This is a genomic window from Candidatus Pantoea gossypiicola (assembly GCF_008632075.1).
Classification (GTDB): Bacteria; Pseudomonadota; Gammaproteobacteria; order Enterobacterales; family Enterobacteriaceae; genus Pantoea; species Pantoea gossypiicola.
Genome location: NZ_VWVM01000007.1, coordinates 171731 through 229162, shown reverse-complemented (window position 1 = coordinate 229162; position 57432 = coordinate 171731). Strand labels below are relative to the sequence as shown.

Below are 57432 nucleotides of genomic sequence, written 5' to 3'. Positions count from 1 at the left end.
ACCTTTCCCAACCGCCGGTGGGCTTAACACCGGCTGATGACGCCTGACACTCAATCCTTTCGCGGGAGCTAAGGTGTCAGGCGCAGTTTATCTCTGCCCTCCCCCCAGCCCCGCATTACTCTGTAATCAGGAGCAAGACATGTTTAAACCGTTACTGGCTGTGATGATCGGCGGCTCTGCCGGCTGCGTACTGCGCTGGCTGTTCGCGATGCGTTTTAATGCACTCTTTCCCAACCTGCCACCCGGCACGCTGCTGGTGAATCTGATCGGCGGTCTGGTCATCGGCGGGGCGATGGCCTGGTTTGTCCGCCATCCCGACATCGACCCGATCTGGAAACTGTTAATCGTCACCGGACTCTGCGGCGGGCTGACGACGTTCTCCTCTTTCACTGCGGAATTAATGGGGTTGCTACAATCAGGGAAGTATTTCTGGGCGATGGCCAGCGCGCTGGTGCATGTGATTGGCTCGCTGCTGATGGCGTTTGCCGGTTTCGCACTGGTCACGCTGCTGGGTTGACCCGGTGCGCGTCATACCGCTTACGAGATGCTGATTTCGGGCATCAGCGCCGTGCATCGGATAATGCGCGGCGCTGACGCTGAACCTCACCGATTATTCCGGACGATTAAGGAGCCGAGCAATGCGAACCAATCCCACCTTCCTTAACCTGGTGTTGTTAAACGGTGAACCCGGCCAGAAGCTCCAGGCGGCGCGTGACGCCGGTTTTGATCAGGTCGAGATCTGGCGCGAGGATGTCGACGCGTATGAAGGCGGTGCAGCGGCACTGGCTGAGATCAGCGCACGACAGGGACCCGGCTTTACCAATCTGCAGGTGCTGCGTGATTTCACCGGCGCACCCAGCGCGCTGCGATCTCAGAAGCGCGAAGAGCTGCGCCAGTTTATACAGATTGCCCAGGCGCTGGGCTGTGACACCATTCAGGCACCGGCCAGCACCCGTGAAGATTGCTGTGCCGATCAGATTGACGATGACCTGCGCTGGATGGCCTCTGAAGCTGCGCGATACAACATGCGCATTATGTATGAGCCGATGGCCTGGTGCAGCGTAGATAACACGCTGCCGCTGGCGTGGCAGCGATTGCAGCGGCTCGATCAGCCCAATATCGGGCTGGTGGTCGATCTGTTCCATATCTGTGCGCTGGGCGGTGATGCCTCCCATCTGGATAACATTCCCGCCGATCGCATCTATGAAGTGCAGCTGTGTGACATGGCCGCCGTTCCCGCGCAGGATAAGCAGAGCCTGATGGCGATGGCGAAGCACCAGCGTCTGCTGCCCGGCGATGGGATTATCGACGTTGAGCGCTTTGTCGATAAGCTCAAAAGCGCGGGCTATCAGGGACCGGTGGGGATTGAAGTCTTTAACGATGCGCTGAAACGCCTGCCGCCCGACGTGGCTGCCCGCCATGCCTGGCAGGCGTTAACGCGCTACTGGGGTTAATCCTGTAAGCACTGCCCGATAAACGCGGCGGCGTGCATGGCACCCTGAACAGAAATGGTGTGGCCGGTGGCGGGTTCAAAGCGCGCGTCGACCGGCACCGCTGCGGCTCGCAGCCGGGCCGCCGCAGATTCGCTCTCCTGCCACGGGATGACTTCATCGGCCTGACCGTGGATCAGCAGCGCGGGCACATGAGCCTGCGGGGTTAATTCGCCGTCAACCGCCAGGCGACCGGAAAAGGCGACCACGCCCGCCAGCGGATAACGGCCAGACGCCAGCGCATCCAGCGCCATGATCGACCCCTGAGAGAAGCCCACCAGCACCACATCCTGCCAGCGGTCGGCAAAGCCGTGCTGCGCGACGATTTCGCTGAGGGTCGCATCAAACGCGGCCCGTGCCGCCCGAACCCGACCAGGCCGGTTCTCTGGCGTCACGTCTGCCAGGCTGAACCACTGCCAGCCAAAACCGGCGGGGAAACGTTCAGGTGCATTAGGAGAGGCAAAAACCACATCCGGCAACAGCGTCGCCCAGTGACGGCCAATCGGTGCCAGATCGTCGCCGTTACTGCCCACGCCATGCAGAAAAATCACCAGTGCTTTTGCCATCATTGCTCCATTTATAAACCGTATTCACTCAGATCAGGACCCGCCGGAACGATGCCGTTCGGGTTCAGCGCCTTGATCGAGTAGTAACCCTGTTTGATATGGTCAATGTTGACCGTTTCACGTACGCCAGAGACCGACAACATGCTCTTAAGATAGCGGTTCAGCAGCGTATAGTCGCGGATCCGGCGCAGGTTGCATTTGAACAGGCCATGATAGGCGACGTCAAAGCGAATCAGGGTCACAAACAGCCGGATGTCGGTTTCCGTCAGCCGTTCACCCAGCAGGAAAGTACGACCATCGCTGAGCAGCGCCTCCAGTTCATCGAGCTGGCTGAAAACGTCATTAAACGCCTGCTGATAGCTGACTGAGGTGGTGGCGAAGCCCGCGCGATAAACACCGTTATTCAGACGCGGATAGAGGCTCTCATTCAGCGCATCAATCTCCGCACGCAGCGCGGCGGGATAAAGGTCGATGCGGTTATCGGCCAGATCGCCAAAGCCGCTGTTAAACATGCGCACAATGTCCGCAGACTCGTTGCTGACGATGGTGGCGGTTTTTTTGTCCCATAGCACCGGCACAGTGGCCCGTCCGGTATAGTCGGGCGCGACGCGGGTATAAATTTCATGCAGGTATTGCGCGTTATTCAGCGGGTCCGCCTGCGCGCCGGGAAAGTTGCCGAAGCGCCAGCCCTGAGCGCCAAGCTGCGGCTCGACCACCGTCACGCCGATCAGCGATTCCAGCCCCTTGAGCTTACGGGCGATCAGCGCACGCGACGCCCATGGACAGATCAGCGCTACATAGAGGTGGTAGCGATCGGGTTCGGCGGCGAATGCCGTGGAGCCATCGCTGCTGATAAAATGCCGGAAACCGGACGTCTGACGGACGAAGCCGCCCTGTTTATCGGTAGCCTGCACCGGATGCCAGTCACTACTCCATTTGCCTTCTACTAACATCGCGCGACTCCTCTCTGTTTTGAGAAGCAGCTTAACTGATGACTAAACGGCTGATAATCCGGTTATAAAGACAATCATTTCTTCCATTATGGAAGAAATCCCACGGGCGGGAAGTGGGTAAAGTGGCTCACCAGAAAGTCGATGAGCAGGCGCGCCCGGTGCGCCAGATGACGGGCGGGTGGATAGACCACAAACAGGCCCAGCGGCGGCGTGTCGAAGTTATCCAGCAGCCGGACAATATCACCCTGTTGCAGCGCAGGAGTGGCGATGAAACCGGGCAGACGCGCAATACCTAATCCGGCCATCACTGCCTGCAGACAGGCTTCGGTGTTGGCAAAGCGCAGACGGCCCCGAACCGGCATGGTGACAATCTCGTTGCTGCCGTCACCGCTGACAAACGGCCAGTGCCAGGGATCGCGGAAATTGGTGTCGATAATGCACTGGTGCTGCGCCATGTCCCGCCAGTGCTGTGGCGTACCGAACTGCTCAAGATAGATCGGTGAGGCCGCTATGCGGACATGCACGTCGCCCAGCTTGCGCGCGACCAGACTGCTGTCGCTGAGGTTGCCGATGCGGATCGCCATATCAAATCCCTCATCGACGATGTTCACGGCCCGGTCGGAAAAGCTGACATCCAGTTCAATCAGCGGATAGCGCCGGGCAAACGCCACCAGTACCTGAGAGAGCACCGCCGTGCCAAAGGAGCCAGGCGCGCTGATTTTCAGCCGGCCGGTAGGTGTGGTGGCGCTTTCACGCACGCTGGCATCCAGCGTCTCAAACGCATCGAGCAGGTTTTTAACCCGCTCATAATAGCTGCGGCCAACGTCGGTGGGCGAGAGGGCGCGCGTGCTACGCTTAAACAGCTGGACGCCGAGCTGCTGCTCCAGCTTTGAAACCAGTTTAGAAGCCTGACTGCTGCTGGTACCGAGACGCAACGCTGCCGCTGAAAAGCTGCCGGTTTCCAGCACCGTGACAAACATCCGGTCACAATCGAGTCGATCCATGGCGAAGTCCTGTGGAAGTAAAGTCGCAGTATAGAAGCTGCAGTCAGGCGATGCAGCCTTCACTTTGCGTGCCTTAACCCTTTCGCTGGCGCGGAGAGACAGCCCTGGCATTGAGCGCCATCCTCGGGGCTGGTCTCGACGATCCATAGAGCAGATCGTTGCAGTATTTCTCAGGTGATTATCTCTCGCTAGTCGTGCATATAATGTGTGTCGCCTAAGGTTTTAATGGTAAAAATTCCATCATGGTAATGCAAAATTGTCAGACTGACATTGCCGATACTTTCGCCATGATATTGCTCAGGTGTAAAGAGAGAAAGCAGGGTAGGTATGGCGCTTCCATGAGATATGACCAGACTATTTCCGCCCCCTTTTTCTGCTGTTTCTTTTACAATTTTCTCGATCCCTTCCCTTAGTCTGGCGGTGATTTGCGCATAATTTTCTGCCATTCCAGTCTTGTCGTTATGAGCAATCGCATCGGCGATTTCTTTGTCACTCATTCTGGCGGTAAAGTTTTCCCATGTTGACCAGTCTTTTTTGAACTCCACATGCTTTGCAGCAAAAAGAGGCTGCCACAATTCCGCATCATCACGTCCTTCGAATCCCCCATATCCCCACTCTCTGAGCTCTGTTAACTCAGTAACATCAGGCTTGCTGGGGCTTTTGTTTTCAGCAAGGATTATCCGGGCCGTTGCTCGCGCTCTGCCAGCATCACTGCTAAAAGCCGTTTTAAAATCGACATTTGATAATCCTTTTCCTGCACGTGTTGCCTGAGAAATCCCTTTTTCAGTGAGCGGCGAATCACTCCATCCCTGCACCTGACCTGTAAGATTGAAAAGCGTTTGCCCGTGACGAACCAGATAAATGTAAACATCAGTGGCATTGGCCAGAGGAGAAAATAAAAAAATTAAACAAATCAATAAGAAATTAGCCTTTTTCATAAGTCTTGCCTTAAATATTTCTTTTATTAATTGTGTGCCAGTAAAAAGATGCTTTACTTGTGGTCGCCAGAAAGCATGCAGAAGACAGAGCATGCTTCTGATGTTATTGATAGGGATGCGGTCGTATCATATTAACTCTTATCGTGTAACAACTGATATAACAAGAGAAACTCTTCACTCAGAATTTTGAAATTTTCTGCACTCATCATTTGATCTTCGGCATGAACCAGGATTAAAGAGAGGTGATTCACATTTTCTTCCATCTCTTTCTGAACGAGCCGGGCATGGACCGCATGACCGAGATTATAATTTAACTTACCCTTTTCAATTAAATCGCGAGCCTGGTTGAATTTTTTCTGTCTGGCATGCTGAATGGCTTCGACGAAACATGAGCGTGCATCACCAACATGGCATATCATTTCAAAACAGATTTGTTCTGTGTCCATCAATTTTCTCCAAGAATTTTCAATGTCTGAAGTAATATCTTTTCACCATCCATCATTCCGTAATCCATCGTATCTATCACTCTGACTGGAATGTCTTTTGCAGCCGCCTTTACTTTATCCTGTAAAAAGCGCACCTGTGGACCCAGTAATATAATATCGGTATTGGCGAGATGGTCGCTAAGAGCCTGCTCAGGAATTGCTTTAATTGAGACGTCAGCATTAATCTTTGCCGCAGCCTCTGTCATTTTTTTAACCATAATACTGGTCGACATGCCTGCTGAACACATTAGTAGAATATTTTTCATTTTGAATAACCTTGTTTATTGTTGAGATTACGACCATTACTGGAAATAACATTTTGATACCAATGAAAGCTATCTTTTTTATAACGATTCAGTGTTTTAACAGCATTATCATCCCGATCAACGTAGACGAATCCATAACGTTTCTTATAACCGTTGCTGGTGCTCATCAGGTCGATAAAAGACCAGGGGTAATATCCCAGAACGGGTACGCCATCGGTGATGGCTAACTGCATTTGATAAATATGTTTTTGAAGGTAGTCGATACGGTAAATGTCATTGACCTGCCCATCGATCAACGTATCGCACGCGCCAAGGCCGTTTTCAGTGATTATGAGTGGAAGCTGGTAACGGTCAAACAACCTACGGCAGGCGATTCTTAACCCAACCGGATCAATCTCCCAGTCCCAGTCATTACGCTCCAGATAAGGGTTGCTGTCACCGGCGTAAAGACCTGGAAAACGAGGGTAGGTAAAACCTCCTTTTTTTCCATCACGATTAAAGCCAGGCTGAATCCCCTTATCATTTAACGGACAGGCTTTGGCAACATCACTCTGGTAATAATTAAATGCAATAAAATCAGGCTTCACAGACGTCAGTTCGTCAAGTTCTGACTGTCGTAAACGAATATCTAAACCGCGTTGCGCGAAAAAAGTGACGACAGCAGTGTTTTGTCGGCCCAGGCAAAGTAAATCAAGAGGATAAAACGTTCGGAATTCATCTTCATTCAGTGCTGCCATAATATCAAGTGGCGCACAGGTTGCCGGATAAGCAACCGCATAGCCAATGCAGGGGCCGATTTTCGCATTGGGTAATAGTTCACGACCTAAGCGGATAACTCTGGCATTTGCGAGTGCCATAACCCGGCTGACCTGAAAACGCCAGGCTTCCACCTCTACACCGGCTGGCACTCCACCAATTAAATCGGGATAGAGCACGACATTATTTGATTCACACAGGGTCATAAACCAGTTAACCCGATCACCAAACGCCTTGAAGCAGGTGGCTGCAAAACGTAAAAAATGTTCTATCATCTCATCGCCATACCAGCCGCCGAAACATTCCTGCAGGGCCTGAGGATGATCAAAATGATAGAGCGTAATCAGAGGTTCAATACCATTCCTAATCAGTTCGTCGATAAGCCGGTTATAAAAAGCTATACCAGGTGGGTTAATGTTAACGCCATCCGGATAAATACGCGTCCATGCCACAGAAAAACGATAGGACTTCAGCCCCAGTTCCTTCATTAATCCCACATCCTCATGGAAGCGATGAAAATGGTCTGATGTGACGGTGGTATCATGGAACGCATTGGAAAAATTCCTGCTGTCCTGCACTGAAACTCCTTTTCCTTCCTCATGAATTGCACCTTCAACCTGATACGCGGCTGTGGCCGCTCCCCATAAAAAATTAGTGGGGAAATTATTTAATTTGATATGTTCCATTAATTGCTTTCCTCATCCTGTAACAGAGTGTCCTGCTGTTCCTTTAAATAGAGTTGCTTGTCCGCCAGACGAAAAAACGGAAAGTAGATCAACATGGAGATAACAACGATCATGAATGACCAGAGCGTTGTATTCATGCTGCCACCCGTCATTAAGAAACCGACAATAAAAGTAGGCGTAGTCCAGGGCAGGTTTGCGACATGAGGCATGTCTATAATGCCATGCTGCATTAACAGGAAAGTGCTGCCAGCAATCAGCCCTGGTGTCAGAATAAAAGGAAGCATAAATAATGGGTTGAAGCATAAGGGGGTGCCAAAAATGATGGGCTCATTGATATTAAACAGTCCCGGGCCCAATGACATTCTGCCCAGTTTCTTGAAGTACTGGCTTTTAGCCAGAAACGACATCAGCACCACCAGGCCCAGCGTTGCCCCTGTACCGCCCGCCCATACCATTGCATCCGTTGCATTTGTTGCAGCAAACATCAGTTGCTCACCGGTCTGAAAAGCCTTTTCATTCAACGCACCATTCTGCATCAGAAAAGGCATAGCAATGCCAATAACAACCTGAGAATTAATACCGCAGAAAAAGACCAGCGCGCACAGCATGTGGTAAAGAGCATAGCCTGGTGCGGAATTCAGCACATAAGTGACAGGTGACAGTAAGTACGCTACAGCTACGTTGATATTAAAGTGAAAAAGAACAACCAGCAGGCTTAAAATCGCCAGCAAAAAGAGTGCGGGCAGTAACGAGGTGAACGACTCGCTTACTGCGTCAGGAACTCCTTTTGGCATGCGTATTGTGATATTTTTCTGTTTAAAGAGTGAGAGTGCCTTTATTGTGACAAAGGCGATAAGAATCGCACTGATCAGGCCTGACGTTCCCAACCCGTCAATATTGAGCTGATACTCATTACCGTTAACTAATTGATACTGGCTGAGAACAAAAAGACTAACGGACGTTGCAATAGTAACAAATATATCCTGTTTATATTCAAGGGCACCGTAGTAAGCCACGCTGGCGGCTGTCAGCAACCCCATGATTCCGGTAGTAGAATTAAATATGGTATCAAAAATAGGTGCGGCTGGTGCCATAAAGTGTGCCAACGGCTCCCATGGAATATTTGACAATAAAATAGATGTGCTGCCGATAATCAATAACGCCATACAGGCGCACATAGCATTACGAATGACAATCAGCGCCCGATTACTTCCAATCCTTGTCACGATCGGCATCAGGTGATTTTCCAAAAAAGCCGTAGAACTGCGCATGTTACTCTCCAGTTTTTTGCATATTTGAATAGGCTTTACAGTCTTGAACGCAAAATTTAAGGTGAAAAATACGCACCCTGGTGACCAAAGATTGTATTCGAACGGCAGTTGCGCAGGCTTACACACTTTTGCCACAATAGTGGCGGCATTTTTTAAAAAGGATCAATCTTCAGACTGGAATGTCTCACGAGTAAGCAATTTTATCAGCGTGTTGTAGGTAGGGTTCTTATCCAGTGCGGCTAACTTCTTACTATTATCCATAAGTGAAATAAGCCCCTCATGCAGGCACTGTAATGGTTCTTTTTCTCCTTTTCGTATATTAAGCATGAAAATATAGCGAACTTCGTGTCTGTCCCAGCTAATAGATTTTTTAAGGAGTGCGACAGCGACAAATGTTGTGTTACCACAGGGATGTAAAGGGTGTGGAAAGGCAATAGCATTTCCGAATGCTGTGGCAGACAATTTTTCGCGCTCGATAATTTTTTCAAGAAAATCGGAGCCGACTGCGACATACTCAGTTACTCGCTGACAAAGTTCCTCCAGTAGTTGATAGCGCTCAGTACTTTTCAGATCGGTAAAAAAAAGTTTTGGACTAAAAAATCGGCTAATTGACGGGTGGGCGGGCGCTTGTCTACTCATCCATTGCGCTAATAGATTTAGATCTCCTTCTCCAAGAAAACAGGTGGTGCGTATTAAAGGCAGCCCGATTTTAAAAGGTATATCAACAGTTGAGATGACAACGTCATAATCTTTTAAATCTGCATCTAACAATTCATAGAGCTGTACAACGTTAATCTTGCCAATCGAATGCGTGAAGCGCCTTTTTATTTTGTTGAGTAACAGCTGTGAACTTCCCATTCCGCTGGCGCAGACAAGCATAAGATTATAAGGATGTGGCTGAAAACCTTTGCGTTCAAAAGCTAAAGTAAAATGAATGGCAAGATACCCTATTTCTGCCTCATTTAGTTGCAACATCGTTTCCTGCTGGATAATACTTCCAGCCAGGATTGCCATCTCAAATGCTTTGACACACTCGCTTTTGATTTCCTCCAAAAGTGGGTTATTGATTTTTAGCCCCAGGTTTAAGCGGTCCATCATAGGTATAATATGAAGCGTCAGTAATTGAAAAAGCTCAAAATCTTCTGAGAAATCAATTGAAAATTCCTTGTTAATATTGTAGGTGATTTTTTCGAATAAATGGATAATGTCAGAGGATAATGTAACATCATAGTTATCGATCTTCCGCTTTCCGGCCAGGTGAATGGCAATGAAATATTGCTCACTCTCAGGAAACTTGATCGCAAAAGAGCGCTCACAGTTATCGATAATTTGCCTGGCTATTCGGTATTCATCACGCATTTTAAGTGCCGGTGCATTTACAGGATGATCATTATAATCAACACCTTGATCAATACGCATTAGTGCTATTTCAATATGTATAATAAGATTGTGGAATCCGGTATCTGTCAGCTGGAAATTATTATCCTGTAAGCAATCTCTGAGGATTTTAGCAATTTTCTGTCGTGATGTTTTAGTACTTGTGCTGGAAGGGAGATGTGCATTGTTATAGATGAAATATTTGGCTATGGCATGACGGATATTCAGCTCGCTTCCGATCAATTTTACCCCATATGCTGTTTTCATGTGCAGGCAGAGATTAAAGGTTTTTATTTCTTTGCGAACCTCTTTTATACAGTTGTTTAATGTTGATCGACTTATATACATTTCATCTGCCAGATCATTTAACTTAATGTATTCTTTTCGTGAAAGTAACTGGCGAATGATATAATCTACGCGACGCTGAAAAAAGATGGGTGAAACAAATTGATGGCGATGGTCATCCTTTTTCAATTTATTAAGTAGGCTGCTATATTTTTCCTTGTTCAGTATCACCAGTTGATAACCTTTTCCCGGATGCGATTTAATTTCTACACCATTGTCGTACAGCATGCTTTTGTAGGCTGATAAATCATTGCGTAATGTGCGAGGTTTTATCTGCAGGCTCTCACAAATTCTGACACTGGATAACGGGGTTTTAGCCTCGGATAGCAATCTGAGTAAAAAGCTTATACGATCATAATAGTGATGAGCCATTCTTGAACTTTCCAGTTATTTTTAAAGCTTAGTCATGACCGGAGCCATCCTGGTGATTTACTTAATCTAAGTCGAGAGTGCCATAACTGCCTGTATTGATACTACCTTTAACTGTTACCATGAATTTTTAGTGGCAATATCTGTACGTGGACTCCTAAATTAGTAGTATGTTATTAATGAAAATAGTGAATGTTGATAAAGTTAATCAGTTCGATTTCGACGGTCAGACATAAATGCCATACTGATCACAGTGTATTAATGGTGGTTCAGTAGATTATGATCTGCTGCAATGATAAATTGTGAGCCAGCGCGCAATAATAAAATCTTTTTATACGTTTATTCTTTTCATCTTGATGGTAATCAAGAAAAGGTACATTGCCTGGTCAGTATGCTTATTCTTATGAAAGCGAAATTTGTCAGAAACATACATAGATTTAAGCTCATGTGCAGGAATATTAATGTTTAACAAAGATTGTGAATTTTTAACATAATGATGCGCCATGAATGTGTTAATACGCTACTTTAGCGGGCCAGTCATAAAAAGTTTTCAGATTGAAGAAATGTAGGTGAAGGTCATGCTGATCGGAAGAAAGTGATAAATCAGAAGAATGTTATTCAGAGTGAATCAGCTATGCGCTACAAAATCGGTGGCCGAGTGATTTATGATGCCACAGACAACACACTCACGCTTCCGGATTGTAATGAGCCGGACAGCCAGCTCTCAATCACTGCTGGCGCGCTGCTTTATTATTTCCTGCACCACACTGAACTTGTAAGCCGCAATCAGGTCCTTAAAAAAGTCTGGGACGACAATGGATTAACGTCATCGAATAGTAATCTGAATCAGTATCTGAGTATGTTGCGTAAAACTTTGCGCCATTATGACGTGGATAATATCATCGTCAGTGTTTCGCGGGGTTTTCTGCAACTTAACCCTGATATTGTTATCGAGCCACTTACGATTGAGTCTGTTCCCTTGACAGAAACACCACCCGAGCCAATTTCAACGCCTCTGCCTTCGATTTCATCTAAGGTAAAGGTCGTTATCCCACCTTCTGGTGAGACACAGGCCAGATACTGGTATCTGGCAGGTAGCATCTTGCTAAGTATTGCAATGTTGTTAGTTATTTTTACGCTAATGAACAGGAATACGTTACGCGTGATGAATTTTACCCGGATCAGCGCGCAGCCATGCGAGCTGCTGGCCAGTGACGAAATGCTGCATTCAGTCGCCACCGCTATTTATAGGAAAAACTTTGAAGTCGTTCGTCAGCGTTTAAACCTGGCGTGCCATAAGGGGGAACATTTTGTTTTTTTCTACAGCGACAGGCTTGAAACTAATGGCCTTGGTCGACTTTTTCTTGCCCGTTGCGCCATCCATGAAGCTCAGCCATTCAGCTACTGCGATAACTATTTTTACTATGCATGGAAATCGCAATGAAAGTCACTCCGCGTGCTTTTTTTATGTTTTCTGCTTTAGCGTTTGTAGCTGCAACTGGATTCAGTATCGGGAAGTTATTTATCGCATCACGCGTCGGGATGATGAGTTGCTCTTCCAAAACTATTATGCGGTTTGAAAACATGGAAGATGAAAATGTTAATGGTAACGTTTACTTCAACTTTGGGCCTGAGGGAAAAGGTTCAATGGTCGTTGAGGGCTATACGGACTCCGCGACTGGTTCGCATTATTTACAGCGTTACGTGACATTCAGTTATTCCAGCAGGCGTGTTTCAGCAACAGATCGCCAGTATCGTATTAGCCAGTGGAAATCCAGCGCGTCGCCTATCGATGAATCTCCAGATGTTATCTTCGATTACTTTATGCTGGAGATGTCAGATAGCCAGGATGGACTGTTTCTGAATGCTCAGAAACTCAATGATAAGACGATTTTACTTAGCTCTATTAACTCCCCGCTTTTTATTTGCGCCCTGAGATCGGGCAGCAAAATCGATTAATCTCTCCATCTTTTATTGCCATGCAGACTGGCTAACATAAACCGCACTTTTTGCATTTACCCTTCTGATTAAAGTATGACTTTCACCACAGTTCCCGGATATCCAGATAACACTGAGCGCACACAAATTGATCAGAATTTTTACATCAAAATTGCTTTCTCATACTTATCAAAAGAACGCGCTATTTGTGTTGATGTCCTGAAACTCTGGCAGGACAAAAGCATGAAAAAGCGGCCTTAAAAGGCTAATTTGCAGAGTTAAATTCTGAAAATAACCAGCCATCAAACTTAAATTTCACTTTACCCCTTGCTGCCTATAGTGGGTCCGAGCGCCGCTTCAATCGGTATATGTCGATTAGCAGCGGTTTCCCGACTTACAAATTTGCTCCGGAGGAGAAAAGCATGGGTGATGCATTAGGGCTAATTGAAACCAAAGGTCTGGTGGCTTGTATTGCAGCAGCGGATGCCATGTGCAAGTCCGCCAATGTTGAGCTGATTAGCTATGAAAATATTGGTTCAGGCATGGTCACTGTCATGGTGAAGGGAGATGTCGGTGCGGTGAAAGCAGCGGTTGATTCCGGCGTTGAATCCGCTCAGCGCACCGGAGAAGTGATGACGTCGCTGGTTATTGCGCGACCGCATAACGACATCAATAAAATCGTCATTAAACACAAGGCTTGAGGACAGGAGAACGCACATGGGTGATGCATTAGGGTTAATTGAAACTAAAGGTTTGGTGGCCTGCATTGAAGCAGCAGATGCAATGTGTAAAGCAGCCAATGTCGAGCTGATTGGTTATGAAAATGTTGGCTCTGGCCTGGTCACCGCGATGGTGAAAGGTGATGTTGGTGCCGTAAAGGCGGCGGTGGATTCCGGTATGGAGTCGGCGCAACGCATCGGAGAAGTGGTGACATCGCTGGTTATCGCTCGCCCGCATAACGATATCAACAAAATTATCGCGCAATATCAAATGGCGGAATTACCGGAGCAAATCAGATGAAAGAAGCACTTGGATTGATTGAAACCAAAGGTCTGGCGGCCTGTATTGAAGCGGCAGATGCCATGTGCAAGGCCGCCAACGTCGAGTTGATTGGCTATGAAAATGTTGGATCCGGATTGGTTACAGCCATGGTGAAAGGTGATGTCGGTGCGGTGAATGCCGCCGTGGACTCTGGCATTACGGCAGCAAGGCGCGTTGGGGTAGTGGTTGCCTCTCGCGTCATTGCCCGGCCGCATCACGATATCGAAAAGATTGCGTCTCAGCACAAAGCCTGATCTGACAGTTGGCCGCGCCATCTCAAGACTTTTAAAGGATAGAATCATGAGTGAACTGGATAACGATTTGCAATCCCGACAGCATGCCCGGCATCTGGTGCGTAATGCTAAAAAGGCACAGGCTATTCTGGCTACTTTCTCGCAGCAGCAAATAGACGCCATTGTAAAAAACGTGGCTCAGGAGGCGGCGAATCAGGCCGAGATGCTGGCGAAAATAGCCGCAGAAGAAACCGGTTTTGGCAACTGGCAGGATAAGGTGCTGAAAAACCGTTTCGCCTCGCTACGTGTTTATGACGCCATCAGGGATATGAAGACCGTCGGCATCATTCATGACGACCCTGTACAAAAAGTGATGGATGTGGGCGTGCCACTCGGGGTGATCTGTGCGCTGGTGCCCTCGACTAATCCAACCTCTACAGTCATCTACAAAACGCTGATTGCGCTGAAATCAGGCAACGCGATTATCTTTTCTCCTCATCCCGGCGCACGTCAGTGCAGCTGGAAAGCCATTGAAATTGTTAAACGCGCTGCAGAGGCGGCAGGAGCACCGGCCGGTAGCGTTGACGGCATAAGTCAGTTAACGCTTGAAGCCACCTCAGAACTGATGCACAGCAAGGACGTCTCGCTGATTCTGGCGACCGGTGGTGAGGGGATGGTGCGCGCAGCTTATGCTTCCGGCACCCCAACCATCAGCGGAGGGCCAGGGAATGGTCCGGCATTTATCGAACGCAGCGCTGATATTCATCAGGCAGTGAAAGACATCATCACCAGCAAAACCTTTGATAATGGCGTAATCTGCGCCTCTGAGCAGTCAGTCATCGTCGAACGCTGTATTTACGACGATGTTTATCGCGAGCTGGAAGCTCAGGGCGCGTATTTTATGAACGAAAATGAGGCGCAGCAACTGGCGGCCCTGCTACTGCGTCCGAACGGCGCTATCAACCCCAAAATGGTAGGTAAAACAGCTGTCTGTCTCAGCCAGATGGCCGGATTCTCTGTCCCGACGACGACCCGCGTGTTGATTGCCGTGCAGACCCTCGTTTCACATAGCAATCCATACTCGCGTGAAAAATTGTGCCCGGTGCTCGGTTTTTACATTGAAGAGGATTGGAAGGCTGCCTGCCATCGCGTAGTGGAACTGCTTACCAACGAAGGGCTTGGCCATACGCTGGTGATCCACACGCGTAACCGGGATGTGATTCGTCAGTTCTGCCTCGAAAAACCCGTTAATCGCATTCTGATCAATACTCCGGCGGCGCTGGGAGGCATCGGCGCGACCACCAATATCACGCCAGCCCTGACCCTCGGCTGCGGCGCGGCAGGCGGAGGGTCCAGCTCTGACAACGTCGGGCCAATGAACCTGCTCAACATCCGCAAAGTGGGCTATGGCGTGCGCTCCATTGATGAACTCCACGCGCCAGTCAACGGCACGCAATCGCATCCGACTCCTGTCAGCGCAGCCGATAACCCGAATCACAGCATCTTAAACGATGAGCGCTTTCATTCCTCAACATCGGTGATAACCAGCCCAGCATCTGATACTGGCCGGGCAGATGACCGTTTTGCCACCACTAACGTTGGTATAGCAGACGAAATCAGTGAGCAAAATGTGGAACGCGTTATTCGTCAGGTGCTTGAACGCCTTGTTAAATAAACTACTGATATAAGGCGATAAAATGATGCTTGCAAAGGTAGTCGGTCATGTCGTCGCCACGCAAAAGTGCGATGAGCTACGTGGAAGCAACCTGTTACTGATCAGCAAACTAGATGATGACCTTCAGCCGATAAAAGACCACACCTGGGCTGCCATTGATAACGTTGGTGCGGGTATGCACGACATTGTGCTGGTTGAAGAGTACCTGGCGCTCAATAAAGATCGTTACAAGGCGATGTCTGTCATTGCGATTGTTGAGCAGGTGTTTCGGGACCGCTAAGGAGAGAACAGTCCAATGAGTGAATTTTCGCTGAAACCTCGCATTCGTTTTGGTCAGGATGCGCTTTCCATCCTCGATGAGCTGCCAGCCCATAGGGTCTTGTTAGTCACCGATCAGTCGATGGTCAGATTTGGCCTGGCCGAGCGTATCACGCATAGGCTGCGCCAGCGCAATCTTGCGTTTCAGGTCTGGGACGACGTGATGGCCGACCCGGATATCGCCACCGTGGTGCGTGGTATGAAGCTGATGGATAACCCATATCCGGATCTTGTTATCGCGCTGGGCGGCGGCTCAGTGATCGATGCAGCCAAAGCGGTCATTTTCGCCCTGGCGCAAACGCGTCCGGACGCTTATCGAGAGCCGCCTTGTTTTGTGGCGATCCCCACCACCAGCGGTACTGGTTCAGAAGTCACCGCCTTTTCTGTCGTAAAGGCGCATAACGAAAAGCTGGTGTTAGTCGATTCGTCACTGCTACCAGATATTGCCATTCTCGATCCAGCGCTGGTGGCTTCGGTTCCACCCGCGATTACCGCAGATACTGGCATGGACGTTCTGTGCCATGCGCTGGAAGCCTATGTCTCTTTGGCTGCCAGCGACTTTTCCGATGCGCTGGCAGAGAAGGTGGTGCAACAGGTTTTCCGCTATCTGCCGGGCTGCTGGCGCAACGGGCATGATCTGCTGGCAAGGGAAAAAATGCATAACGCCTCCTGTATGGCGGGAATGGCCTTCACCAATGCTTCGCTCGGTATTACCCACAGCCTGGCCCACGCGCTTGGCGCTATTTTCCGCATACCGCATGGCCGAGCCAACGCGCTGCTGATGGCGGAAGTGGTCGCGTGGAATGCGGATTTCCAGGGTGCGTGCGATACCGATGCCGCCTGCAAATATGCCCGATTAGCACATCTGCTGGATTTGCCGGCAGCCACTACCCGTCAGGGCGTCGCCAGCCTGCTGATCGCCATTCAGGCATTGAAGGACGAAATGATGATGCCTGCTGGCATACGAGATACCGGCGTTGATGCTGAGGATTTTGAACGACGACTTGAAGAGATGGCCGGTCAGGCCTTGCGTGATAGCTGTACTCCGACAAATCCAGGCACGGCAGACGCACAGGCATTAACCGAAATCTATCGCCGGGCATGGACCGGTAACGCCACTCAGGGCCGCTTATAACAAGATCTGGAGAACATTACCTATGGCACACTACACTTTAACACCGCGCGTCAAAGTATTGGCAGAACGGCTACTGGCAAACAAAAGCATCCTTTGCACTGAACATGTTACCACGCTGAGCGAACTGGATAGTGAGATCGGAGGCGTTCCTGCCGCGGTTAAACCGGCTCGTCGCTTCTATGAGCTGATGCGCCGGCTTCCGGTCAGCATCAATCCTGACGAACTCATCGTCGGCAATCAGAGCCGGAAACCGCATGGAGCCATTTTCCATGAAGAGATCGCCACACATCGTCCTTCCGTATTCCGGTTCCTGAATCTGAATTGTGAGATTGATTCCCCGGACTACATGCTGGTTATCGGGAAAGGTGTGCTGGCGATCAAACATCAACTGGAAGAGAAAGTCCGCGTTTTGGGTAATACCGTCAGCCGCAGTGGTATGGACGAGGTTAATGGCTGCCGTGCAGCGATTTATGCCTGCGATGCTTTGATGACTCTGGCGAAGAAACTGGCAGAGAGCGCTGAGAATTTAGCGGCAGAAGAGAGCAACCCCTACAGGCAAGCCGAGCTGCGGGAAAGCGCCGCTATGCTGCACCATATTCCGGCTCATCCGGCACGAAACTTTAAGGAAGCTTGCCAGACCTTCTATTTGTTCCAGCTTGCACTGCAGCTGGATAATGGTAGCTACGCGGTCAATCCGGAAGGTGCCGACAAAGCATTATTATCATGGTATCAAAACGATATCACCCGCGGCGCGCTCTCTGCGCAACAGGCGTATGAAATTGTCGAGAGCCTGTGGTTTAAGCTGGCTACACTTTGCGAAGTACGTGCTGCCAGTGCCATTGAGGGCTACCCGATGTTCGATGCCATGCTGCATGGCGCGGACCTTGAAAATGCACGTATTAACGAACTCTCCGATATGTTCCTCAGCGCTCAGCAGAACCTCAGCGCCCTGCATCTGCCGGTGCGTTTGTACAGCGGTGTACAACAGGTATCCACCACACCGTTTGCGGCCTGTCGCGAAGTGGCAACATCAGAAGGTCTTACCCCGCGCATGCAACGCCTGCGTAGCCACTACCTGACCGTTCGCCCCAGTGTTTCAATCTATCGCGCCCTTGCCTTTACCGAAGTGGTAAAAGCTAATCCGGGAATGCCGACCATTCTGTTGCGCGCCAAAGCCTTTCGACACGCCTGCGAAACCGCACCAATCCTGATCCAGGATGATGAGCTGATCGTCGGTCATCCGTGCGGCAAGCCACGAGCAGGCGCATTCTCGCCGGATATCGCCTGGCGCTGGGTACGCGATGAGCTCGACACTATGAGCACCCGGCCGCAGGACCCCTTTGAGATCAGCGAGGAAGATAAAAAAACCATCCGTGAAGAGATTGTGCCGTTCTGGAAGGGCCGTTCACTGGATGAGATCTGCGAGGCACAGTATCGCGAAGCCGGGGTGTGGGCATTCAGCGGCGAGACTTTTGTCAGCGATCTCTCCTACCACCAGATTAATGGCGGCGGCGATACCTGCCCGGGCTACGACGTGCTGCTATTCACCAAAGGAATGAACGGTATTAAAGCCGATGCGGAAGCGCATCTCGCGCAGCTTAGCATGGAAAATCCGGGTGATATTGACCGCATATACTACTACAAAGCCGCGATTGAAACTTGCGAAGGCGTGGTCAATTACGCGCATCGTATCGCCGCCCATGCCCGGGAACTGGCAGCGAAAGAACAGAACATTCAGCGTCGTACGGAGCTACTGTTGATTGCTGATGTCAACCAGAATGTACCGGCAAATCCACCGAAAACCTTTCAGGAAGCGTTGCAAAGCATCTGGACGGTGGAGTCACTGTTCGAAATTGAAGAGAACCAGACGGGTCTGTCGCTGGGGCGCGTCGATCAGTACTGCTATCCGATGTTTGAAGCTGATATCCGCGAAGGCCGCCTGACTCACGATAGTGCGCTGGAAATGATGCAGGCGTTTATCATCAAGTGTGCCGAGCTGATGTGGATGTCCAGCGAACTAGGGGCGAAATACTTTGCGGGTTATCAGCCGTTTATCAATCTGACCGTCGGCGGCCAGAAGCGCTCAGGCGGCGATGCCTGTAACGACCTGACCTGGATAATTATGGACGCCGTACGCTTTGTCAAAGTTTACCAGCCCTCGCTGGCCTGTCGCATTCACAATCAGTCGCCGCAGAAGTATATGGAAAAAATCGTCGACGTGGTGAAAGCGGGGATGGGCTTCCCGGCCTGTCACTTTGATGACTCGCATATCAAAATGATGCTGCGTAAAGGTTTTGATTTTGAAGACGCCCGCGATTACTGCCTGATGGGCTGCGTTGAGCCACAGAAATCCGGACGTATCTATCAGTGGACCTCAACCGGCTACACCCAGTGGCCTATTGCTATTGAGTTTGTGCTGAACCGTGGCCGGATGGTGCTGTTCGACAGCTATCAAGGGTTGGATACCGGTGACCTGCGTGATCTGCGCACTTTTGAACAGTTTGACGCGGCAGTGAAAAAGCAGATTGCCCATATTATTCGTTTGTCAGCGATAGGCACTGTCATCAGTCAGCGTGTTCACCGAGACGTGGCACCAAAGCCTTTAATGTCACTGCTGGTTGAAGGTTGCATGGAGCAAGGTAGAGATGTATCTGCAGGTGGTGCGATGATCAATCACGGGCCGGGTCTGATCTTCTCGGGACTTGCGACCTACGTCGACTCTCTCGCCGCTATCCGCAAACTGGTCTACGAGGATAAGAAATATTCCCTTGAGCAAATCCGTGACGCATTGCTGGCGAACTTTGAAGGTTATGAAGCGTTGCGCCGCGACTGCCTGAATGCGCCGAAATATGGCAATGATGATAACTCTGTTGACCAGTACGCGCTGGATATCACCGAGTGGACCGAGCGTGAGTGCCGTAAATACAAGATGCTTTACTCGACGCTTAGCCACGGCACCCTGTCGATATCAAATAATACACCAATCGGTGAGCTGACTAACGCCACCCCAAATGGCCGTCTGGCATGGATGCCGCTTTCCGACGGGATCAGTCCGACCCAGGGAGCTGATAAGCATGGTCCCACAGCAATTATCAAGTCGGTAAGCAAGATGAATGTGGAAACCATGAATATCGGCATGGTGCATAACTTCAAATTTCTTAAAGGGCTGCTTGATACGCCGGAAGGGCGTAACGGATTGATCACACTGTTGCGCACCGCGTCGATTCTGGGTAATGGCCAGATGCAGTTCAGCTATGTCGATAACGATGTACTGAAAAAAGCGCAACAGGAACCTGAAAAATACCGCGATCTGATTGTCCGTGTAGCGGGCTATAGCGCCTACTTCGTTGAATTATGTAAAGAAGTCCAGGACGAGATTATTAGCCGTACGGTAATTGAAAAATTCTGATAGCAGACGGCTTACTGGACAAGGATGTCCTCAGGATTATTCAGGAGGCAGGTGTGGATAAAGAACTAACCGGGCGTATTTTCAATATTCAAAAATATTCCATCTATGATGGCGAAGGTATTCGCACACTGGTTTTTTTTAAGGGTTGCAATATATGCTGCCCATGGTGTGCGAATCCGGAAGGATTATCAAGCCAGTTTCAGGTGATGTTTTCTCAGGATAAATGTATCAACTGTGGCAACTGCGTCAGCGTATGCCCGGCAGGCATTCATTTCCAGAAAGATGAGCAAGGTAAATTGAAACACTTTGTTAATCGAAATAAAGAATGTATAGGATGCCGTAAATGCCAGGACGTTTGTACCCGGAATGCACTGGATATTATGGGAAGAGACGTGACTGTCAGTGAATTAATGGCGGTCATTATGCAGGATTATGATTTCTATATTTCTTCTGGCGGTGGGGTAACCATTGGTGGTGGTGAAATGAGTCTGCAGACTGATTTTGCTGTCGCGTTATTTCGTGAGTGCAAAAATATGATGATCAATACCGCAGTCGAAACTCAGGGCACCACGTCGCTGACGAATTATCAAAAACTAGCACCTGTAACCGACACTTTCTTATTCGATATTAAGCAAATTAATAGCAACCGGCATAAAGCATTATTTGGCATCGGTAATGAAGGTATTCGCCGTAATCTGGAATGGTTGGTGGACTCTGGCGCTAATGTCATTATCCGTATGCCGCTGGTTCGCGGTTATAACGACTCATGGGAGGCGATTACCGGAGCGATTGACTACGTAAAAAAACTGGCGAAACGCGGGAATATACGCCGCATTGACATGCTGCCTTATCACCAGCTTGGACGTAAAAAATATGATCATCTTGATATGACCTATCCCATCACTCAGGACCCGACTTACTCCGGCGAAGAGCTAAACCAGCTGGAAAGTTTTTTTACGCAGTTTGATTTCGATATTCGCTTGGTCCGCCATTAACAGGAGCTGGCAATGAAAAGTTTAGGTGTAATTGAAACACGAGGATTTGTGGCGGCTATTCAGGTCGTCGATGCTGCCTGTAAATGCGCAGAGGTAAACTGTATTGGTTACCGCAAGGTGGGTTCGGGGCGGGTAAGCGTCTGTTTTGAAGGGGAGATCAGCGCGATTCGTACGGCCATTGAGCGCGGAGTGGCTGTTCTTATGGCCGTCGGTCAGCAGGCCTGTTCGCTGGTCATCGCCCGGCCGGAATTGAGCGTGACTGACGCGCTCAGCCGGTTAAAAGGCTATCCGCCCTATGCAGAGGTGAAGGTGAATGCACCCGTGGAGGTCGAAGCTGACGGTATCGTACCGACATCACCGGAAATAAATGCTTCCATTGAGTCAGTTTCACTACCTGCGTCTGATCGGACGGAAGAGAAATACAAAGCCATGAAAAGAGGGAAGAAGGCATGATCGACACTCTGCTCCATAAAAAAATCGCTGTTCGCATGAATCCGGTCTCACCAGCTATCCCGGTTGGTATCTCTAATCGCCACGTCCATCTGTCACAGCAGGATGTTGAAGCGCTGTTTGGCGAAGGTTACATCCTTACGCCGTTTAAACCGTTGCGCCAGCCGGGACAATTTGCCGCTCAGGAGTGTGTCACTGTGGTCGGCCCTAAAGGCTCACTGAAAAGCGTTCGCGTGCTTGGACCAACCCGCCAGGTTTCTCAGCTGGAAATTTCCGTGGCCGATGGATTTACGCTTGGGATTAAAGTACCGGTGCGTGAGTCCGGTCAGCTGGAGAACGCAGGCAGCGCGCTACTTATCGGTCCGGCCGGCCACGTCGAACTGAACTCTAAGGTGATCTGTGCCTGGCGGCATATCCATATGTCGCCGCAGGATGCCCGCCAGCTAAATGTTGCTAACGGGCAGAAGGTCAGGGTACGCAGTGAGGGTGAGCGTCAACTGATTTTCGATGAAGTGGTGGTGCGGGTGCGGGAAGACTTCGCGCTGGAGTTTCATATTGATACCGAAGAGGCCAATGCTGCCGGATTGAAAAACGGCGGCCAGGTCACTTTGATTGTTTGACCGGTGACCGCCATGAATGATGAACAGATTGAATGCCTGATCGAGCGCATTATTCAGCGACTAACGCAGCCGGTACTGGTGATGATATCCGGCACCGCAGGCTATCGGCAGGCTATTCGCAACCGGCTGGCGAGGTGTGGATACCGTCTGCATCTCCTGCTGGACAAAAGCATTAGTGATGCCGATCAGTGGCAGAGCATAGGAGACACGCTTTCGGCGAATAGCTGGCAGGAAACCTTGCATAACACGCCGTATCGGGCGCTGCTGCTGCCGTTTCTCGACTATCCGCTGGCAGCCGATTTGGTGAATGGCTCTCTGCAAAACCCGCTTGCCCGGCACGTGCATGAGGCTCTGCTCAAAGGGGTGCCAGTGATGGCGCTACGCTATCACTGCGATCCCACCAGTGAGCTTAATCAGCTACTGGGCGTGCAGCCTGATGCGGCTTATCAGCGACACATGCAGGTCACGCTGGCGCGACTGACAGAATGCGGTATTACGCTCTGCACAATGAATGAACTACTGGAAAAACTGGCAATGGGGGGCGAGTCTGCAGCGCTTACGAAGACCAACAAGCGGCGTTATCTCACCGTCACCGACCTGAAAAATAATCCGGCGCTTGCATCATCTCCTGAAGTGCGGTTAACCGATGCCGCTATGGAATTTGTAAACAACAGAAAATAGCACCTTATCTTTAATATAAAACCTGGAGCTTAATTTATGTGCTTAAAAACAAAGTGCTGGCTATGGATGTTGCTGGTTATTGTTTCCGAAACTTTAGCAACATCAACTCTTAAATTATTTGGCAGTTGTGAAGGAGGTACCAAAATATTTCTGCTTGGCTTGCTGGTTATTCTTTATTGTATTTGCTATTACTCGCTGTCACGGGCCGTAAAGAATATTCCTGTCGGCCTGGCATATGCTACCTGGTCCGGTACCGGTATTCTTGTGGTTTCTGTCCTGGGGATGGCTTTATATGGTCAGCACCCGGACGTCGCCGCCATTATTGGCATGGGAGTTATCGCGAGCGGTATCATTATTATGAATATTTTTTCAAAAATGGGCAGCGAAGAGAGCGAAGAGAGCCACGCTAAATAAGTTACTTCTGTTATTGACAATAAAGTCGCTAATTATCAGGAAAGGATGACGTTATGTTTAACCTCGGATTTTTATGGCTTGCGCTCTCTATTGGTGCCGAAATTACTGGCACCTCCATGATTAAAAAGACCCAGGGCTTTAGCAAGCTAGCCCCCTCGCTACTGGTCGTGTGTGCCTACGGCCTTTGCTATTTTTCATTGACCCACGCGATGAGTACGATTCCGGTAGGCGTTGCCTATTCATTGTGGTGTGGTTTTGGCATTGTTGGCGTTACCCTTTGCTCAATGATTTTGTATAAGCAAAAACCCGATTTACCTGCAATTGTCGCCATGGCGTTGATTATTTCGGGTGGTGTGATCATGAATGTTTTTTCCAGCATGTAAATCCAGTCTGCGTCTTCACTCCTTAATGTGAAGGCGCAAAAACAACAGCTCTGATACAGAAAAAATCACATTTTGCTCTTCACTTTGCGTGCCTTAACCCTTTCGCTGGCGCGGAAAACCTGCTTGACTGACGCTCTGCCCGACGTTCTCTGGAGTAATTCATGTCGCTGATTCACCTGACGTCACTGGCGGCGATCCCGGCCGCCGAGTGGGATGCGCTGTTGCCTGATGACCAGCCGTTTTTGCGCCACGCTTTTCTGCTCACCTTAGAAGAGAGCGGCAGCGTGCGGCCTGCATCGGGCTGGCAGCCTGATCATCTGCTGTGGCGGGAAAAGGGCGTAACGCGCGCCGCGCTGCCGGGCTACCAGAAATATCATTCTCAGGGCGAGTATGTCTTTGATCACGCCTGGGCGGATGCCAGCCAGCGCGCCGGGATCCGCTACTACCCGAAATGGCTGGGGGCAATTCCCTTCAGTCCGGTCAGCGGCGCGCGCCTGCTGGGTGACGCCTCAGCCGCCGCACAGCTGCTATCGGCCCTGCCGGAGAGCCTGTTGCAGCACGGCTTAAGCGGCGCGCACATCAACTTTACCGATGCGCAGGCGAACCTGCTGCTGGCCGATCAGCCCGACTGGCTCTCCCGGCTCGGCTGTCAGTATCACTGGCATAACCGTGGCTACCGCGATTTTCAGGATTTCCTGGACACGCTGATGTCGCGCAAGCGCAAGCAGCTGCGTAAAGAGCGCGAGCAGGTGGCGCAAAGCGGCTTTGAGTTTGACCGCTATCCGGGCTGTCAGCTGCGCGAAGATCAGTGGGATTTTGTCTATACCTGTTACGCCAATACCTATGCGGTGCGAGGCCAGCGGCCCTACCTGACGCGCGACTTCTTCAGCCTGCTGGCGGAGCGGATGCCGCAAAATATTGTGGTGGTGATTGCCCGCTTACAGCAGCAACCGGCGGCGATGGCCTTTTATCTGCGCGACAGCAACACGCTCTATGGCCGCTACTGGGGCTGTCTGGCGGAGTTTGACCGGCTGCACTTCGAAACCTGTTTCTATCAGGGGATGGATTTAGCGATTGATGAAGGGCTGACGCGATTTGATGCGGGGGCGCAGGGTGAGCACAAGCTGGTGCGCGGCTTTGAGCCGCAGATTACCCACTCCTGGCACTATCTGCTGCATCCCGGCCTGCGCGAGGCCGTGGCAGATTTTCTGGTGCAGGAGCGGGAAGGCGTACGCGGCTGGGCGGAAGAAGCGCGCGACGCCTTACCCTATCGACGCGGCGATTAATCGACGCCGACAAACCCGCCGGTCTGATGCTGCCACAGTCGGGCATAAAGACCGTTCTGCGCCAGCAACTCCTGATGGCTGCCCATCTCGGCAATGCCGCCTTTATCCAGCACCACCAGCCGATCCATCTTCGCGATGGTCGACAGGCGGTGCGCAATCGCGATAACCGTTTTGCCCTGCATTAAGGACTCCAGGCTCTCCTGAATGGCGGCTTCCACTTCGGAGTCGAGCGCTGAGGTCGCCTCATCCATGATCAGAACCGGCGCATCCTTCAGCAGCACGCGGGCAATCGCCACACGCTGACGCTGGCCGCCCGACAGCTTCACGCCGCGCTCGCCCACGTGCGCATCCAGCCCAGTGCGGCCCAGCGAGTCAGAGAGCAGCGGAATAAACTCATCGGCGCGGGCGCGGTGAATCGCCAGTCGCAACTCCTCTTCAGTGGCGTCGGGACGGCCATAGAGCAGGTTTTCACGGATTGAGCGATGCAGCAGCGAGGTGTCCTGGGTGATCATGCCAATCTGGCTGCGCAGGCTCTCCTGGGTCACGGCGGCGATATCCTGTTCGTCGATCACAATCCGCCCACCGTTCAGGTCATAGAGGCGCAGCAGTAGGTTCACCAGCGTCGATTTACCGGCACCCGAAGGCCCAATCAGACCAATCTTCTCACCGGGTCTGATGTCGAGGTTAAAACCGTTAATCACCTGACGGCCACCGCCATAATCGAAGCGCACATCCTCAAAGCGGATGTTGCCACGCGTCACCTTCAGCTGCTTCGCCTGCGGCGTATCCTGCACGCTCAGCGGCTGCGCAATGGTGTTCAGGCCATCCTGCACCATGCCGATATTCTCGAAAATGCCGTTAACCACCCACATGATCCAGCCGGACATGTTCACCAGACGGATCACCAGCCCGGTCGCCAGTGCGATTGCCCCGACGCTGATCAGCGACTGGCTCCACAGCCACAATGCCAGGCCGGAGGTCGAGACAATCAGCAGGCCGTTGAGCGCTGACAACGTCAGATCCATGCTGGTGACCATGCGGCTGGCGTGCTGGGTTTTGTCGGTCTGCTCCTGAATCGCCTCGCGCGCATACTGACGTTCCAGGTCGCTGTGGGCGAACAGCTTGATGGTGGCGATGTTGGTGTAGCCGTCAACAATGGTACCCATCAGCTTTGAGCGCGCTTCCGAGGAGACCACCGAACGTTTTTTAACGCGCGGCACAAAGAAACGCAGCGAGGCGCTGTAGGCCACCATCCAGATAATCAGCGGAATCATCAGCCGCCAGTCGGCATCGGCAAACAGTACCAGCGAGGTCACGGCGTAGATCAGCACATGCCAGATGGCATCTACCAGCTGCACCGCAGAATCACGCAGTGAACTGCCGGTCTGCATAATGCGCTGGGCGATACGCCCGGCAAAATCGCTCTGGAAGAAGTTAAGGCTCTGACGCAGCACGTAGTTGTGATGCTGCCAGCGAATCAGACTGGTCATGCTCGGGCTGATGCTCTGATGCACCAGCATGTCGTGCAGGGCGATAAAAACCGGCCGCAGAATCAGTGCCACCGCGCCCATCCACAGCAGTATCGGCCAGTTATCCCGAAACAGGGTGGCCGGCGTGGAGTGATTGACCATATCGATAATGCGGCTCAGATAGCTGAACAGCGACACTTCAATCAGGGCTGACGCCAGCCCTACCACCAGCAGCGCGGCAAAACTGGGCCAGACCTGGCGCAGGTAGTAGAGGTAAAACGACCAGACCGTTGAGGGGGGCGAATCGGTGGGTGCGTCCTGAAATATATTGATAAAACGCTCAAAACGGCGATACAACATAGCGATACTCTTTCCGTCCGGTAAAGAGCTACAGCTTAGTGCATGAACCCCATTCGGCTAACAGGAGAAAATATGGAAATTGTCATACGGGCACGGGAACCGCAGGATGCTGCCGCTTATCAGCGGCTTTACAGTCACCCGGACGTTTACCCCTGGACACTGCAATTGCCGTTTCCCAGCGTCGCCCTCTGGGAGAAAAAATTTGCCAGAATGGATGCCGAGGGCTTTATCGCCTTTGTCGCCGAAATCGACGGCGTGCTGGCTGGTGAACTGACGCTGTTTGTCGACAGTAAGCCGCGCACCCGCCACTGCATCAGCTTTGGGCTGGGGGTACATCCTGACTTTGCCGGACGCGGCGTCGGTGAACGCCTGATCCGTACCGCGATGGACTATTCCCGCAACTGGCTGGGCATTACCCGTATGGAGCTGGAGGTATTTCACGACAACGACCGGGCGCTGCGGCTCTATCAGCGGCTGGGCTTTGAGCGGGAAGGGGTGAAGCGCCAGGCCGCCCTGCGTGACGGGCAGCTGCGCGATGTCGTGATGATGGCGAAGCTGCTTAACGACGCGTAATAAACGGCGCGAGCACACGGCCGCGCCGTTCGGCATCACGGATTTTTCGTGCTGTATTGCTGCATATTCTGCCGCGTGACCAGCTCAAACGGGATCCACTGATGGGACGCTACTTTCTGGCCTTTGATCATCTGCTGCGCCACCTCAACCGATTTTCTGCCCTGACCCACGGCATCCTGGAAAACCGTAACCGCCAGTTTGCCGCTCGCCAGCGCTTTCAGGCCATCCGGCGTGGCATCAATACCGCCCACCAGAATGGTCTTCTTCGGCTTCGCCTGCGCAATCGCCATCGTCGCGCCAATCGCCATTTCGTCGTTGTTGGCGGCGACAATATCAATCTGTTCGCCGTTCGACAGCCAGCTGAGCATTAAATCCATGCCTTCATTGCGCGCATAGTTGGCTGTCTGCTTCAGCACGACTTTCATGTCGGGATACTTTGCCACCACCTGCTCCACATCCCGGGTGCGCTGCAGTGCGCCCGCATCGCTGAGATTACCGATCATGATGGCGACATTGCCACGGTAACCGGCCTGTTTTGCCAGTGCCTCCATCTGCAATGTGCCCGATTCGCGCTCGTCAGATCCGACGAACACCACGCCCGGTGGCAGGGTTTTGTCGCCGGGCGTGCGGTTAACGTAGACCAGCGGAATGTGCGCCTGCTGCGCCAGTTTCGTCAGCGCTGGGGTGCTGGCGGAGTCGACCGGATCGACAATAATCGCGTCCACTCCGGCGCTGATAAAGCTCTGCACCTGATCGGTCTGACGGCCGACGTCGCCGCGCGCATCTTCGAACTGCGCATCCAGCTGACGCGCTTTCGCCTCTTTTTCAATCGACTGGCGAATAATGGTCAGGAAATTCTGGTCGAAATAGGCCATCGAGACGCCAATCTTCTCTGCCAGCGCTGACGTGGAAAGAGAGAGCAGAAAGAGTAATGCCCATGCACGTTTTTTCATTGCGGACTCCAGAGGTTACCGGATGGAATGGATTTTTCATTTATTCTAAAAATAGAAAAGCAGGATCATTTGCAGCTTAAGAACTGCCGTCAGCTTTGACAACCGGCCCTTTTCACACTTGCTAGCGTCGCCACATTTTGCCGTGAAATTGCCGCGTCATAGCTGTCAGCGTCGGTTAAAACCCCGATCGGGCGCACACTCTGCGGCAAAGCGCCGCAGCTTTTCGCGCTTTTGTGCAGCGCCGCACGGGCAGTTGTGGCAGTTGCCAGAAAATCGTTTATTCGGACCAGACGATCTCAACATCCGCACAATGACCCTTAGTTAGCCTCCTATCTATATTTCCAGAAGCGGGAAATCTCAGCGTTATTCCTGAAAAAAACCTCGTGGCACAACCTGCCGCTTTTTAAGGAATTCAGCTCATGACTAAAGACCCAACGCCTCAACGGACAACGCATGTCCGCATCGGGATCCTCTGCCTGATCCTGTTTCTGTCGGTCGTGGCTTATGCCGACCGTTCGATCCTCTCGATCTCCGGATCGGCGATCAAAGAGGAGTTCGGCCTGTCAGCGATCCAACTGGGACTGATCCTCTCTGCCTTCAGCTGGGCCTACGTTATCGGTCAGATCCCCGGCGGACTGTTCCTTGACCGCTTCGGAGCCAAAAAAGTGTATGGCGTCACGCTGGCGCTCTGGTCGGTCTCGACACTGGCGATGGGATTTGTGGGCGAATTCTCCAGCGGCATGACCGGCGCGCTGATGCTGATGTTTGGTCTGCGCTTTATGCTGGGACTCATTGAGGCACCCAGCTTTCCCGCTAATGCGCGCGTGGTGATTATGTGGTTCCCTGGTGCTGAGCGAGGACGGGCATCATCGCTGTTCAGTTCGGCGCAATATTTTGCCGTCGCCATTTTCTCACCGCTGTCAGGCTGGCTGGTGTCGCGCTTCGGCTGGGAGTGGCCGTTCTTTGTGCTGGGCGGCATCGGCCTGCTGGCGGTGTTTGTCTGGGCAGCCTGGATGCGCGAGCCGCGCAACCATCCCGGCGTATCGGAAAGTGAACTGCGCCACATCATCGATGGCGGGGCGCTGGTGGATATCGACGCGGCGCAGACGCTAAAGGCCCGGCCACCGGTCAGCAAAGCGATGTTCAGAAAGCTGTTCACCAATCGCATGCTGTGGTGCGCCTATCTTGGTCAGTACTGCATCATTGCGCTCAGCTACTTCTTCATTACCTGGTTCCCGATCTATCTGGTGCAGGCGCGCGGCATGAACATTATGGAGGCGGGATTCGCCACCATTGCTCCGGCGCTGTTTGGTTTTCTCGGCGGGATCAGCGGCGGTTACCTGTCAGACAAATTAATTGCCCGGGGCTGGAGCGTCTCCTGGGCGCGTAAAACACCCTACATCGTCGGCATGCTGATGGCGTCGAGCCTGGTGCTGGCGGCGATTATTCCCGGTAATGGCGGCATCATCGCCATTATGTCCTTCGCCTTTTTCGGCAAAGGCATCGCGGCGGGCGCAGGCACCTGGACGGTGATCAGCGATACTGCGCCGAAAGAGGCAGTGGGTCTGGCGGGGTCCATTTTTAACGGCATCGGCAATATCGCCGGTTTCACCACGCCGTTGCTGTTCGGCATCATCGTCGGGCTGACCGGCAGCTACAGCATCGGACTGGCGTTTGTGGCGGCACACTGCGTGGTCGCGGCGCTGCTGTTCCTGCTGGTGATGGGACCGATTGAACGCGTGGGCGATGAGCGCGCTCGCCCGGCGGCCTGTAATAATCAGGAGAAAGAAGATGGCATTAAAGCAATATAAGGTGCTGATAAAAGGTAAGTTTCTGCCACCCGAGCTGATTGAGAATATCGAAAACGCGTTCACCGCCTTTCGACTGTGGGAGGCGGAGGATGAGGCAGCCTTTCTGACTGAACAGGGTGCAGATATCGACATACTGGTTACCAGCGGAAATGCGGTAATGGGCGCACCCGCCGCGCTGATCGCCGCGCTGCCCAACCTGAAAGCGATCTGCAGTAACGGCGTCGGGTATGACAGCATTGATACGGAAGCCGCCCGGTCGCGCGGCATTGTGGTGACCAACACGCCCGAGGTGCTGAATGATTGCGTCGCCGATCTGGGCATGGCGCTGCTGCTGGATGTGGCGCGCCGCATCAGTGAGGCCGATCGCTTCACGCGCGCCGGGTACTGGTCGCAGGGGCGCTTTCCGCTGAGCAGCAAAATCGGCGGCAAGGTGTGCGGCATCGTCGGGCTGGGCAATATCGGCCAGGCGGTAGCCAGACGTGCGCAGGCGTTTGATATGCAGATTCACTACTACAACCCGCGTTCACGTCCCGACGTACCCTTTACCCGGCATGAGAGCCTGGTGGCGCTGGCGCAGCAGGCCGATTTTCTGGTGCTCACGCTGCCAGGCGGGGCCGCAACGCGTCACATCATTAACGCGGATGTGCTGCAGGCGCTGGGCCCGCAGGGTTATCTGATTAACATCGCACGCGGCAGTGTGGTGGATCAGCAGGCGCTGGTGGCGTCGCTGGAAACCGGGCAGATCGCGGGTGCCGGACTGGATGTGTTTGAACAGGAGCCGCAGGTGCCTGACGCCCTGCGCCAGCGCGACAATGTGGTGATTACGCCACATATCGCCAGCAGCACCCGCGAAACCATGGCGGCGATGGCGGACCTGGTGTTTGAGAACATGCTGGCGATTGCCCGTGGAGAGCCTGCGCTCACCCGCGTAGTGTAACGGCAACAATGACTTAACCATGCTGCACAGAGCGTGAGGCAGGATGCCTCTCCTCTGACCACTTGTCCGCACGCTGCCTCCGCACAAAACAGCCTGAAGAATATTTGTCCAGCTGCCGATATCACCTTACTACCCGCTGATCGTAAGGAGTGATAGCGTGATAAAGCTGATTACCATTGATGAACTGCGGCCAGGGATGTTTATCCACAAGCTGGAGGTCTGGTGGATAAAGGACCAGCGCATTCATAATCAGATGCTGATCACCGATCCACGACAAATTGCCACGTTACGCAGTGAAGGGATCCGCCAGCTCTGGATCGACCTTGATCGATCCGTGCAGGCACCGATCGCCACCTCGATCGCGAAAAGAACCATTGGCCGCACCCCCTTTTTTCAGGAGATGGACCAGGCACAGCTGATCTTTCAGCAGGGCAAACCGAAAGTACTGGCGATGTTTAACGAAGCGCGGCTGGGTAACGGCCTGAAGCTCGATTATATGATGGATCTTGTGGATGAAATCGCCAGCTCGATCACGCGTGAACCCTCAGCGATGCTCAGCGTGGCGCGGCTGAAAAATCATGATGACTACACCTATCTGCACTCCATGGCGGTCTGCGGGCTGATGATTGCGCTGGGTAAAAAACTCGGGCTGGATGAGCAGCAGCTGCGTCGGGTGGGCATGGGCGGTTTACTGCATGATGTCGGCAAAGCCGCTGTGCCGCTGGCGATCCTGAACAAAGCGGGCAAGCTGACGGAAGAGGAGTTCAGGATTATGCGCGAGCATCCGGTGGTGGGCACGCAGATGCTGATTGAAGCCGACGCCGATGACGATCTGCTCGATATCGCCCTGCATCATCATGAAAAATATGATGGCAGCGGCTACCCGCATCGCCTGAAAGGAGAAGCGATTTCGTTCTACGCCCGGATGGCGGCGGTGTGTGATGTCTACGATGCAGTCACCTCAACCCGTTCCTATCGCAACGGCTGGACACCGGCAGAGGCGATGCACCAGATGCTGAGCTGGCGCGGCCACTTCGATCCGGGCCTGCTGCACACCTTCGTGCGCACTATCGGCATCTATCCGGTAGGTTCGCTGGTCCGTCTGGCCTCCGGCCGGGTGGCGCTGGTGGTGAAAGCGGGGGAAAAGTCGCTGATGCGTCCCTGTGTGCACGTCTTCTGGTCGCTGCACGCTCAGCGTGAAGTGAAACCGGAGGAGCTCGACCTCGGCGACAGTTTCTGCACCGACAGCATTGTGGGCGCAGAGGACAGTACGCTATGGGGCAACGTCGATCTCAATCGGATCTGGGCGCTGGAAGTCGCCTGATTTTTCGCCATTTTTACACTATTTTTACGCCTGCCCGCTGCATTTTAACCCCTTCTTTATACGCCTCCGCGCAAGCTAAGCCATAAATCCAATCCTCTGGAGGTTCCTGTGAGCGTGGGCGTAATAACCGGCATTGTGCTGGTGGTGTTGTTACTGGGCTATCTGATCTATGCCCTGTTAAATGCGGAGGCCTTCTGATGGCGGCCAATGCTTTTTTACTCATCGCATTTTATCTGGTGCTGCTGATGGTGCTGGCGCAGCCGTTTGGCCGGGGTCTGGCCGCATTAGTGGCCGACAAGCCAGTGTTTGCCCGTCTTGAAGCACCGCTGTGGCGACTGCTGGGCGCGCAGCAATCGGAGATGCGCTGGCCGCACTACCTGCTGGCGATTCTGCTGTTCAACGCGCTGGGCTTCGTGGTGCTGCTGACCATACTGCTGATGCAGGGCTCGCTGCCGCTGAATCCGCAGCAGCTGCCTGGCCTGAGCTGGCATCTGGCGCTCAACACCGCCGTGAGCTTCGTCACCAACACCAACTGGCAGTCCTACAGCGGCGAAAGCACCCTGAGCTATTTCAGTCAGATGGTGGGCCTGACGGTGCAGAACTTCCTCTCTGCCGCAACCGGGATCGCCGTAGCGTTTGCGCTGATCCGGGGTTTCGCTAATCGCAGCTCTGCGACCCTGGGTAACGCCTGGCGCGACCTGACGCGCATCACGCTCTATGTCTTACTGCCGATCAGCCTGCTGATGGCGCTGTTCTTTGTCAGTCAGGGCAGCATTCAGAACTTCGCGCCTTACCACAGCTTTACCACGCTGGAAGGCGTACAGCAGACGCTGTCGATGGGCCCTGTGGCGTCGCAGGAAGCGATCAAAATGCTGGGCACCAATGGGGGCGGCTTCTTTAACGCCAACTCCGCCCATCCGTTTGAGAACCCGACGGTGCTGACCAACCTGGTGCAGATGCTGAGCATTTTCCTGATCCCGGCCGCGCTCTGCTTCGCCTTTGGCGAAAGCGTGCGCGATCGTCGGCAGGGCCACATGCTGCTGTGGGCGATGACGCTAATGTTTGTCGCGGCGGTCGCCGTCGTGATGTGGGCCGAGCTGCAGGGCAACCCGCATTTCCTCCAGCTGGGGGCCGACAGCGCCGTCAACATGGAAGGCAAAGAGACGCGCTTTGGCATTCTTAACAGCAGCCTGTTCGCGGTCATTACCACCGCGGCCTCCTGCGGTGCGGTAAATGCCATGCATGACTCCTTCACTGCGCTGGGTGGCATGGTGCCGATGTGGCTGATGCAGCTGGGCGAAGTGGTGTTTGGCGGCGTGGGTGCCGGTCTCTACGGCATGCTGCTGTTTGTCCTGCTGGCGGTATTTATCGCCGGACTGATGATTGGCCGTACCCCGGAGTTCCTGGGTAAAAAAGTCGATGTGTGGGAGATGAAAATGACCGCGCTGGCGATTCTGGTCACCCCGGCGCTGGTGCTGATCGGCACCGCGCTGGCGATGATGACCGACGCTGGTCGCAGCGCAATGGCGAATCCCGGCATTCACGGCTTCAGCGAAGTGCTCTACGCCCTCTCCTCGGCGGCCAACAACAACGGCAGCGCCTTTGCCGGACTGAGTGCTAACACGCCGTTCTGGAACCTGCTACTGGCGGTCTGCATGCTGCTGGGCCGCTTCGGCATCATCATTCCGGTGATGGCGATAGCCGGTGCGATGGCGGTGAAAAAAGTGCAGCCGGTGGGTAACGGCACGCTGCCAACCCACGGTCCGCTGTTTATTGCCTTACTCATCGGCACAGTGCTGCTGGTGGGTGCACTGACCTTTATTCCTGCTCTGGCGCTGGGCCCGGTGGCTGAGCATCTGCAACTTGTTCAGGGACAATCCTCATGAGTCGTCAACAACAGGCGTTATTTGACGCAGCCCTGCTGCGTACCTCGGCCTGGGATGCGGTGAAAAAGCTCGATCCCCGGGTACAGTTCCGTAACCCGGTGATGTTTGTGGTCTGGCTCGGCAGCGTGCTGACCACGCTGCTGGCGCTGGCAATGCTGTCCGGCCGCATCAGCGGCAGCGCCAGTTTTACCGGCGCGATTGCGCTCTGGCTCTGGTTCACCGTGCTGTTCGCCAACCTGGCGGAGGCGCTGGCAGAGGGGCGCAGTAAAGCGCAGGCCAGCAGCCTGAAAGGGGTCAAAAAGACCAGCTTTGCCAAAAAACTGTCAGCGGCGCGCTATGGCGCGGAGTGGCAGCAGGTCAGTGCCGATGCGCTGCGCAAAGGCGATGCGGTGCTGGTCGAAGCGGGCGACATTATTCCCTGCGATGGTGAAGTGATAGAGGGTGGTGCCTCTGTGGATGAGAGCGCCATTACCGGTGAATCTGCACCGGTGATCCGTGAGTCAGGTGGTGACTTCGCCTCCGTGACCGGCGGTACGCGTATTCTCTCTGACTGGCTGGTGATCACCTGTAGTGCCAACCCGGGCGAAACCTTCCTTGACCGGATGATCGCTATGGTGGAAGGCGCGAAACGCCGTAAAACCCCGAATGAGATCGCCCTGACTATCCTGCTGGTGTCACTGACCATCGTGTTCCTGCTGGCGACCGTCACGCTCTGGCCATTCTCCGCATGGGGCGGTACGCCGGTCAGTATCACCGTGCTGGTAGCGCTGCTGGTCTGTCTGATCCCGACCACCATCGGCGGCCTGCTGTCGGCGATTGGGGTGGCGGGGATGAGCCGCATGCTGGGTGCGAACGTCATTGCGACCAGTGGCCGTGCGGTGGAAGCCGCAGGCGATGTGGATGTGCTGATGCTCGACAAAACCGGTACGATCACGCTGGGTAACCGTCAGGCGACCCAGTTCCTGCCCGCGCCGGGCGTCAGCGAAGAGCAGCTGGCTGACGCCGCGCAGCTCGCCTCGCTGGCCGATGAGACACCCGAAGGCCGCAGTATCGTGGTGCTGGCGAAACAGCGCTTTAATCTGCGTGAGCGCGATCTCAGCAGCATGGGTGCCAGCTTTATTCCGTTCTCAGCCCAGACGCGCATGAGTGGCGTGAACGTGCAGGACCGGCTGATCCGCAAGGGTGCGGTCGATGCAGTGCGTCGCCATATCGAAGCGAACCACGGTCGTTTCCCTGCCGAAGTGAATGCGCAGGTGGAAGAAGTGGCACGCAGTGGCGGCACGCCGCTGGTGGTGTCAGAGGGCGCTAACGTGCTGGGCGTGGTGGCGCTGAAAGATATCGTGAAAGGCGGCATCAAAGAGCGTTTTGCCGAACTGCGCAAGATGGGCATTAAAACGGTGATGATCACTGGTGATAACCCGCTGACCGCCGCGGCCATTGCGGCGGAAGCGGGCGTGGATGACTTCCTGTCCGAGGCGACCCCGGAAGCCAAGCTGGCGCTGATCCGCCAGTATCAGGCAGAAGGACGGTTAGTGGCGATGACCGGTGACGGCACCAACGATGCGCCTGCTCTGGCGCAGGCGGATGTGGCGGTGGCGATGAACTCCGGTACGCAGGCGGCAAAAGAGGCGGGCAACATGGTCGATCTCGACTCGAACCCGACCAAACTGCTGGAAGTGGTGCACATCGGTAAACAGATGCTGATGACGCGCGGTTCCCTGACCACCTTCAGTATCGCCAACGACGTGGCAAAATATTTCGCCATTATTCCGGCGGCGTTTGCAGCGACCTATCCGCAGCTCAACATGCTGAACGTGATGCAGCTGCATTCGCCCGCCAGCGCGATTCTGTCGGCGGTGATCTTTAACGCCCTGGTGATTATCTTCCTGATCCCGCTGGCCCTGAAAGGCGTCAGCTACCGCCCATTGAGTGCCGCTGCGCTGCTGCGCCGCAATCTGCTGATTTACGGTCTGGGTGGGCTGCTGGTGCCGTTTGTCGGCATCAAAGCGATCGATCTGCTGTTAGTGCTTTCAGGCATGGCCTGAGGAGAAAAAAATGAGTCAGTTACGTCCGGCAATTTTACTGTTGTTGCTGCTTACGCTTGTTACCGGCGTGGTTTATCCTTTCCTCACCACCGGACTGGCGCAGTGGCTGTTTCCGGCCCAGGCCAATGGCTCACTGCTGGAAGAAGATGGCGTGGCGCACGGCTCCGCGCTGATTGGGCAAAACTTTACCCAGCCCGGCTATTTCTGGGGGCGTCCTTCAGCCACCAGTGATAAAGCTTATAACCCGCTGGCCTCAGGAGGCAGCAATCTGGCCGCCAGCAACCCGGCGCTGGATAAAGCGGTCGCCGACCGCGTCGCGGCGCTGCGGGCCGCCAACCCACAGGCACCTGCAGCCGTGCCGGTGGAGCTGGTGACGGCTTCCGCCAGCGGGCTGGACCCGGATATTTCGCCCCAGGCTGCCCTGTGGCAGGCTCCGCGTGTCGCTGCCAGCCGCAACGTGCCGGTCGCGCAGGTCGAGGCGCTGATTGAAAAGATGACGCATCGTCCGCTGATGCCCTTCCTCGGCACGCCGACCCTCAACGTGCTGCAGCTGAACATGGCGCTCAACGAACTGTAATGGTGTTAAGAGCCTATCCCATCAGGCTATTTTATTTGTCAGTCTGAACCTGGGCAGTGCTCACACAGGCTGCTTTAGCAACCTGAACGCCTGTCAGGGCGGCCCTGAAGGGGCGAGCGCAGCGAGTCATCCTCACGTACTACGTGTACTACGGATTGTTCCGCGCTGTCCGTGTCCAGACTGTCTGCAACAATTACGCCTGTTGGCATAGGCTCTAAGGAAGCGATGAACCACGAACCCCAGCGTCCCGATCCCGACGCGCTGCTGCAGGCTAACCGCGAGAGTCATCGCGGACAGCTGAAGATTTACTTTGGTGCCTGTGCGGGCGTGGGCAAAACCTACGCCATGCTCCAGGAGGCACAGCGGCTGCGTGCGCAGGGTCTGGATGTACTGATTGGCGTGGTAGAAACCCACGAGCGGCCGGAAACTGCGCAACTGCTGACAGGCTTAACCCTGCTGCCGCGGCGCGCAACCGGCCGCTCGCGTCATGCGGAGTTTGATCTTGATGCCGCGCTGGCCCGCCATCCGGCGGTGATCCTGATGGATGAGCTGGCGCACACCAACGTGCAGGGCTCGCGCCATCCCAAGCGCTGGCAGGATATCGAGGAGCTGCTGGAAGCGGGCATCGACGTGCTGACCACTGTGAACGTGCAGCATCTTGAAAGCCTCAACGATGTGGTCGGCGGCGTCACCGGCATTCAGGTGCGCGAAACCGTGCCCGATCCCTTTTTCGACAGCGCCGATGAAGTGGTGCTGGTCGATCTGCCGCCCGACGACCTGCGGCAGCGGCTGAAAGAGGGCAAAGTCTACATTGGCGACCGCGCGGAACGCGCCATCGAAAACTTTTTCCGCAAAGGTAACCTCTTCGCCCTGCGTGAGCTGGCCCTGCGTCGCACCGCCGATCGGGTGGACGACCAGATGCGTGCCTGGCGCGATCAGCAGGGGCGGGATCGCGTCTGGCACACCCGCGATGCCATCCTGCTCTGCATTGGTGATGACAGCGGCAGTGAAAAGCTGGTGCGCACCGCCGCCCGGCTGGCAGCACGGCTCGGCAGTGAATGGCACGCGGTCTATGTCGAAACGCCCCGGCTTAACCGGCTGCCGGAAGCGCGGCGGCGGGCGATTCTGCGCACCTTACAGCTGGCGCAGGAGCTGGGGGCGGAAACGGCTACGCTCTCGGAACCGGATGAAGCGGAAGCGGTGCTGGGCTACGCCCGCGAGCATAACCTGGGCAAAATCGTCACTGGCCGTCGCCCGCAGCGGCGCTGGCGGCGTGATAGTTTTGCCGAACGGCTGGGCCAGCTCGGCCCCGATCTCGACCTGCTGGTCGTCGCACTGGATGAGCCGCTGAAGGATGCGCCGCATCCGCTGCCGGAAGGCCGCGTCACCAGTGACAAATGGCGCATTCAGCTGCGCGGCGTGATGATGGCGCTGGTGCTCTGCATCGTCGTCACCGCAGCCGGACAGTCGGTGCTGATCAATTTCGATCCCGCCAACTGCGTGATGATCTACCTGCTGGCGGTGGTGATCGTGGCGCTGCGCTATGGCCGCTGGCCGTCGGTGATCGCCACGGTGATGAATATCGTCGCCTTCGACCTCTTCTTTGTGGCCCCCACCGGCACGGTGGCGGTCTCCGACCTGCAATATCTGGTGACGTTTGGCGTGATGCTGGCCGTGGGCGTCATTGTCGGCAACCTTACGGCCGGGGTGCGCTATCAGGCGCGGGTGGCGCGCTACCGCGAACAGCGGGCGCGCCAGCTCTATGAGATGGCGAAATCGCTGGGCAGCGCGCTGACGCCGCAGGATATCGCCGCCACCAGCCAGCGGGTGCTGGATGCCACCCTACAGGCGCGCTGCCTGCTGTTGCTGCCGGATGAGCAGGGCGAGCTGCAACCCGTGGGCGAGGCGTTACCGGCCAGCGAGCCGGATCGCGCCATTGCGAAATGGAGTTACAGCAAAGGCCAGCCTGCGGGCGCGGGCACCGATACCTTACCGGCGGTGCCCTATCAGATCCTGCCGCTGAAAAGCGGCGCGCACTGCCGGGGTCTGCTGGTGGTGGAGCCGCAGAACCTGCGTCAGCTGATGATCCCTGAACAGCAGCGGCTGGTAGAAACCTTTACGGTACTGATTGCCAACGCCCTGGAGCGGATGGCGCTGTCGCACAGCGAGGCGGCGTCCCGGCTTTCGGCGGAACGAGAGCAGTTGCGCAATGCGCTACTGTCGGCGCTGTCGCACGACCTGCGCACCCCGCTGACGGTGCTGTTTGGCCAGGCGGAAATGCTGATGCTCGACCTGGCCAGCGACAACTCAAAATATGTGCCGCAGGCCAGCCAGATCCGCGAGCAGACGCTGAGCACTATCCGGCTGGTGAGCAACATGCTGGATATGGCGCGCATTCAGTCGGGCGGCCTCAACCTGCGTGAAGAGTGGCTGGCGCTGGAAGAGGTGATCGGCGGCGCGCTGAGCAGCATGGCACCGTCGCTGAAAGGGCATGAGGTTCAGCTCGATCTGCCGGATGACATCGTGCTGATTAAAGGCGACAGCACGCTGCTGGAACGCGTCTTCACCAACCTGATTGAGAACAGCCTGAAGTATGCCGGTAACAGCGCGCCGCGTGGAATCCGCGCCTGGCGTGCTGCGACACGGCTGGAGATTGCGGTCTGGGACAGCGGACCGGGCATTGCGGAAGAGGATTTAACCCGGATATTCGATAAGTTCTGGCGCGGTGATAAAGAGTCGGCGGTGCCGGGCGTCGGGCTGGGTCTGGCAATCTGTAAAACCATTGTCGAGAGCCACGGCGGCCAGATCTGGGCAGAGAACCGACCCGAAGGTGGCGCGGCATTTCGTCTTTCACTGCCGCTGCCGCCGGTCCCTGAAATTTCTGACGAAGGGCTGAAATAACTTCACAGTGGATCGGTTATACTTCCGGACCTGTTTGATTATTCGTGGGATTGTATGGAACGTTTTACCGAAAACCTGATGTATGCATCGCGCTGGTTGCTGGCTCCGGTTTACATTGGACTTTCGCTGGGATTGCTGGCGCTGACCATTAAATTTTTCCAGGAAATTTTCCACCTGCTGCCCAACATTTTCAGCATTGCGGAAAACGATCTGATCCTGCGGCTGCTGTCGCTGGTGGATATGACGCTGGTGGGCGGCCTGCTGGTGATGGTGATGCTGTCGGGTTATGAGAACTTTATCTCCAAGCTTGATATCGACGAAGACAAAGAGAAGCTGAGCTGGCTGGGCAAGATGGACTCCGGCTCGCTGAAAAACAAAGTCGCGGCTTCTATCGTGGCCATCTCTTCGATTCACCTGCTGCGGGTGTTTATGGAAGCGCGCAACGTCGATAATGATAAGCTGATGTGGTACGTGATTATCCACCTGACCTTCGTGCTCTCGGCCTTTGTGATGGGCTGGCTGGACAAGATGTCGCGCTACGATAAAAAGTAATTTATCACCTGGCGACCCGCTGAGGCGGTCGCCTGCTTTATCCCTTCCGCTCTGCTCCCCCTGAACGACCTGCTGGCTTCGACGCCGGGCGCGTGCCCGCCAGCTGCGGCATCACCTCTTTGATCATGGCAAAAAAGTGTTGCAGCCTGGCCGGGTAGTAACTCGCCCAGGGATAGGTCAGCCACACCGGCAGCGGCGGGGCCTGCCAGGCGGGCATCAGTTGAACCAGACTGCCGTCAGTCAGATCGTCCTGCACCGCCCACGAAGAGACAATCGCCGCCCCCATCCCGGCCAGTGCCGCTTTGCGCACCGCATATAAACTGTCGCTGCTCAGCCGGGGCGTAATCGCCAGGTTCACCGGCTGGCCGTCGTCAATCTTCTGCAACGCCACTTCATTACGGTAAAAGCTGGTCAGCGCCAGCCACGGCAGATCGCGCAGCTGTTCCACCCGTTCTATCGGCGGATGCTGCGCCAGCAGGTGCGGGGCCGCCACCACAATGCGCGGCACTTCGGCCAGCAGAATCGCCACGACCGAGGGATCGGTGGGCGCACCGACCTGAATGGCGCAGTCCACGTTCTCCGCCATAAAGTCGGGCGTGCGGTCATTCAGCATCCACTCGATATTGAGGCGGGGATAGCGGTGCAGATAGTCCACCAGCGGCGCGATCAGTTGATCCTGACCAAAGGCGTGCGGCGCACGAACCCGCAGCGTACCGACCGGGTCATCGCTGGCACCGGTCAGCTCATCTTCCAGTGCATGCCAGGTCGCCAGCAGCTGCCGTGCCTGGGCGTAGCAGCGTTCGCCATCATCGGTGAGCTTCAGCGCATGAGTGGTGCGCAGGATCAGCTTGAGGCCCAGCCGCTGCTCCAGGGTCTGTAAGCGACGGCTGACGGTAGGCTGTGTTGTGCCGAGCTGGGCCGCGGCGGCGGACAAGCTACCGCTCTCGACAATACGGATAAACGTCTGCATCAGGTCGATGCGATCGCTGCTGTTAGAGTTGTTCATACGTACCACGCATAACGGTTTTGTCTGGTATCAGTCTACCGCGTATAACCGTGATGCGCTTTAATGGTTGCACGAAATGACGAGGATTACAGCATGTCAGCCATACAGACTCAGACGCAAAATGAATCGCTCTCCACGCCGCTGGTGTTTACCCTGGCCGCCGGAGCCGGGCTCAGCGTCGCATCGATTTACTACAGCCAGCCGATGCTGGATATCATCAGTAAGGAGTTCAATGCGGGTATCGGCGCAGTCGGCATGGTGCCGATGCTGACTCAGGCGGGCTATGCACTGGGTATTCTGCTGCTGGCTCCGCTGGGCGATCGTCACGACCGCCGCACTATTATCTTTATCAAAGGCTTACTGCTGGTCGCAGCGCTGCTACTGTGTGGCTTTTCCGGCGGACTCAGCGCGCTGCTGGTTGCCAGTTTTATTACCGGGCTGACCGCCACCGTGGCGCAGGATATTGTGCCCGCATCGGCGGCGCTGGCCCCGGAACACAGGCGGGGTAAAATCGTCGGCACGGTGATGACCGGGCTGCTGGTAGGCATCCTCTTGTCGCGGGTGGTCAGCGGCGTCGTAGCAGAGTATTTCGGCTGGCGCACCCTGTATATGATCGCCGCGCTGGCGGTGCTACTGATTACGCTGACGCTGTGGCGGGTGTTGCCGCGCTTTGCACCCGGTACTTCGGTGAGCTATCCGCGCCTGTTGCTGTCGCTGGTGCATCTGTGGCGTCACCATCAGACGCTGCGCCGCGCTGCGCTGGCTCAGGGTCTGCTATCGGTCGCCTTCAGCGCCTTCTGGTCGACGCTGGCGTTAATGCTTAGCGACCGCTTTCATCTCGACAGTGCCGTGGCCGGAGCGTTTGGGTTAGCCGGTGCAGCAGGCGCTATGGCAGCGCCGCTGGCGGGCAGTTTCGCTGACCGCATTGGTCCGGCAAGGGTGACGCAGGCCGGTGCCGCGCTGGTGACGATCTCTTTTGCACTGATGTTTCTGCTGCCGTTATTGCCCATGCCCGCGCAGCTGGCGCTGATTGTGGTTTGTACCATCGGCTTTGATTTAGGCGTGCAGGCCACGCTGGTGGCGCATCAGACGCTGGTCTATGGCCTGGCACCAGAAGCACGCAGTCGCCTGAATGCCTTGCTGTTTACCGTGGTGTTTATCGGTATGGCGACCGGAGCGGCGCTGGGCAGTCTGGCGCTGGCCCACTGGGGCTGGAATGGCGTCGTTGCGCTCGCAACCTTAGCCGGTGCAGCGGCGCTGGCGGTCCGCTTAGCCAGTCGTCACCTGAAAAACTGACACCTTGCCCGTCAAAAAATGTGCCAGGCTTATTCATAAACCCGAAATATTCTGGAGCGTTATGAACTTTTTAGCCTGGACAGCAGCGACGGGCGGCCTTCTGCTGCTGATGTCGCTGGCTTCCGGTTGGATTCACCGGGGGCCTGTCACCTCATTTGGTCTGTTCCTTATCGCGGGCATGCTGTGCGGCCCGTGGGGATTTGATGTTATCCACCTCGATATCGTCACTCATTCCGAAGCCGTGGCCCATATCACCGAAATCACTATGGCGGCCTCGCTGTTTATCACCGGTCTTAAGCTGCGTCAGCCGCTGCAGAACAACTGCTGGCACACCGGGCTGAAACTGGCGTTTCCCGCTATGCTGCTCACCGTCGGCGCGATGACTCTGCTGGCGCACTTCCTGGTGGGATTAGAGTGGCCGGTTGCGCTGGCATTTGGGGCGATTGTCGCGCCGACCGATCCGGTGCTGGCGAGCTTAATCTCGGTCAACGATGCGCAGGATGATGATTCGCTGCGCGTAGCAATCTCCAGTGAAGCGGGCATGAACGATGGCTCCGCATTACCCCTGCTGATGCTGGCGCTGCTGCTGTTTAATGGCGAGAGCCTGAGTGGCGCGATGCTGGCGCACTGGGGCGCGGTCGAGGTGCTCTGGGCGATTGGTGGCGGTCTGATTATTGGCTTTGTGCTGGGGCAGTTGATCGGCATGCTGGCGACCCGACTGCGCAATGCCAATGGCGACGTGGCACCCAATGATTTCCTGGCGCTGGCGCTGATTGCGCTGAGTTATTCGCTGGTAGAGTACCTGGGTGCCTCCGGCTTCCTCGCCGCCTTCGCCGCCGGACTGGGGTTACGCCGTGCCGAGCTGGGCGTGTTCCGTCGCCATCAGCCTGACGATCTCTCTGACGACGAGCGTGTGTTGCCCTCTGAGGCGCTGGTGAACCCTAACAAACGCCTGGCGCATCAGGGCAACAACAATATGGTGAAGTCGATTGGGTTTGTAGTAGGCGACGCGCTCTCTTTTGGCGATACTATTGAACGTTTACTGGCGGCTGGCATGATGGTGGTGCTGGGCGTCACACTGGCGCAGCACTGGAACATCTACGGCGTGCTGATTGGGCTGGTGCTGTTTGCCGTAGTACGACCGCTGGCCGTCTGGCTGGTGACGCTGCGCGCCGGACTGCCGCTCGGGCAGCGCCTGCTGATTGGCTGGCTGGGCATACGGGGGATTGGCAGTCTGAACTACATCGCCTATGCCTGGACGCATGGCATGCAAGGCCCGCAGATGGAAATTATGACGAATATGGCGTTAACGCTGGTGGTCTGCAGCGTGGTGGTTCATGGCACCACCGTGACGCCGCTGCTGAACTGGCGTCAGAAGCGCCTCGAAGCCCTTCAGCACAAGGTTTAACCCGAATCAACAGGAGTTAAAAATGAAAGTCACTCAGATAGTGCTGCTAAGCCTCCTTGCCTCCGGCAGCGCGCTGGCAGCGGACGACGCTGATACTGAGCAGAATGTTTACGCCAGTCAGTTGTGCCACATTGTCAGCGGCGAGAAAAAGGTCGCCACTGCAGATCATTACGTCGAGCAGATGAAATCGACCGTGGCGGGCGGCCAGTCACCGTCGGCGATGAATCAGCCGGAATTTGATGAAGAGTCCGCGCGTGAAGTGGCCAGTGCCTGGCTGCAACTTGGCGACGATGAACGGGCCAAACTGCGCGTCAACGAACAGCAGTGTGAACAGGCCGTGATGGCCCAATTCCAGCAGGAAGATTAAGCCTGCCGGATAAGATAAAAACGCGCCTGCCGGGCGCGTTTTTTTATGGCTTTTCAGGGGCCATTGCGTACATAATCGCCCCCCATGGCACCAGACTTGCATCTGTTAATTCTTCGGTAGCCTGCCGCAATGGCTTGCTCATTACTCTGGCATCACACAACAGGCATTATGATTACGCGTCGACGCTTTATTCTCGGCACGGGAGCGCTTGGGCTCTCCATGACCACCGGCAAATTATTTGCCCGTGATGACATTATCCCCCTCTGGCCGGACGATCCGCCCGGCGGCGGCGGCCCATCCGGCCAGTTGCATATTAACAGCAGCGGTTCCTGGTCAAATATCGTCAGCCCGGCGATTCAGCGCTTTAAACCGGAAAATCCCAATGGCGAAGCGGTATTAATCGCCGCAGGCGGCGGGTATCGCTGGATCGGCATGGGCCGTGAAGCCTGGCCGGTAGCGCGCTGGCTGAACGCCAGTGGCTATACCGCCTATGTGCTCAGCTACCGGTTGCCGCATGAGAAGTGGCAGGCGGGGCGGCTGGCACCGCTGCAGGATGCGCAGCGCGCCATCCGGCTGGTACGCTCTTTTGAGCGCAAGGTGCATGTACTGGGCTTCTCGGCAGGCGGACATCTGCTGGGGCTGGCGGCGGCGCGGCCGGACTTTGAATCTTATCCGGCCATCGACCCGCTGGATGAAGTGGTGCCGAAAGTCGATAGTGTTGGCCTGATCTATCCGGTCATCACCCTGGAAGCGCCTTATCAGCATACCAACACGCATCTGATGATGGTTGGCAAAAATGCCACCCCGCAGGATGAGGCGAACTGGTCGGTACAGAACTTCGTGACCCGGCAGTATCCGCCGACGTTTCTGGCGCAGGCCGAGGACGATCACACCTCCAATCCGTTTAACACCGCGCTGATGCGCGACACCTGTCGCCGTAACCGCGTGCCGGTTGAGCTGATTCAGATCAGCAAAGGCGGGCATGGATTTGGTCTGGGCAAAGCGGGCACGCCCGCGGCGTTGTGGGATCAGGCGTATGTACGCTGGCTGGATCGCGTAAGCTGAGTTGCACTGACGCGGTGCTGCACTGCACGGTCAGAAAGCGGATATGGACGCGGCATAAAAAAACAGGCGACCTTAAGTCGCCTGTCTTGTTTCTGAAGCCCGGTGCGGGTTAACGCATCGTCACAAACTCTTCCGCTGCGGTCGGGTGGATCGCCACGGTGTTGTCGAAGTCTTTCTTGGTCGCGCCCATCTTCAGCGCCACGGCGAAGCCCTGCAGCATCTCATCCATACCGAATCCGATGCCGTGAATGCCGACGATCTTCTCATCGGCACCCACACACACCAGCTTCATGCGGCACGGCTGACGATGCTGGGTGACTGCGGTGTACATGGCGGTAAACGACGATTTATAGACCTTCACCTGATCGTCGCCATACTGTTCGCGCGCCTGCGGCTCGGTCAGTCCCACAGTGCCAATCGGCGGATGGCTGAACACTACGGTCGGCACGTTGCTGTAATCCAGATGCTCGTCCGGCTTGTTGTTAAACAGACGCTCAGAGAGACGACGGCCCGCAGCCACCGCAACCGGCGTCAGCTCAACCGCACCGGTGTTGTCGCCCACGGCATAGACGCCTGAGACATTAGTGTTCTGGAATTTATCGACCTTGATGTAGCCTTTCTCATCCAGCGCCACGCCCGCGGCCTGAATATTGAGATTGTCCGTTTCAGGCTCACGGCCAATCGCCCAGACCAGGCAATCCACGGTGTAGTCGCTGCCGTTTTCCAGCTGCAGCGTCAGGCTGCCATCGCTGTTTTTAATCACAGCCTTCGGAATAGCTTCGGTGTGCAGCGCCGGGCCTTCGCTGTTCATCACTTCGACCAGCGTCTCGGTAAGCAGCGGGTCGAAGCTGCGCAGCGGCGCATGTTTACGCACGAACAGATGGGTTTCCGATCCCAGCGCATTCACCACGCCCGCCAGTTCGACCGCGATGTAGCCCGCGCCGACAACCGCGGTGCGTTTAGGCAGCGCGTCCAGCTCGAAGAAGCCGTCGGAATCGATGCCGTACTCCGCACCCGGAATAGAAGGGTGAACCGGACGACCGCCGGTCGCGATCAGAATATGGTTAGCCGTGATAATCTCGCCGTTAACTTCAACGCTGTGCGCATCGACAAAGCGGGCAAAGCCTTTGATCACTTCAACTTTGTTTTTACCCAGTACGTTGTCATAAGAGCTGTGGATGCGATCGATATAGGCGCTGCGGTTTTTGACCAGCGTGGCCCAGTCGAAGCGATTGACGGTGGTGTCGAAGCCATAATCCGGCCCGTAGAGATGGATAGCTTCGGCGATTTGCGCGGCGTGCCACATGATTTTTTTCGGCACGCAACCCACGTTCACGCAGGTGCCACCCAGCTCTTTAGCTTCAATCAGGGCGCATTTCTGGCCATACATAGCCGCACGGTTAATCGAGGCGATGCCGCCGCTGCCGCCGCCAATGGCGAGATAGTCGAAATGTCGGGTCATTGAAGTATCCATCCGGTTGCATAAAAAATTGGGGTTGAGTGTAACGCTGCGGGGCGAAATGACGCAAAGTTTGCGCCTATGATTGTAATAGGGTTCTGTTTTTTCACTCGCTTACAGGGAAGCATACCATGCACCTTACTTTTCTTGGCACCGGCGGCGGTGCTCCCAGTCTGCAACGCAACGTGACCTCCATTGCTTTTACCCGCGCGCTGAGTGGTGAAACCTGGCTGTTCGACTGCGGGGAGGGCACGCAGTTACAGTTTATGCGCTCCAGCCTGAAACCGGGCAAGCTGGATAAGATTTTTATCACCCATCTGCATGGCGATCATATTTTCGGGCTGCCGGGCTTACTCACCAGCCGGTCGATGGCCGGACTGACCTCACCGATGACGGTTTATGGCCCCAGAGGATTAAAGACCTTTGTTGAGACGGCGCTGTCGATCAGCGGCTCTTACACCGACTATCCGCTGAACATCGTTGAGATTGAGGCGGGCTGGACACTGGATGACGGTGAGTTTCGTATCAGTGCCTGGCCACTGAGCCATCCGGTGGAGTGCTTTGGCTATCGCATTGAACAGCACGACAAACCTGGCCTGCTGGATGCCGAGCGGCTGAAAGCCGAAGGGGTGCCCCGCGGCCCATGGTTCCAGCAGCTGAAGCAGGGGGAATGTGTGACGCTGGAAGATGGGCGGGTCATTAACGGCGCTGACTACCTTGGCTCGGCGACACCCGGCAAAAAGCTGGCCATCTTTGGCGATACGGCACCTACGGAGGTCGCGCTGCAGCTGGCAGCGGATGTTGACCTGATGGTGCATGAAACCACGCTGGAGGCGGCGATGATGGAGAAAGCCAACGGGCGCGGGCACTCCACGACCCTGCAGGCGGCGGAGGTGGCAAAGCGCGCCGGGGCAAAGCGGATGATCGCCACCCATTTCAGCTCCCGCTATCTTGCAAAGGACATGAGCCGCCTGCTGGCGGAGTGCCAGACCATTTTCCCCCGCACCGAGCTGGCCTCGGACCTGGCGGTGTTTACGGTTTAGTGATGCAGCGCCGGATAAGTAAACAGCAGCAGATGGGTGATATTCAGAGCGAAGTGCAGGGCGGTCGCCAGCCATAAGCGGCCGCTCCAGTGCCACGCCAGACCATAAAGCAGCCCGGCCAGCGTCGCGAAAATTATCAGCAGCACGCCGCCGGTGACATGCGCCAGCCCGAACACCAGCGCGCTGATTACCAGCGCGGGCATCCCACCCAGCGCATCCCTCAGCCGCTGTTGCAGATAGCCGCGGAACAGCGCCTCTTCGGCCAGCGAAACAAAGAACAGATTGGCCAGCATAAACGCGGGCAGCCAGGGCGGAAAGTGAGGCTCCACGGCCAGACCGCCCAGCAGCACGGCGCTACCCAGCAGCAGCGGCACGGCGGCGATTAATGCCAGTACAGCGATCCACGGATAACGCGGCGGACAGGCGCGGGCGCGGAACAGCGTCGGCAGGCAGGCCAGTAGCACAAAGGGGATCAGCGCTTTATCGAAGTTGAAGGAGAAGCTGAATGGCAGACTCTGTGCGCCCACCTTAACCTCATCAACGACGAGCGGATTGTGAAAGCCGGGAAAAAGATGGAGGAACAATCCCAGCGACATCAGCACCAGCAGCGCTTCACTCAGGATGTGCTGCCGGGAACGGATTGGATCAAAGCGGCGCAGCGCGACCAGTGCCACAACCCCGGTCAGCAGTGGCAGCACCGGCCACGTCAGAACGTCGCGATAAAACCCGAGCAGCGCGGCGAGCGCTAACAGCAGTAGCGCCAGACGCCGGGCGGGTTGTAGCGCGCCCAGCGCGCCTGCCAGCAGAATCCACATAATCGGTTTATTCAGGAACGATCTGATTCACCACGAAGTGACCGGTACCGGCCGGAACCAGTTTCTTGTGCAGCCACGGCAGCAGGGTAGTCATCTGATCGGCCAGCTTCCACGGCGGGTTAATCACGATCATGCCGGAGGCGGTCATGCCGCGCTGATCGCTGTCCGGACGGGCGGCCAGCTCGATCTGCAGAATATTGCGAATGCCTGTCGCTTCCAGGTCGCGCAGCATGTGTTTGATCTGCTGACGTAACACCACCGGATACCACAGCGCAAAGACGCCGGTGCCAAAACGTTTATGGCCTTCCTGAATCCCTTTCACTACCGCCTGGTAGTCGCTTTTCATCTCATACGGCGGGTCGATCAGGACCAGACCGCGACGCGACGGCGGTGGCAGTTTCGATTTTAACTGCTGATAACCGTCGGCACGGTCGACGCGAGCCCGATTATCTTTGCTGAATTCGTTACGCAGCAGCGGATAGTCGCTGGAGTGCAGCTCGGTGAGTTGCAGCCTGTCATCTTCACGCAGCAGATGACGGGCAATCAGCGGGGAGCCGGGATAGTAGCGCAGCGAGGGGCCACGATTCAGCGCGCCGATCGCGTCAAAATAGGGTTGCAGCAGTTCCGGTGCATCGGGCTGTTGCCAGATACGCGAGATGCCTTCCAGATATTCACCGGTTCGCTCGGCGTGTTCGCCACTCAGCTGGTAGCGACCTGCACCCGCATGGGTATCCAGGTAGAAAAACGGTTTCTCTTTCTCTTTCAGCGCCGTGATGATCAGGCTCAGAACGGTGTGCTTCAGTACGTCGGCGTGGTTGCCCGCATGGAAGCTATGGCGATAACTCAGCATTGTTTATCCTGTTGAAAGTATAAGGTTTTAATTGATGAAAAATCAATTTATACCAATTATTACCTCACGTATTACCCACAGAACGACGCACAGCAACCGACGCAGGAAAAGCATGAGAATCCGCGATTATATCAGGGATGGCCTGGCGATGGACCAGAAGCGTGATAACAAATCGGGATTATACGTCAGCAAAATAATCCGGGTACAACGCGATCAGCCCGCTATTCCTGAAACCGTCCGAAATCTCCAGCATGCCTCGCGGCATACAACGTACGCGAAAACGCAACGCAGACCCGCCCGCGTTACATCATCCTCCTTTAACTTCATCAGTTGAAAAAAGTTAGAGAAGATGTTGATCACTCCCCATTACGCAGCACCTGTCTGGGGGGGTAATTCGATTGCTTAATGCAGAGCGGGCGTCAACGCGTCGTAACGCCTTATTTTATGTGAGGCAGATTTTATTTGTTGTGGGATACGGTAACCGACAGTCTGATATCGCTTAGTCCGCTGTCAGTTAATGCCTGAAGCTGCTCAGGTAAAAAGATGAATGAATACATAGATATTGATTTTTATCAATAAAAATTCAAAAGATTTTTTAACGAAGCGCTGTTGTCGACGAATCCCAGAGGCGCTATTTCTGCCTGAAAGATAACAGCAATTTTATTTTTCATGGCAAAGGGAATTTTTGCGGGTGATGACTTTTCGAGTCTGATTTGCCAAAGGATTTGTCGTTTAATGTTTGTTTATGTTAGGTGTCATTTTATTAAATATAACGGAAACTTTTTTGAGTAATTTTATTTAATTTGATTTTCATATTTGAATGTAATCTGTTTTTTTGTGTGATTTATTCTTTATAAATTTTCGGGATTTTTATTTGTAAATGTATAATTTTATTGGTTTTTATGGTTTTTTTATTTTCTTAATTTGATCGGAAATATCGATCATTATTATTTTAATAATCGAAGAAAACTATTTACGCTCAATTTTAGCCCGGTTGCGGGCCGCGCAAAGCGGCTATACAATTACTGCCGAATGAGCGAATTTCATTAAATGAATTCGATCGTGAAGAGGAACTTTGATGAAATGGACCTGGAATTAACACGAAGGCATGCTTTTTCAAGTGAAAATATCAGAGAAAGACTGAAGGCTTACGGTTTCACAGAAATTGATGACATTCTTAGTTTTCTGAATTTGTTTCGAGAGTCTCCTCCCGGTAACTGTGAATATGTCTATATTCGTAGTAAGTTGGGCCTTTGCTTACAGCAACACGATAATGAAAGTGATTATTTTATTCCACTCAGAGAGTTTGTGACTGAGCTTGATTGTCTGATTGACTTTCATTAGATGATTATTTTCATTTTCTGCTACGTGGGGATTTTATCTCCGGTGACAGTAATTAAACTGGCTCGGTAGATTGAATAACTGAATAGAGAAAACAGATTTGCCTGCATGTGTTTTATCGTGCCGGGCTGGCAAGGCCGTTAAGGCAAATTCACTGTGTTTTAAACGTTAAATCAAGGAAAACAAATGAAAAAGAATGCGATTGTCGCAGCTATGGGTATGGCCGCTTTTATTTTTTCTGGCGCAGTTATGGCCGCAACCGCAACAGACAGTACTGATGTGACCTTTACCGGTTCAATTACTGAAACGCCCTGCTCACTGGATGCCGGATCACAAGGTCAGGAAGTCAAACTGGGGCATATTGCCGCTCACGTGCTGGAAAACGAGGGGCAATCATCACCTGTCAATTTCCAGTTTAACCTTAAGGATTGTGATGTTACGACGATGAAAAACGTGTCAGTAACCTTTACTGGCACAGCAGACAGTCAGGATAGCTCTCTGCTGGCGCTGGGTGGCGGGCAGGCTAAGGGTGCGGGTATCGCCATTGCTCATGGCGATAGCCTGGTCAAACTGGGAGAAGCGACAGCTAAACAAGCACTGGCTAAAGGTTCTAACACGCTGCAATTCGCCGCATTCCTCAAAGGTGATGGTGCGTCAGAAGTCCTGCCAGGTGATTTCACCTCTGTATCCAACGTGACCTTCACATACCAATAAGTACCTTGCAGGGTATGTCACTGACATACCCTGGCTTTATTTCTGTCGGGATAAAATAAATGAATCGTCAAAGAATGTTCGCTGTACTATTGGTGATTTCACTTTTCAGTTACTGCAAGCTTATTTACGCTGAAGCAAATGACGAAACAACCGTATATGTTTCAGGTGATATTCTCGACACGCCTTGTACCATCGCACCAGATAGCCGCATGCAAGTTATTTCTATGGGGCGGATCAGACCAGCAGAAATCGAGCATACAGGTGCAGGAGAGGCAATACCCTTCACTATTCGCCTGATTGACTGTCGGCTTCAGCGCATCGATCCTCACCAGCCCAACTGGCAACGCTTTGCCGTCAGCTTTGATGGTCAGACGGATGGTGACGACTTTGCTCTGGCAGGTACGGCGCAGGGCATGGCTCTGCAACTTGCTGACGAGAATGGAAATATTGCGCACCCTGGCGTGCCGTTGCCTCAGGCTGTACTGCATAACGGCGAGCAGGTGCTGCACTATACTCTGCGTCTGGTCAGCAACCATCAGCCGCTTCGTGAAGGATCTTATTCTTCTGCTATTCACTTCCGACTGAACTATTTCTGATGTTCTCTCTGTTGACTCGTCCCTCGCCTGTGTGCCGCAGTCTATTCAGCTGCCTGACAATCCTGTGCTTTGCTCCGGGGTGGGTCATTGCAGATGAGGCTGATGTGCAATTCAACACCGATGTAATGGATGTCAAAGATCGGGAAAATATCGACCTGGGTGAGTTTTCCCGGGCAGGCTATGTTATGCCAGGCACCTATACCATGACGGTGCATATCAATAAAACCAGCCTGCCAGCGCAAAGCATTACCTTTTACGTCCCTGACAATGATCCTAAGGGGAGTGAAGCCTGTTTAACACGATCATTGGTTAATAGATTAGGCCTAAAAGAAAACCTCTATCAAAAGTTAACCTGGTGGCATGACGGTCAATGTTTGAAAGTCGACAACGCTGCACTAAAAGGAATGAGTGTAAGAGGAGAGCTGGCAACGGCGTCGCTCTATCTGAGTATTCCCCAGGCCTATCTGGAATACACCAGCGACGACTGGGATCCACCTTCCCGTTGGGATGATGGTATTCCGGGCATTCTGCTGGACTATTTTGCTAGTGTGCAGCGTACCCAGGGACAAGGTGAGAGTCGTTCCGGCTACTCTGCCAGCGGTAACGGCACGGTGGGCGCGAATGCGGGCGCATGGCGGCTACGTGCCGACTGGCAGATGACTCGTTTCCATAATGGCGATACAACGAATCAATCGTTTCAGTGGAGCCGCTATTATCTTTATCGTGCTATTCGCAGCCTGCGGGCGAAACTGGTGGTGGGTGAAGATTACCTGAGCTCCGATCTGTTCGATAACCCACGCTTTACGGGTATTCGTCTGGCTTCAGATGATAATCAACTGCCGCCAAACCTGCGCGGATATGCGCCTGAGGTGACCGGCGTCGCCCGAACCAATGCCAGGGTCACGATTAGTCAGCAGGGACGCGTCATCTATGAGAGCCAGGTGGCACCCGGTCCTTTCCAGATCCAGACCCTGAATGACGCGACCAGCGGCATGCTGGATGTCACCGTGCAGGAACAGGATGGCTCTGTACAACACTATCAGGTTAATACTGCCAGCGTTCCTTATCTGACGCGGCCTGGTATGGTGCGCTATAAACTCGCTACCGGAAGACCTGATGATATGCGTCACCGCGTTAGCGGGCCGGTATTCGGAACCGGGGAGTTTTCATGGGGCGTAAACAATGGCTGGTCATTGTATGGCGGTGGCCTGTTCAGTGAAAGCTACAACTCACTTTCAGTCGGTATTGGACGTGATTTGCTGGCGATGGGTGCGATGTCATTAGATGCTTCTACTTCCCGCGCCGAACTTTCTCAACAAGGAAAAACACAGGGTAACTCTTACCGTCTCAGCTATTCAAAAACGTTTGATTCACTTGACAGTCAGGTGACATTCGCTGGCTATCGCTTCTCAGAACGCAGTTATATGAGCCTGAGTGAATATCTGGATGCGCGCGAATCCGGGCTGAAAACGGGTGGCAGTAAACAGATGTATACCGTGTCATTCAATAAACAATTTCGCAGTATTGGCCTTAGCAGTTATTTCAATATTAGTCGCCAGACATTCTGGGATAACCAGCCAGCAAATATTCGTTACTCCGTGATGCTATCGAAATATTTTGATTTTTGGAAACTTAAGAATCTGAGCTTTTCATTGTCTCTTTTTCGCAATCAGTATCTGGGCTCCTGGGACAAAGGCGGCTTTGTCTCGCTTTCCATGCCGCTGGGTCAGCAGGGCGGCATCAGTTACACCACAAGTGTGAATGATGGCGTAGCACTGCATCGCGTCGGTTACTCCAACCGATTAAGTGAACGTGATAGCTACCAGATTAGCGCTGACGGTAACCAGAAGAGTCAGGGGGCGAGCGGATCCTTCACTCATTCAGGCGATTCTGCTGATATCAGTGCCAGCACTGATTACCAGGCCGGTCGTTATGCTTCTGCCAGCTTGTCTGCCCGTGGCGGCATGACAGCAACGCTGCATGGCGCGGCACTGCACCGGGTTAATCAACCCGGTGGTACCCGGTTGATGATTGGTGCTGAGGGCATTTCCGGACTGCCGGTTCACGGGTTCGGTAACACCGTCACCACCAATTTTACCGGCGCTGCGGTACTGAGTGATGTTAATAGCTATTACCGCAATCGTGCTGCCGTTGATATTACACATCTGGCTGATGATATTGACATTTCCGGCGCTTCGTCGGTAACAGAAGCCACACTGACTGACGGTGCAATCGGGTTTCGTCGCTTTGATGTGATGACCGGTAAAAAAGCCATGGTCACCATCGGCTTGCAAGACGGAGGTTCACCGCCGTTTGGTGCCATCGTGATGAATAAAAAGGGCCAACAAACCGGGATGGTCGGGGACGATGGCATAACCTGGCTGAATGGAATGAACCCGGGCGAACAGATGGATGTGAACTGGAGTGGGCGCACACAGTGCGTGGTGACATTGCCACCACAACTTAATGTTCCGGCACTGCTACTCCCCTGCATTCTGAATCGGGATCGCCAGGATAAAAAGCAGCATGAGAGTAAATAACACCCAACGAGAGATGAGAAATAATGCGCATCAGTAATCAACACGCCCTTCTGGGTGTCAGTCTGCTGGCAGGGATATTCTTTGGTCAACCCGCTTCCGCCGCAATCGCGCTTGACCGGACCCGGGTAATTTTTCCCGGTAATGAGCATGCAATTTCGCTGAATATTCACAATGAAAATACCCAGTTGCCCTTTCTGGCGCAAGCCTGGCTGGAAGACAGTAACGGCAAAAAAATCAACTCACCGCTGGTGATTTTACCGCCATTGCAGCGGCTGGAACCAGGGGCTTCCAGTCAGTTAGAGATTCGTGCGATGCCCGCAGCGATGCAACTGCCTCAGGACCGGGAAACCCTGTTTTATTTTAATCTGCGCGAGATTCCGCCACGGAGTAAAACGCCGAATACCTTGCAGCTTGCATTACAGACACGGGTAAAATTTTTCTACCGGCCTAAAGCACTTCAGCTGGCTAATGGGACAGCGACCGCATTTCAACAAAAGCTTAAGCTCAGTCGGCAAGGTCAGAATGAAGTCGTGAATAACCCAACCCCCTACTACATCAGTCTGGTTGCTGCGCATAGTCACGCTACCCGTGAACCGGTGAGCGGATTCAGACCGCTGATGATTGCACCTGGAAGCAGTGCCTCACTAGGTGCAATCGCAGATGCTCTGGGGAGTGAACCCACTCTGACCTATATCAACGACTATGGCGGCAGTGTTGATCTCAACTTCCATTGCGCAGGCAGTCAATGTCAGGTTGCTAATTCCGCTCGCTGAGGGAAGGGAGCAAAGAATGAAAGGTGTCTCTCACTGGGTGCAAAAAGTAATGCAACCGTTGTCCTTAGTAGTGCTGATGTTGGCCACAGGGCAGGCTGCTTATGCGGGAGAAAATGATGTTGTCGATGGCGATACCGGCGTGTTGTATGTCAGTGGCGCGCTGGCACGAGGAGCCTGCAATGTCGACAGCGATACGCTTGAGCAGTCGGTCAATTTAGGCACGCTCAGCAGTGGTGAGTTAATCAATCCCGGAGAGCGAGGTGCGGGTCGTGCATTTCATCTGAAATTGCATGACTGTTTTGATCCTGAAGCTATCTCGCAGCCTGGCCGTGATGGGAACAGAGCCATTGGCGACGGGTTGCCTTTTATCCGAGTCAATTTTATGAGTGCCGCAGATCCTGATAACCACGCGTTAATTGCTGTTAATGGTGCGCAGGGATTCGGGCTACGGCTTGAGGATGCCCGTCATAAAGCTGTGCCTCTGAATCAACAGGCTGAACCTCTGCGAGTCAAAAATGGCGATTCAGTGCTTACCTATTATTTATTGCCTGAACGTACCCATGCCAGCCTGAAGGAAGGAGCCTGGCAAGCTGTTGTCTACGTAGGGGTGAGTTATGATTAATTCTGAGAGTAAATATGGCCGCTATTTGATAATGATTTTGCTTATACCGCTCCTTTACTTACCTCCGGTTCGGGCGGGTGACAGCAATCTTTACGGTGAGGTTAATATTAACGTCACGGTGCTGGCTCCACCCTGCGATATCAATGAGGAGGATCAGTCCGGGATTTCAGTCTTATTTCCACCGGTGAGTTATCGACAGTTTTATAATCAGGGCGCTTCACCGGAAGCGCCGTTTACGTTACGACTCAGTCACTGCGATATTAGCCAGGCAAAATCCGTGCGTTTTACTTTTACCGGGCCTGAAGAGGACTCACTACCGGGATTACTGGCGTTATCACCACAAAGCGAGGCAAAAGGGATTGCGGTGGGGATAAAATCTGCCGGAGATGGCAGGCAAATTAAGATTAATAAAAAAAGTGATACTTTTGCGTTAGCCGAAGGGGATATGGCATTTCATTTCATTGCCTGGCTACAGGCTACACCTGAAGCGCTTTCAGACCATACTATTGAGGCGGGTGAGTTTACGGCTCAGGCTGTGATTAGCCTCAGCTATGAATAATAATCTTAGAGATCAGGAAAGTGAAAATTAAAATTTCATTAGCGATGATATTTATTTTTAGCGTGATTGGTTTAAGTGAATACGCCCATGCCGGAGCCTATGTCAGGGCTATTTCACGTCACGGAAATGATGTTACGCAACAAATTGTCGCATGGACAGAAGAGGATAACGCACCCAATCCCTGTAAAGGTGAACACGTCTGTTATGTCGGGCCTGATGTAAAATACTCAACACATCCACCCGGACTTTACGGGACATGTATGGTGTCGGATAACTGTATTCAAGCTCAGTCCTATAATACTGCAAAAGAAGTGGCAGAAGCCTATAATAAAGCACATCCGATTCCTTTCACTGCAGAATTCGGCATCGAAAATGAAAATGCCTCCTGCGTCGGACTCTATTATCTGACAGAGCAACCCACGACTGCCGAGCATAATGGCATGCTATGGCCTGGCAGTGTCTGCGGTGTCATTCCTCCTGAGAATCAAACCTGTGATCTGACTATT

The 57432-nt window shown here is 53.9% G+C and carries 55 protein-coding genes and 1 riboswitch (2 of these 56 only partly in view); of the genes, 40 read left to right on the top strand and 15 right to left on the bottom strand.

What is annotated here, in order from left to right; translation table 11 throughout:
* A riboswitch (Fluoride riboswitch) is annotated at window positions 1–53 on the top strand (it extends 23 nt beyond the left edge of the window).
* Window positions 54–139: 86 nt separating this feature from the next.
* Together crcB and F3I20_RS11665 are read left to right on the top strand one after the other, a co-directional pair.
* Entirely contained in the window at window positions 140–517 is a 378-nt protein-coding gene (gene crcB / locus F3I20_RS11670) for a fluoride efflux transporter CrcB (protein WP_150011351.1), read from the top strand.
* A 121-nt stretch (window positions 518–638) separates the two neighbouring features.
* Complete coding sequence (locus F3I20_RS11665) at window positions 639–1454, top strand: sugar phosphate isomerase/epimerase family protein (RefSeq protein WP_150011349.1); 816 nt, start codon at window positions 639–641, stop codon at window positions 1452–1454.
* Here F3I20_RS11665 and F3I20_RS11660 read toward each other — a convergent pair.
* From F3I20_RS11660 to F3I20_RS11620, 9 genes are all read right to left on the bottom strand, one after another.
* Entirely contained in the window at window positions 1451–2056 is a 606-nt protein-coding gene (locus F3I20_RS11660; RefSeq protein WP_150037611.1) for an alpha/beta hydrolase, read from the bottom strand. The genes F3I20_RS11665 and F3I20_RS11660 overlap by 4 nt on opposite strands.
* Window positions 2057–2067: 11 nt before the next feature.
* Window positions 2068–3009 carry a glutathione S-transferase family protein gene (locus F3I20_RS11655; RefSeq protein ID WP_150037594.1) on the bottom strand — a complete coding sequence of 314 codons (942 nt, stop codon included), beginning with the start codon at window positions 3007–3009 and terminating at the stop codon, window positions 2068–2070.
* Between the two features lie 86 nt (window positions 3010–3095).
* Window positions 3096–4013: a LysR family transcriptional regulator gene (locus F3I20_RS11650; RefSeq protein ID WP_150037593.1), complete on the bottom strand. Its 918-nt coding sequence runs from the start codon at window positions 4011–4013 to the stop codon at window positions 3096–3098.
* Between the two features lie 188 nt (window positions 4014–4201).
* Window positions 4202–4951, bottom strand: coding sequence for a histidine phosphatase family protein (locus tag F3I20_RS11645; RefSeq protein WP_150011343.1), 750 nt, complete (start codon window positions 4949–4951; stop codon window positions 4202–4204).
* 131 nt (window positions 4952–5082) lie between these two features.
* Complete coding sequence (locus tag F3I20_RS11640; protein ID WP_197042346.1) at window positions 5083–5397, bottom strand: PTS sugar transporter subunit IIA; 315 nt, start codon at window positions 5395–5397, stop codon at window positions 5083–5085.
* The gene (locus F3I20_RS11635; RefSeq protein ID WP_150011339.1) at window positions 5397–5702 is read right to left on the bottom strand and encodes a PTS sugar transporter subunit IIB; all 306 of its coding nucleotides are present in this window, start codon (window positions 5700–5702) and stop codon (window positions 5397–5399) included. Before F3I20_RS11635 ends, F3I20_RS11640 begins: the two co-directional genes overlap by 1 nt.
* Window positions 5699–7144, bottom strand: coding sequence for a glycoside hydrolase family 1 protein (locus F3I20_RS11630; protein WP_150011337.1), 1446 nt, complete (start codon window positions 7142–7144; stop codon window positions 5699–5701). The genes F3I20_RS11635 and F3I20_RS11630 overlap by 4 nt, the downstream gene beginning before the upstream one ends.
* Window positions 7144–8415 carry a PTS sugar transporter subunit IIC gene (locus F3I20_RS11625; protein ID WP_150037591.1) on the bottom strand — a complete coding sequence of 424 codons (1272 nt, stop codon included), beginning with the start codon at window positions 8413–8415 and terminating at the stop codon, window positions 7144–7146. The genes F3I20_RS11630 and F3I20_RS11625 overlap by 1 nt, the downstream gene beginning before the upstream one ends.
* A gap of 162 nt (window positions 8416–8577) precedes the next feature.
* Window positions 8578–10509 carry a BglG family transcription antiterminator gene (locus F3I20_RS11620; RefSeq protein WP_150011333.1) on the bottom strand — a complete coding sequence of 644 codons (1932 nt, stop codon included), beginning with the start codon at window positions 10507–10509 and terminating at the stop codon, window positions 8578–8580.
* 631 nt (window positions 10510–11140) lie between these two features.
* On the opposite strand from F3I20_RS11620, the gene F3I20_RS11615 reads away from it, so the two are divergent.
* The 16 genes from F3I20_RS11615 (at window position 11141) to F3I20_RS11540 (ending at window position 25084) form a co-directional block, all read left to right on the top strand.
* On the top strand, window positions 11141–11950 hold the full coding sequence (locus F3I20_RS11615; RefSeq protein WP_150037590.1) for a winged helix-turn-helix domain-containing protein: 810 nt from the start codon (window positions 11141–11143) through the stop codon (window positions 11948–11950).
* The gene (locus F3I20_RS11610) at window positions 11947–12465 is read left to right on the top strand and encodes a FidL-like protein (protein WP_150011329.1); all 519 of its coding nucleotides are present in this window, start codon (window positions 11947–11949) and stop codon (window positions 12463–12465) included. The genes F3I20_RS11615 and F3I20_RS11610 overlap by 4 nt, the downstream gene beginning before the upstream one ends.
* 401 nt (window positions 12466–12866) lie before the next feature.
* Window positions 12867–13145 (top strand): BMC domain-containing protein, encoded by a 279-nt coding sequence (locus tag F3I20_RS11605; protein WP_150011327.1) that lies wholly within the window; start codon window positions 12867–12869, stop codon window positions 13143–13145.
* A 16-nt stretch (window positions 13146–13161) separates the two neighbouring features.
* Window positions 13162–13464 carry a BMC domain-containing protein gene (locus F3I20_RS11600; protein WP_150011325.1) on the top strand — a complete coding sequence of 101 codons (303 nt, stop codon included), beginning with the start codon at window positions 13162–13164 and terminating at the stop codon, window positions 13462–13464.
* Entirely contained in the window at window positions 13461–13739 is a 279-nt protein-coding gene (locus F3I20_RS11595) for a BMC domain-containing protein (RefSeq protein ID WP_150011323.1), read from the top strand. The genes F3I20_RS11600 and F3I20_RS11595 overlap by 4 nt, the downstream gene beginning before the upstream one ends.
* 46 nt (window positions 13740–13785) lie before the next feature.
* Complete coding sequence (locus F3I20_RS11590; protein WP_150011321.1) at window positions 13786–15393, top strand: acetaldehyde dehydrogenase (acetylating); 1608 nt, start codon at window positions 13786–13788, stop codon at window positions 15391–15393.
* 22 nt (window positions 15394–15415) lie between these two features.
* On the top strand, window positions 15416–15673 hold the full coding sequence (locus tag F3I20_RS11585; RefSeq protein WP_150011319.1) for a EutN/CcmL family microcompartment protein: 258 nt from the start codon (window positions 15416–15418) through the stop codon (window positions 15671–15673).
* Window positions 15674–15688: 15 nt separating this feature from the next.
* Window positions 15689–16846, top strand: a complete 1158-nt coding sequence (locus F3I20_RS11580) for a 1-propanol dehydrogenase PduQ (RefSeq protein WP_150011317.1) — start codon at window positions 15689–15691, stop codon at window positions 16844–16846.
* 22 nt (window positions 16847–16868) lie between these two features.
* Window positions 16869–20255, top strand: coding sequence for a choline trimethylamine-lyase (gene cutC / locus F3I20_RS11575; RefSeq protein ID WP_150011315.1), 3387 nt, complete (start codon window positions 16869–16871; stop codon window positions 20253–20255).
* Window positions 20256–20308: 53 nt separating this feature from the next.
* Entirely contained in the window at window positions 20309–21250 is a 942-nt protein-coding gene (gene cutD / locus F3I20_RS11570) for a choline TMA-lyase-activating enzyme (RefSeq protein ID WP_190285924.1), read from the top strand.
* Between the two features lie 12 nt (window positions 21251–21262).
* A complete protein-coding gene (locus F3I20_RS11565; protein ID WP_150011311.1) occupies window positions 21263–21703 on the top strand; it encodes a BMC domain-containing protein in 441 nt (146 codons plus the stop codon).
* Window positions 21700–22320, top strand: a complete 621-nt coding sequence (locus F3I20_RS11560) for a phosphate propanoyltransferase (protein ID WP_150037589.1) — start codon at window positions 21700–21702, stop codon at window positions 22318–22320. Before F3I20_RS11565 ends, F3I20_RS11560 begins: the two co-directional genes overlap by 4 nt.
* A 12-nt stretch (window positions 22321–22332) precedes the next feature.
* Window positions 22333–23001 carry a hypothetical protein gene (locus F3I20_RS11555; protein WP_150037588.1) on the top strand — a complete coding sequence of 223 codons (669 nt, stop codon included), beginning with the start codon at window positions 22333–22335 and terminating at the stop codon, window positions 22999–23001.
* Between the two features lie 36 nt (window positions 23002–23037).
* A complete protein-coding gene (locus F3I20_RS11550) occupies window positions 23038–23415 on the top strand; it encodes a DMT family transporter (RefSeq protein ID WP_150037587.1) in 378 nt (125 codons plus the stop codon).
* A 53-nt stretch (window positions 23416–23468) separates the two neighbouring features.
* On the top strand, window positions 23469–23798 hold the full coding sequence (locus F3I20_RS11545) for a DMT family transporter (RefSeq protein WP_150011303.1): 330 nt from the start codon (window positions 23469–23471) through the stop codon (window positions 23796–23798).
* Between the two features lie 161 nt (window positions 23799–23959).
* Window positions 23960–25084, top strand: a complete 1125-nt coding sequence (locus F3I20_RS11540) for a GNAT family N-acetyltransferase (RefSeq protein ID WP_150037586.1) — start codon at window positions 23960–23962, stop codon at window positions 25082–25084.
* Here the strand turns inward: F3I20_RS11540 and F3I20_RS11535 are convergent.
* Complete coding sequence (locus F3I20_RS11535; protein ID WP_150037585.1) at window positions 25081–26913, bottom strand: ABC transporter ATP-binding protein; 1833 nt, start codon at window positions 26911–26913, stop codon at window positions 25081–25083. The genes F3I20_RS11540 and F3I20_RS11535 overlap by 4 nt on opposite strands.
* Window positions 26914–26985: 72 nt before the next feature.
* On the opposite strand from F3I20_RS11535, the gene F3I20_RS11530 reads away from it, so the two are divergent.
* A complete protein-coding gene (locus tag F3I20_RS11530) occupies window positions 26986–27486 on the top strand; it encodes a GNAT family N-acetyltransferase (RefSeq protein WP_150037584.1) in 501 nt (166 codons plus the stop codon).
* 35 nt (window positions 27487–27521) lie between these two features.
* Here F3I20_RS11530 and F3I20_RS11525 read toward each other — a convergent pair whose 3' ends face one another.
* Window positions 27522–28439 carry a sugar ABC transporter substrate-binding protein gene (locus F3I20_RS11525; protein ID WP_150037583.1) on the bottom strand — a complete coding sequence of 306 codons (918 nt, stop codon included), beginning with the start codon at window positions 28437–28439 and terminating at the stop codon, window positions 27522–27524.
* 419 nt (window positions 28440–28858) lie between these two features.
* Between F3I20_RS11525 and F3I20_RS11520 the strand changes: the two genes are divergently transcribed.
* The 9 genes from F3I20_RS11520 (at window position 28859) to F3I20_RS11480 (ending at window position 40472) form a co-directional block, all read left to right on the top strand.
* The gene (locus tag F3I20_RS11520) at window positions 28859–30250 is read left to right on the top strand and encodes an MFS transporter (protein ID WP_150037582.1); all 1392 of its coding nucleotides are present in this window, start codon (window positions 28859–28861) and stop codon (window positions 30248–30250) included.
* Window positions 30231–31187, top strand: coding sequence for a 2-hydroxyacid dehydrogenase (locus F3I20_RS11515; protein WP_150011291.1), 957 nt, complete (start codon window positions 30231–30233; stop codon window positions 31185–31187). Before F3I20_RS11520 ends, F3I20_RS11515 begins: the two co-directional genes overlap by 20 nt.
* A 157-nt stretch (window positions 31188–31344) precedes the next feature.
* Window positions 31345–32511, top strand: coding sequence for an HD-GYP domain-containing protein (locus tag F3I20_RS11510; RefSeq protein ID WP_150011289.1), 1167 nt, complete (start codon window positions 31345–31347; stop codon window positions 32509–32511).
* A 108-nt stretch (window positions 32512–32619) separates the two neighbouring features.
* Window positions 32620–32709 (top strand): K(+)-transporting ATPase subunit F, encoded by a 90-nt coding sequence (gene kdpF / locus F3I20_RS11505; RefSeq protein ID WP_010253443.1) that lies wholly within the window; start codon window positions 32620–32622, stop codon window positions 32707–32709.
* Complete coding sequence (gene kdpA / locus F3I20_RS11500) at window positions 32709–34397, top strand: potassium-transporting ATPase subunit KdpA (protein ID WP_150037581.1); 1689 nt, start codon at window positions 32709–32711, stop codon at window positions 34395–34397. Before kdpF ends, kdpA begins: the two co-directional genes overlap by 1 nt.
* Window positions 34394–36442, top strand: a complete 2049-nt coding sequence (gene kdpB, locus F3I20_RS11495) for a potassium-transporting ATPase subunit KdpB (protein ID WP_033734363.1) — start codon at window positions 34394–34396, stop codon at window positions 36440–36442. Before kdpA ends, kdpB begins: the two co-directional genes overlap by 4 nt.
* A gap of 10 nt (window positions 36443–36452) precedes the next feature.
* Window positions 36453–37019 carry a potassium-transporting ATPase subunit KdpC gene (gene kdpC, locus F3I20_RS11490; RefSeq protein WP_150011286.1) on the top strand — a complete coding sequence of 189 codons (567 nt, stop codon included), beginning with the start codon at window positions 36453–36455 and terminating at the stop codon, window positions 37017–37019.
* 225 nt (window positions 37020–37244) lie between these two features.
* Window positions 37245–39920, top strand: coding sequence for a two-component system sensor histidine kinase KdpD (gene kdpD, locus F3I20_RS11485; RefSeq protein ID WP_150037580.1), 2676 nt, complete (start codon window positions 37245–37247; stop codon window positions 39918–39920).
* Window positions 39921–39974: 54 nt separating this feature from the next.
* Window positions 39975–40472 carry a TIGR00645 family protein gene (locus tag F3I20_RS11480; protein ID WP_150037579.1) on the top strand — a complete coding sequence of 166 codons (498 nt, stop codon included), beginning with the start codon at window positions 39975–39977 and terminating at the stop codon, window positions 40470–40472.
* 37 nt (window positions 40473–40509) lie between these two features.
* Here F3I20_RS11480 and F3I20_RS11475 read toward each other — a convergent pair whose 3' ends face one another.
* Entirely contained in the window at window positions 40510–41478 is a 969-nt protein-coding gene (locus F3I20_RS11475) for a LysR family transcriptional regulator (RefSeq protein ID WP_150037578.1), read from the bottom strand.
* Between the two features lie 93 nt (window positions 41479–41571).
* Here F3I20_RS11475 and F3I20_RS11470 point away from each other — a divergent pair, with 93 nt between their 5' ends.
* From F3I20_RS11470 to F3I20_RS11455, 4 genes are all read left to right on the top strand, one after another.
* Complete coding sequence (locus tag F3I20_RS11470; RefSeq protein ID WP_150037577.1) at window positions 41572–42774, top strand: MFS transporter; 1203 nt, start codon at window positions 41572–41574, stop codon at window positions 42772–42774.
* 61 nt (window positions 42775–42835) lie between these two features.
* Window positions 42836–44182, top strand: a complete 1347-nt coding sequence (locus tag F3I20_RS11465; RefSeq protein WP_150037576.1) for a cation:proton antiporter — start codon at window positions 42836–42838, stop codon at window positions 44180–44182.
* A 22-nt stretch (window positions 44183–44204) separates the two neighbouring features.
* Window positions 44205–44549: a hypothetical protein gene (locus F3I20_RS11460; protein WP_033784234.1), complete on the top strand. Its 345-nt coding sequence runs from the start codon at window positions 44205–44207 to the stop codon at window positions 44547–44549.
* A 168-nt stretch (window positions 44550–44717) separates the two neighbouring features.
* A complete protein-coding gene (locus F3I20_RS11455; RefSeq protein WP_150011274.1) occupies window positions 44718–45614 on the top strand; it encodes an alpha/beta hydrolase in 897 nt (298 codons plus the stop codon).
* A 109-nt stretch (window positions 45615–45723) separates the two neighbouring features.
* Here F3I20_RS11455 and gorA read toward each other — a convergent pair whose 3' ends face one another.
* Complete coding sequence (gene gorA, locus F3I20_RS11450) at window positions 45724–47076, bottom strand: glutathione-disulfide reductase (protein WP_150037575.1); 1353 nt, start codon at window positions 47074–47076, stop codon at window positions 45724–45726.
* A 128-nt stretch (window positions 47077–47204) separates the two neighbouring features.
* Here gorA and rnz point away from each other — a divergent pair, with 128 nt between their 5' ends.
* A complete protein-coding gene (rnz, locus tag F3I20_RS11445) occupies window positions 47205–48116 on the top strand; it encodes a ribonuclease Z (protein WP_150037574.1) in 912 nt (303 codons plus the stop codon).
* Here rnz and F3I20_RS11440 read toward each other — a convergent pair.
* Window positions 48113–48931 (bottom strand): CPBP family intramembrane glutamic endopeptidase, encoded by an 819-nt coding sequence (locus tag F3I20_RS11440; protein ID WP_150037573.1) that lies wholly within the window; start codon window positions 48929–48931, stop codon window positions 48113–48115. The genes rnz and F3I20_RS11440 overlap by 4 nt on opposite strands.
* Before the next feature lie 7 nt (window positions 48932–48938).
* Window positions 48939–49781, bottom strand: coding sequence for a 23S rRNA (adenine(2030)-N(6))-methyltransferase RlmJ (locus tag F3I20_RS11435; RefSeq protein WP_150037572.1), 843 nt, complete (start codon window positions 49779–49781; stop codon window positions 48939–48941).
* Between the two features lie 1527 nt (window positions 49782–51308).
* Here F3I20_RS11435 and F3I20_RS11430 point away from each other — a divergent pair.
* From F3I20_RS11430 to F3I20_RS11400, 7 genes are all read left to right on the top strand, one after another.
* Window positions 51309–51836, top strand: a complete 528-nt coding sequence (locus F3I20_RS11430; protein ID WP_150011261.1) for a fimbrial protein — start codon at window positions 51309–51311, stop codon at window positions 51834–51836.
* Between the two features lie 59 nt (window positions 51837–51895).
* Window positions 51896–52432, top strand: a complete 537-nt coding sequence (locus F3I20_RS11425) for a fimbrial protein (RefSeq protein ID WP_150011259.1) — start codon at window positions 51896–51898, stop codon at window positions 52430–52432.
* A 104-nt stretch (window positions 52433–52536) separates the two neighbouring features.
* The gene (locus F3I20_RS11420; protein WP_223821176.1) at window positions 52537–54972 is read left to right on the top strand and encodes a fimbria/pilus outer membrane usher protein; all 2436 of its coding nucleotides are present in this window, start codon (window positions 52537–52539) and stop codon (window positions 54970–54972) included.
* A gap of 23 nt (window positions 54973–54995) precedes the next feature.
* Entirely contained in the window at window positions 54996–55745 is a 750-nt protein-coding gene (locus F3I20_RS11415; protein ID WP_150037570.1) for a fimbria/pilus periplasmic chaperone, read from the top strand.
* A 16-nt stretch (window positions 55746–55761) separates the two neighbouring features.
* A complete protein-coding gene (locus F3I20_RS11410; RefSeq protein ID WP_190285925.1) occupies window positions 55762–56367 on the top strand; it encodes a fimbrial protein in 606 nt (201 codons plus the stop codon).
* Window positions 56360–56926, top strand: coding sequence for a fimbrial protein (locus tag F3I20_RS11405; protein WP_150037568.1), 567 nt, complete (start codon window positions 56360–56362; stop codon window positions 56924–56926). Before F3I20_RS11410 ends, F3I20_RS11405 begins: the two co-directional genes overlap by 8 nt.
* Before the next feature lie 20 nt (window positions 56927–56946).
* Window positions 56947–57432, top strand: partial view of an MrpH family fimbial adhesin gene (locus tag F3I20_RS11400; RefSeq protein WP_150011249.1) — the 5' portion only. Its footprint extends 357 nt past the window's final position; only the first 486 of its 843 coding nucleotides appear in the window; the start codon lies at window positions 56947–56949; the stop codon falls past the right edge of the window.

Excerpts from the sequence above, each read along its gene's own strand:
- crcB (WP_150011351.1), top strand. The coding sequence starts at position 140 with ATGTTTAAACCGTTACTGGCTGTGATGATCGGCGGCTCTGCCGGCTGC.
- F3I20_RS11665 (WP_150011349.1), top strand. The coding sequence starts at position 639 with ATGCGAACCAATCCCACCTTCCTTAACCTGGTGTTGTTAAACGGTGAA.
- F3I20_RS11660 (WP_150037611.1), bottom strand. The coding sequence starts at position 2,056 with ATGGCAAAAGCACTGGTGATTTTTCTGCATGGCGTGGGCAGTAACGGC.
- F3I20_RS11655 (WP_150037594.1), bottom strand. The coding sequence starts at position 3,009 with ATGTTAGTAGAAGGCAAATGGAGTAGTGACTGGCATCCGGTGCAGGCT.
- F3I20_RS11650 (WP_150037593.1), bottom strand. The coding sequence starts at position 4,013 with ATGGATCGACTCGATTGTGACCGGATGTTTGTCACGGTGCTGGAAACC.
- F3I20_RS11645 (WP_150011343.1), bottom strand. The coding sequence starts at position 4,951 with ATGAAAAAGGCTAATTTCTTATTGATTTGTTTAATTTTTTTATTTTCT.
- F3I20_RS11640 (WP_197042346.1), bottom strand. The coding sequence starts at position 5,397 with ATGGACACAGAACAAATCTGTTTTGAAATGATATGCCATGTTGGTGAT.
- F3I20_RS11635 (WP_150011339.1), bottom strand. The coding sequence starts at position 5,702 with ATGAAAAATATTCTACTAATGTGTTCAGCAGGCATGTCGACCAGTATT.
- F3I20_RS11630 (WP_150011337.1), bottom strand. The coding sequence starts at position 7,144 with ATGGAACATATCAAATTAAATAATTTCCCCACTAATTTTTTATGGGGA.
- F3I20_RS11625 (WP_150037591.1), bottom strand. The coding sequence starts at position 8,415 with ATGCGCAGTTCTACGGCTTTTTTGGAAAATCACCTGATGCCGATCGTG.
- F3I20_RS11620 (WP_150011333.1), bottom strand. The coding sequence starts at position 10,509 with ATGGCTCATCACTATTATGATCGTATAAGCTTTTTACTCAGATTGCTA.
- F3I20_RS11615 (WP_150037590.1), top strand. The coding sequence starts at position 11,141 with ATGCGCTACAAAATCGGTGGCCGAGTGATTTATGATGCCACAGACAAC.
- F3I20_RS11610 (WP_150011329.1), top strand. The coding sequence starts at position 11,947 with ATGAAAGTCACTCCGCGTGCTTTTTTTATGTTTTCTGCTTTAGCGTTT.
- F3I20_RS11605 (WP_150011327.1), top strand. The coding sequence starts at position 12,867 with ATGGGTGATGCATTAGGGCTAATTGAAACCAAAGGTCTGGTGGCTTGT.
- F3I20_RS11600 (WP_150011325.1), top strand. The coding sequence starts at position 13,162 with ATGGGTGATGCATTAGGGTTAATTGAAACTAAAGGTTTGGTGGCCTGC.
- F3I20_RS11595 (WP_150011323.1), top strand. The coding sequence starts at position 13,461 with ATGAAAGAAGCACTTGGATTGATTGAAACCAAAGGTCTGGCGGCCTGT.
- F3I20_RS11590 (WP_150011321.1), top strand. The coding sequence starts at position 13,786 with ATGAGTGAACTGGATAACGATTTGCAATCCCGACAGCATGCCCGGCAT.
- F3I20_RS11585 (WP_150011319.1), top strand. The coding sequence starts at position 15,416 with ATGATGCTTGCAAAGGTAGTCGGTCATGTCGTCGCCACGCAAAAGTGC.
- F3I20_RS11580 (WP_150011317.1), top strand. The coding sequence starts at position 15,689 with ATGAGTGAATTTTCGCTGAAACCTCGCATTCGTTTTGGTCAGGATGCG.
- cutC (WP_150011315.1), top strand. The coding sequence starts at position 16,869 with ATGGCACACTACACTTTAACACCGCGCGTCAAAGTATTGGCAGAACGG.
- F3I20_RS11565 (WP_150011311.1), top strand. The coding sequence starts at position 21,263 with ATGAAAAGTTTAGGTGTAATTGAAACACGAGGATTTGTGGCGGCTATT.
- F3I20_RS11560 (WP_150037589.1), top strand. The coding sequence starts at position 21,700 with ATGATCGACACTCTGCTCCATAAAAAAATCGCTGTTCGCATGAATCCG.
- F3I20_RS11555 (WP_150037588.1), top strand. The coding sequence starts at position 22,333 with ATGAATGATGAACAGATTGAATGCCTGATCGAGCGCATTATTCAGCGA.
- F3I20_RS11550 (WP_150037587.1), top strand. The coding sequence starts at position 23,038 with ATGTGCTTAAAAACAAAGTGCTGGCTATGGATGTTGCTGGTTATTGTT.
- F3I20_RS11545 (WP_150011303.1), top strand. The coding sequence starts at position 23,469 with ATGTTTAACCTCGGATTTTTATGGCTTGCGCTCTCTATTGGTGCCGAA.
- F3I20_RS11540 (WP_150037586.1), top strand. The coding sequence starts at position 23,960 with ATGTCGCTGATTCACCTGACGTCACTGGCGGCGATCCCGGCCGCCGAG.
- F3I20_RS11535 (WP_150037585.1), bottom strand. The coding sequence starts at position 26,913 with ATGTTGTATCGCCGTTTTGAGCGTTTTATCAATATATTTCAGGACGCA.
- F3I20_RS11530 (WP_150037584.1), top strand. The coding sequence starts at position 26,986 with ATGGAAATTGTCATACGGGCACGGGAACCGCAGGATGCTGCCGCTTAT.
- F3I20_RS11525 (WP_150037583.1), bottom strand. The coding sequence starts at position 28,439 with ATGAAAAAACGTGCATGGGCATTACTCTTTCTGCTCTCTCTTTCCACG.
- F3I20_RS11520 (WP_150037582.1), top strand. The coding sequence starts at position 28,859 with ATGACTAAAGACCCAACGCCTCAACGGACAACGCATGTCCGCATCGGG.
- F3I20_RS11515 (WP_150011291.1), top strand. The coding sequence starts at position 30,231 with ATGGCATTAAAGCAATATAAGGTGCTGATAAAAGGTAAGTTTCTGCCA.
- kdpA (WP_150037581.1), top strand. The coding sequence starts at position 32,709 with ATGGCGGCCAATGCTTTTTTACTCATCGCATTTTATCTGGTGCTGCTG.
- kdpB (WP_033734363.1), top strand. The coding sequence starts at position 34,394 with ATGAGTCGTCAACAACAGGCGTTATTTGACGCAGCCCTGCTGCGTACC.
- kdpC (WP_150011286.1), top strand. The coding sequence starts at position 36,453 with ATGAGTCAGTTACGTCCGGCAATTTTACTGTTGTTGCTGCTTACGCTT.
- kdpD (WP_150037580.1), top strand. The coding sequence starts at position 37,245 with ATGAACCACGAACCCCAGCGTCCCGATCCCGACGCGCTGCTGCAGGCT.
- F3I20_RS11480 (WP_150037579.1), top strand. The coding sequence starts at position 39,975 with ATGGAACGTTTTACCGAAAACCTGATGTATGCATCGCGCTGGTTGCTG.
- F3I20_RS11475 (WP_150037578.1), bottom strand. The coding sequence starts at position 41,478 with ATGAACAACTCTAACAGCAGCGATCGCATCGACCTGATGCAGACGTTT.
- F3I20_RS11470 (WP_150037577.1), top strand. The coding sequence starts at position 41,572 with ATGTCAGCCATACAGACTCAGACGCAAAATGAATCGCTCTCCACGCCG.
- F3I20_RS11465 (WP_150037576.1), top strand. The coding sequence starts at position 42,836 with ATGAACTTTTTAGCCTGGACAGCAGCGACGGGCGGCCTTCTGCTGCTG.
- F3I20_RS11460 (WP_033784234.1), top strand. The coding sequence starts at position 44,205 with ATGAAAGTCACTCAGATAGTGCTGCTAAGCCTCCTTGCCTCCGGCAGC.
- F3I20_RS11455 (WP_150011274.1), top strand. The coding sequence starts at position 44,718 with ATGATTACGCGTCGACGCTTTATTCTCGGCACGGGAGCGCTTGGGCTC.
- gorA (WP_150037575.1), bottom strand. The coding sequence starts at position 47,076 with ATGACCCGACATTTCGACTATCTCGCCATTGGCGGCGGCAGCGGCGGC.
- rnz (WP_150037574.1), top strand. The coding sequence starts at position 47,205 with ATGCACCTTACTTTTCTTGGCACCGGCGGCGGTGCTCCCAGTCTGCAA.
- F3I20_RS11440 (WP_150037573.1), bottom strand. The coding sequence starts at position 48,931 with ATGTGGATTCTGCTGGCAGGCGCGCTGGGCGCGCTACAACCCGCCCGG.
- F3I20_RS11435 (WP_150037572.1), bottom strand. The coding sequence starts at position 49,781 with ATGCTGAGTTATCGCCATAGCTTCCATGCGGGCAACCACGCCGACGTA.
- F3I20_RS11430 (WP_150011261.1), top strand. The coding sequence starts at position 51,309 with ATGAAAAAGAATGCGATTGTCGCAGCTATGGGTATGGCCGCTTTTATT.
- F3I20_RS11425 (WP_150011259.1), top strand. The coding sequence starts at position 51,896 with ATGAATCGTCAAAGAATGTTCGCTGTACTATTGGTGATTTCACTTTTC.
- F3I20_RS11415 (WP_150037570.1), top strand. The coding sequence starts at position 54,996 with ATGCGCATCAGTAATCAACACGCCCTTCTGGGTGTCAGTCTGCTGGCA.
- F3I20_RS11410 (WP_190285925.1), top strand. The coding sequence starts at position 55,762 with ATGAAAGGTGTCTCTCACTGGGTGCAAAAAGTAATGCAACCGTTGTCC.
- F3I20_RS11405 (WP_150037568.1), top strand. The coding sequence starts at position 56,360 with ATGATTAATTCTGAGAGTAAATATGGCCGCTATTTGATAATGATTTTG.